The organism is Drouetiella sp. (assembly GCF_059504425.1).
On sequence record NZ_JCACIN010000081.1, the window covers coordinates 1 to 57,671 of the forward strand.

The following is a 57,671-nucleotide window of genomic DNA, read 5'->3' on the forward strand; positions in this document are numbered from 1 at the left end:
ACGCTTCTCTACCTCTACAATAATGTCCTAACTCGTTCTCGTAGCGCTATACCAAGCAGAGTAAACTATGGAGTATACTCCACAGTCAAGGGGCTTCTGGAAGATTTGGGTTACTGTTATGTTGATTGGTGAACTGTCCAAGAAAACAGGATTGTCGAAGGACACGATTCGTTTTTACGAAAAGATAGGACTTATTGTTGCCAGCGATCGACGAGCAGGAACAAGACTATACCGGGAGTACAGCCAAGAAACGGTAGAACGCCTTCTGATGATCGCTCAAGGCAAAGGATTGGGGTTTAGGCTCAGCGAAATCAAACAGCTGCTTGATGAGTGGGGAGACGGTACCCTGTCTAAACGCAATCAAGTTGCGATCATGGAGCGCAAGATTGAAGAAATTGTTGAGAAAACACAGCAGCTTAATGCAATCAAAACCTACCTTGCCACCAAGCTCAGCAAACTGAACGAAGAAATTTTGGCGGAATCTTGACCGCAGCCCTACAGTTTCAGCTACAGGGTTGTGGGTTATTTAGCAACTGTCTTGGCTGTTAGGACAAAGGACAGCAGCTACATTGTCAACTGTTTAACATGCTCCAGCATCTGCACCCCATGCACCAGCGAGGCACCGCCCCGAATTGCAGTTGCCACATGAATAGCCTCCGTCATTTCCTCCAGGTCAGATCCCTGCTTCAAGCATTCTGTACTGTAGGCATCAATGCAGTAAGGACATTGCACCGTATGGGAAACCGCCAGGGCAATCAGGGCTTTTTCGCGCACAGAGAGTGCTCCTTCGGCAAACACAGCTCCATAGTAGGCAAAAAACTTTTCGGCTAGCTCAGGATTACCCTGGCTGACCTGAGCAAACTGAGCCAAATGTTCCGGCTTGTAATACTGATCCATGCGATCGCCTCCCAAAAGTACGCTGCCACTCCCTCTAGAATAAAAGAAGAAACTGTTAAGAAGTGTACGGGATTTTCATGGCAGATCAATTGGTTCGGGCGACAGCCGCCGAGGGGGGCATTCGCATCGTTGGAGTCATTACCACTCGCCTCACCGAAGAGGCCAGACAGCGACACCAGCTTTCCTACGTGGCAACGGCGGCTTTAGGCAGAACGATGTCAGCAGGGCTGTTGCTGGTTTCTAGCATGAAGCGAGCTGAATCGCGGGTCAACCTCCGTGTGCGGGGCAATGGGCCTCTAGAAGGGATTCTCGTGGATGCCGGATTAGACGGCACGGTGCGCGGCTATGTCGGCAATCCCAAAGTAGAGCTGCCTCCTAACGAGAAGGGCAAACTTGACGTGGGTGGTGCCGTGGGCAGTCAGGGATTCTTGTACGTGGTGCGGGACGTTGGCTATGGCTACCCCTATTCCAGCACCGTAGAGCTGGTTTCTGGGGAAATTGGTGACGATATCACCCATTACCTGGTGAGTTCTGAGCAAACGCCTTCAGCGCTGATTGTGGGCGTGTTTGTGGGGGCAACAGGCGTGTCGGCGGCAGGAGGATTACTGGTGCAGGTACTGCCCAAAGCCGCCAGAGATGAGGCGCTTGTGGAAAAGCTGGAATCTCGCATCGCAGCGCTGTCGGGCTTCACGCCGCTGCTGCAAGCCGGAAAGTCTTTGCCGCAAATCTTTGAGGATTTGGTGGGAGATATGGGTCTGGAGATCTTTCCAGAAACTCAGATGGTACGGTTTCACTGCGGCTGCTCGTTCGATCGCGTCCTCGGCGCCCTCAAAATTTTGGGCAAAGACGAACTAATCGATATCATTGATAAAGAGGGGGAGGCTGAAGCCATCTGCGAGTTTTGCGGTCAGATCTACAAAGCCAACCAATCTGAACTAGAGACTTTAATTCAAGAGCTGCAATTAGAACATGCAGAACGTTAGCGCGATCGGAGTTTATGGCTCTGAAAACGCTAGGCTAATATGAGAGTGCTACAGGATTGCCAACCCTCAGATTAATTGTCTATGACTGCTTCTTCCGACCTGGAAATTTCTGCTGAGGCTGCTTTAGCCACTGATATGGCCGTCGAGGCGATCGGCGATCGCTATGGTGATCCCGACGACGATCTGCCCGATGAGGCAGAAATGTCGCTATTCGACCATCTTGAAGAGCTGCGGCTGCGAATTTTCTATGGGCTGGCGGCAGTCGTGGTGGGCGTGGTGATCTGCTTTATCTTTGTCAATCCGATCGTTGAGCTTTTGGAAGTCCCTGCAAAAGGTGCGAAGTTCCTTCAGCTGGCGCCGGGTGAGTATTTCTTTGTGTCGATTAAGGTGGCGGCATACAGCGGCATCTTGGTGGCGAGTCCGTTCATCCTGTATCAAATTGTGCAGTTTGTAGTGCCCGGTCTGACTCGCCGCGAACGTCGTCTGCTGGCTCCGATCGTCTTTGGCTCGACGATTTTGTTTGTTGCAGGGCTGGCGTTTGCCTACGTTGCCCTGATTCCGGCGGCGCTCAACTTCTTTGTCAACTATGGCGAAGGCGTGGTCGAGCAGCTTTGGTCGATCGAGCGATATTTTGAGTTTGTGCTGCTGCTGTTGTTTAGCACGGGGCTAGCCTTTCAGATTCCGGTGATTCAGCTCTTATTGGGAATGCTAAATATTGTTAACTCAAAGCAGATGCTAGCGGGCTGGCGCTATGTCATCTTGGGTGCTGCCGTCTTGGGTGCAGTTCTCACGCCTTCGACCGATCCGGTCACACAGAGCCTTCTGGCAGGGGCGGTTTTGGGACTCTATTTCGGCGGTATTGGGATGGTGGTTTTGACAGGAAAATAGAGTTCATCTCCTCGGTATGTTCTTAAAAATGCAGGGCTACAAACCCTGCATTTTTAGTTTTCTAGGAGCCATTCTGAGGCGCGATCGCCCAAATCTAGTGGGATGCTGACGGCTTTTCCCAAGCGAGGGCGCTCTTTCGTTGCCGCAATAAAACTTTCAACCTGTGCCAAGCTGTCCCAGGCGTTGAGGTAATTGGCGATCGTCTCCAGATGCTCCGCATACTCGGCTTCGCTCATGGGAAATGAGGCTTGCTCCAAATATTTCCACATCACTTGCAGAAACACTTTGTCATGACCTTTACGAATTTGCAGGTCATAGGAACGACCCCATTTAGTGAGTAAGAGCTGGTGTAAATCTTCGCCCGTCATAGATTTCTTGCGATGTCTTCTAGAATCTATCGCGTTTTTTACTTACTTTGTTTTAAGCTTGATGGCATCAATTAAGTTTGAAACATTAGATTGCCTGCAAACTATTCAAGATTTCTGCATAAGAAATTTGCGAATGTAGGTAGGATGGGAAAGGATTAAAAACAAAGAGATGACTTTGCAACTGGAAGTTTTGGGCTAAGGGTTTAATGGAAATCTGGGAAAAATTAAGCCGACAGCGCGTTAAGCATATTGTCAGCAGCTACTGTCTCGGCGGTGATGAGGTCAATCGATTTGATCTCTACTTGGATGAATTACTGCAACTTTATCCTCGCCCTTTGATCGAGCTGGCATTAATCGAAACTTTAATTGATTACTGGCTGACGGTGCCGCTGGTGAGAGGGGTAGAGTTTTTGGTGCAAGCCCATGATCGGCTCAAGGCTTGGGAAAGTCAGCCGATCGTCAGCACCATTACGCCCGAACAGTTTAAGCAAATTGCTGGGCTTGATCCCGCGCCTGTCTTTGGCTCGGCAGAGCTTCCTGCCTGTTCGATCGTCCGTCCGCTCTAGTACTCCAATATTGCATCGCTGATTAATATTGCATCGCTGACTTGCGGTGCTGAACTGCCGTCACGCCCACCGCTTCCAACACTTTGCCGTTGTCTACAGTGGCGTAGATCAGCCAATGATCGCCGCATTCCATCCGAGACTGCACCGTGCATTCCAGATAGCTCAGCGCCTCATCTAAAATTAAGCAGCCGTTATTTGCTGGGTGGGTGTCGATCGCCCCTAACCGATCATCTTCATTCGCCACAGATTTGAGGAAAAAGCGTCGCAGATTTCTGCCCTCTTTCAGAACATTTAGGACAAACTGACTGCCAATCGTCGGTAGCGTTGCTTCGCCTTGACTCATAGGCACGGCGATCGTCAGTCCCGGCGGATTAAAGGTGGCTTGCGACACCCAGGAGGTCAACATTTCCTGATGCTTGCTGAAACGGTGGGTGGTGATGACGCAAAGAGAGCCTGTAATTCGACCGACGGCTTGCTCTGTGCGATCGGCTTGCACCTCTACACCCGTCTGACGGGGTGCCCGAATTTTTTTAGTTTTCTTCAGGGTTTGAACAAACTCCGCGCCTGCCAGTTCGCACTCCCGCAGGGTTTCGTCTGTCGGCTTAAATTTGACGCGAATCGGCTCAAATCCCATGCGATAGCCCGCATCTTGCAGCTTTGTATGTACTAGATCGATCGCCTCTCCACTCCAGCCATAGGAGCCAAATACTCCTGCTAGCTTGGTTCTGGCGGCGCTAGAGAGAGCGATGCCTAATGCCGTCTGGATTTGCGTCGGCGCATGACCTGCTAAGGTGGGCGTGCCGAAAATAAAGCCGTCACATTCCTGTAAAATCTGAGTGATTTCTGCCGGACTTGCCAATTCACAGTTAATCGTCTGCACGGCTGCGCCCGACTGAATTAAGCCTTGAGCGATCGCGTTCCCCAAAATTGCCGTGTTGCCATAGGCCGAGGCGTACAGCACCGCTATGTTGAGATCCTGCACCTGCTGGCGTTCGCACCAATAGCGGTAGTCAAACGTGAAGCGGCTGACGCTGTAGCGCACCATCGGGCCGTGGTTAGGGGCATAGATTTTGGCGATCGCCGAGAAGGGAGCCAGCTTGTCCAAAGCCGTCTCGACCTGACGAAACTGGCTGGCGTGAAGGCAGTCGAAGTAGTAGCGCCGATCTTCGTCCAGCAGCTTCCACTTTTCATCGAATACTGGCTCATCGCAGAGATGAGAGCCGAACAGCTTATCGGTGTAGAGAATACGAGTTGCCGGATCGTAGGTGCAAAGCCCGTCGGGGTAGCGCGGTGTGGGTGTGGGAATGAACTGCAAAACGTGACCCTGCCCCAGATCGATTGTGTCTTCGGCATTGGCAACAATGACGCGCAGATTCCAGTGAGGGAATGCCGATCGCAGAGCCACCTCAGCAGCACGGGTGCAAACAAAGGTAATTTGCGGCGCGGCTTCTTGACCTAGCAATGCCTTCAGGGTGTTAATCCGATTGGAGTTGATGTGCCCCAAAATCACGTAATTAATCCGCTGGAGATAGGTGTGATGGTAAAGCTCTTCCAGAAAAATTTCCGTAAAAGATTCTCCGGGCGGATCGATCAGGACAGTCTTATCGGCTTGGATTAAATAGGAATTTGCCGTTGTGCCTTTCTGACGAGCATATTCAATCTCAAATCGCAGCCGATCCCAAGTGCGCGATCGCAACACGGTGGTGTTTGCACCAATCTCAGCCACTTGCACATCACGCGGTTTAGTCTCTGTCATGCCAGTGAGGGGTATATCAGGATAAAAGTACAGGTATGTCGGTTTAACAGTGTTTATGTCGTAACGGTATTCTCGACCTCATCCCGAATTTTGTAGCTCTTCTTGCAGCATTTCATCATAAATTTGGGGCAAGGCGCTACTCATATCATTGGTTTCAATCCCGTAGCCCAAGCTTGTCCAGGTGGGCGAAAGCAGATATAGCACCTCAGCTATCTGTCCGTCTTGCAACATCTGGGACAGATCAACTCCTCCCCAGGCGCTGGGGTCAGCTAGCCAGCGATAGACCACCTGATCTTGATCCTCTGGCTCAAAGCTGTAAGATGATCCCCAAAACAAGAGTGAACCATTTTGAGTGTGGTACTCTCTCGCTTTGTCCAACCAGGTTGAGGTCAACATTTGGTAGCGTCCTGCGGCTGTCGTGCAGTTGCCTGTGTTAGGACCTACTACGATCGTTACACACAGATCTGGATGTTGGCTCAAGTCGCTAACATGCTCACCGCCATAGAGCAACGAGTACGGACGAGCGCCATTCGACTCACTTGCAGAAATAGTGCGCATCAGTGCCCGCAAATAGGGATCGCCGCCCCTCATTACCAGAGGCGCAGGAGTAAAGTTCCATTCGGGTTCAAAGGGCGATCGCCACAATCCATGAAAGCCCTTGAGCTGAACAACGAGCGTCAAGATAGCTACACCACAGATCAGTGACCACCAAGCGCTAGATGAATCACTAGCGGGCTTTTGATCCGCAGAAGGGGAGGAGTGATTATTTTCAGACGACACAGCGTACCTGGCACGATTTTTTAGCTGGCTATAGCTTTCTTAATCTACTCGATTCATCCCGTTTCGGAACATCTTCAGCAGGTTTGTAGTAAACCTCTTGCAGATTATGATGTTTAGATTGGATTGGGTGGGGGCGTAGCTCCCGCCCAATCCAATCTGCAGCAGGTTTAGCGTTTCTCTGGTTCAGCCGATCGCCATCACTTTCACGCAACGTTAGCAAACAGAGCCTCCAAGGATTGCACGGGCGCATCGGGCTTAGCAATAATTTCAACGATTTTGTTTTTGGCTTCGGACTGAAACAGAGCCTCTACGCAAACCTGAGCCACTTTACTGCGGGGAATGCTGCCGTCAAATAGCGTGTCAGCACCCGATAGAACGATCGCATCGGCATTGTCTTCATTTTTTAAGCCACCCGGACGGACAATCGTATAGTCTATGCCGCTGCGCTGAAGGTACTCTTCTGCCTGCTTTTTCCAAACGAGAATGAGCCAGAACAGATTAAGGGGATGAAAGAGCTGAGAGGTGCAGAGCGAAGAAACCATGACAATCTGCTGAATGCCTTTCTCGCGGGCGGCATTGACCAGGTTTTTAGTGCCCTCAAAGTCAACTTTGTAAGGCCCCGTTGGATCAAAGCTGGGGGCAGCCCCCGTTGCTGAAATGAGAACGGTGGAATCGGCGATCGCTTCCTCCAACCCAGAGGGCTTTAAGACATCGCCAATTACTAGCTCTACGCCGTTGGGTAGAATTTGCCGCGCTTTTTCTAAGTCTCTGACCATAGCACGCACTGGAATCTCGCGCCGAACTAACTCTTGCACAATCCGCCGTCCAGTTTGCCCTGTGGCTCCCGCAACAAATACCTTCATAACTTCACCCTCTGCGAAACCCAATAAAATTTCAGCCAGTCATCAGGTTGGATTAGGTTGAATCAGAGTCGGATAGGGAGAGTTATTGCCAGGAACTTGAGCAAAAACTCTGCGTCTCCGTAAACTCGATATCTCCGTAAATCCAGTGTGCTCATAGTCTCACATCAGGGAATATTCATGCGTCTTTCCGTAGATCAGTCATGGTTATAAAAATAAATTCAGGGATATGCTGTGTTGGTGAAGAGACAGGTAGGGGGCTGACCCCTCACCTAATAGACTGCTAAGCTAGATCGCGTAACAGATTATTAAGCTCTAGCCCATCTTACCCCAGCGCTTGTGGGGCAGGGCAGACAACAGTACAGCAACGATTGCAGGAAAGCGTTTTATGCAGGCAAATTCGGCTGAATATTACTCCAGTGATGCTCAAACAACGCACAGCTTGATTCTGGGTGCTACCTCAGAGCATGTTGAGGGTAGTCTGGAGAAGGCGCAAAGCGGTGAAGTATCTTGCTTCCACGGTGCTTTTGAGAGCTGCATGGAAATGTATGCGGATGCTGCAGCCGTCGCTCGATATTTAGACGCTCATCGGGAGTGGTTTCCTCGCTGCGCCCATCCTATGAAGGCTGAGTTGATTGGAGACAATGGCTATGCTTTAACGATCGGCAAATTTGGCTCTTTTGGTTACGAGGTGGAACCGAAAGTGGGTTTGAACCTGCTGCCTCAAGATCAAGGCATTTACCGAATTCAAACCATTGCAGTGCCGGGGTATGAGCCACCAGGCTACGATGTCGATTTCCGGGCAGCATTGCAGCTTGTAGAAATTGCGTCAGATGCTTCCCAAAATGCAGGCACTCCTGAGCGCATCACGCGGATTGAGTGGGAGCTGGATTTGAACGTAATGATTCAATTTCCCCGCTTTATCCATGCCCTGCCTCAGCCGCTGATCCAAACTACGGGCGATCGCCTCCTCAACCAAATTGTGCGACAGGTTTCACGCTGTCTAACCCATAAAGTTCAGGAAGACTTTCACAGCTCCCTGGAAGTCACATTCCCCAAAAAGCGACGAAATCTCTGGAATCGCAATCAGGCTGGCTAAGAGTGGCGCTATCTCAATAAAAAGCTGAGCGTTTTCTGACGAGAACGCTCAGCTTTTTTAGGTCTTTCAAGGTACAGCCTGACCGCTGTGAATGCGGCTACAAAAGCCTGTTAGGGTAACGCTACACTACGAAGCTGCTGGCAGTTAAGCTGGTGGAACTGACACCAAGCACCGTTACCAGGTTGAGAAAGCCTCCTGCTCTGTCTCCGTTGCCATCAATGCTGACGATCGCGTTAGAACCCGATTGCACGAGCTTGATATACGTTCTAAAAGGGCTATTGCTGCCATAGCCGGACTTCGAGAAGAGGCTCTTGACGACAATTTTGTCTTGCCCGACCTGGAAGTCTGCGATCGTATCGATCGCATCTGTGGTGGCATTGTAGACAAATTGATCGCGACCTTTTCCACCCTTTAAAGTGTCATTGCCCCGTGCCCCTGAGAGGATGTCGTCGCCGTTACCGCCGTTCAGTTGGTCACTACCCAAGCCACCTTGAAGCGTGTCGTTGCCATTGCCACCTAGCAGAACATCATTGCTGCTATTGCCGTTAAGCAGGTCTTGGTCTCTGCCGCCGTAGAGTGTGTCGTTGCTTAGCCCGCCCTTAATGGTGTTGTTGCCTGTGCTGCCATAGATACTATCGTTGCCCCGTCCGCCGCCAATGGTATCGCTGCCTCTGCCGCCATACAGACTGTCGCTACCTAAACCGCCGGAGAGATTATCGTTTCCTTTATCGCCTAGAAGCCGATCATTGCTCTGTTGCCCTTTAATCGTATCGTTGGCATCTCCGCCCGAAACCCAGTCGCTGCCTAGCCCTGCATCAATACGATCGCCACAGCCTCGACCCTTAATGCGATCGTCTCCTGCAAAACCAATGATCCGGTTTGCCCGGTTGCCACCGATCAAGTTCTCGCTGGGGGCATGACCTGGCATCGTGCGTCCTGTGACACAACCGTCAACGGGAGCAGGATCGTTGCGAATGCCTCTCAGCGTCACAGTTGCCGGGGTAAGGTCACTGGCTCCTGCGTTATCAGTTGCGGTGTAGGTAAAGGTATCAAGGCTAAAGGCATCTGTTGCCCGGAAAAAGAGCTGGTTGACTTGAGCAGGAGTTAACTGCTGCCCTGCCCGGACGAGAGTTCCCCCTGCTGTTGGATTACCCAGGAAGAGCGTGCCGCTGGCAGCCTTGGGTAGAGTGAGGAGGGTGTAAGAGGCGATCGTCCCATCTGGATCGGTTGCAATTACCCCAGTCACTTGTTTGGGCGTGTTGGCTTCTATCTGCTCAACGCTGGCGTCTTGAGCTACAGGAAGTTGATTAACTGCCCCCGGACGCGCTAGAGAAACGATCGCTGGGATAAGGTCAGTGCCACCACGATTGTCAGTAGCGGTGTAGGTAAAGCTGCCGCTGGTAAAGGTGGAAGTTGCCTGGAAGAAAAGCTGAGTAATTTGTCCGGGCTGGAGGATCTGTCCAGCGGTGACTGCCGTGCCGCCTGTGGCTGGATTACCCAGAAAGAGCGTACCGCTGGCAGCAGTAGGCAACGTTGAAAGGGTGTAGGAGACGATCGTGCCATCTGTATCCACTGCCGACAAGCCCGTCAGATTTACCGTCGCGCCTCGCTCAACTTGCACCGAGGCATCGATGGCATTGGGCAGAAGATTGGAATCAATGACCAAATTACGAATTTCGTGAATATTGGTTTGATTTCCTGTACCGCTGGCAAAGCCGAACTTAAAGGAGGTTGGCAATGCGCCATTGACCGCAGCGACGTTGAAATTGGTGATGGCCTGTTCGCCCGCATCCACAAAGTCACCATCTCCGTTACCGTCAACCTGCACGGTTAATACTCCAGCAGCAGTCAAGTCAATTTGTGCCGTGCGTTTAGAATTCTCGCGTGTGGCTCCTGCGCCCGGATTGTCAATGCTAAAAGGCAGTGTGCCTGTTCCGGTCAAATATTGATAGCCGTTGGCTTGGCTGCCCCTAACGGAAACGGAGTCTGGGGTTTGTCCAGGGCCACCAATGCGTCCTTCAGAGGGATTGGAGAAGTTGCCAAATTCATCAAGAGCAATACCCAGGTAGCCCCCAGCGATCCCTGGAACTGCGATCGGCGTTGATCTATTGGCATAGCCAATGGAACCTCCGAATGCGCCACCTGCTGTGGGATTAGCGGCACCGTCAATTAGGAAAAAGGTGATGCCATCTGCACCTGTGCCGCCATAGGAGAAGAAATCGAACGTGATTTGCAGACCGCCCGTTGCGGAGATAGGCGAGTTGTAGACGACAAAAGCTGCTTGGTCAGTTCTGGTGGTGGTCAGCCTTAAGGTACCGTTGCCTACCGGGTCTGGCGTACTGCCAGGAGGATTGCCCTGAAGCCCGTTGGCTGAGGCGGCTTGGGTGGGTCTAGCGGTCAGGTAAGGCTGGTCTTGCCCTGTAGCGGAGGCATCCACGCCAAACAGCCAGGGTGTTTCTGTGACATCTGCTAGGGAAAAAGTTTCGTTGATCGTGATGGCCAGCACGCCGCTATAGGCAGCGATCGCCTCTGCCTCAAAAACCAAAGGACTGCTGATCTGACCTGTCGTAAACTCTAGCTGCCAATCGCCACCCAGAGCAGAATGTCCCGTTAGGTTTGCCGATGCGGCAATGTTGGCTTGGGTGAGCTGACTGAGCTGCCGGACGAAGCTTTGACCGATCGCTCCTGCCCCAACTTGGCACCCATACAGCAAAATATCGGCACCCTCCACCAATGCAGCTGCCCAATTCTGAATCTCTATGGCGTAACGTTCAAAAGTTTGCCAGTTCAGTAGGCTAGAACCGAGACGCAGTTGTCCAGCCGCTCCATGGGAGAGAATGTGTAGACTTTTAATGCCGCTGTACTGAGATAGGATGGCGCTAATTTGGGCAACGCCTTCTTGGCCAGGGTTGAGGACAGCGACTTGAGTCTGAGGGCTAGCACCGTCAACGAGAATCTGATAGTCACTGACTGTCGGATCAACGACCAGGAGGGTAGTGCAAGAAAAGGTGGATGTCATAGCAGAATGGCTTTGGGTGATTTATAAGGAACTGCGAGAAAATAATGAGCGGCTCAAAAGGTTCTTGTAGAGTCTCAGTAGAAATAATGGATATAGAATCCAATGTTCTTATGGATACATTTTTTGCTTACGTAAATATACCCTACTCAGTTAAATTAAACACAAGTAGATGCCCGAAGAGCGTAAAACTCAGGCGGTTTGTCCAAAATTTACCTAAATAGGACTTCAGCTTCGCTGAGAGTTTACGTTTTCTCCAGATTTTCACGGAGATAGGTAGTGAGTCAGTATGCCAAACTCAGGAGCTAAGCCTAGCCAAAGATCATGCTTTTTGAGCATGCAGGGCTTTGTATAGCAACCGCTAAAGTGGTTGGGATGGGGACATTTAGGGTGGGGCGCTTCGTGCCCTACCCTAAATGTCCTAAGCAAACTGGCGACAGCTATAAAATCTGAAAAAAAGCTTAGTTCAGTGGTTTACGTGGCGAAAGAGCTTTGTTTAACGGATTTTAGAGATTTAGCTCTGGATCGCTGCGAATATTGAGCGATCGCTCCTAACTGCTTATCCTAAAACAGCTTAGAAAATTCCTGCCCTTTAACGTCAAAACGGTATATCTTTTAGCTATGAAATTGGCGCTAAAAAGTATATGTTTTATAGACCTAATGCTAGAACTCAGTAAATTTACGTATGCTTCTTGACCAGAGTGGCTCAGCAAGAAGGCAATTTAGATAAAGTAATTGGCTGTGTTCAGCGTCCCGGCGCTGGCATCGCCCGACCTCAAGCCGATGCCGTTGACGTTGATTACAGAATCACGAGAAGTTGAGAAACCTCGGCTGCTGTCATTGATGGATAGGTAGGTTTGCCCGCGCCAGTTGAAGAAGACAGCTTCGTTGCCCTGAAGCGATTGGGAACTCGAAGAGGTTTGGTTCTTATCGGCATATGCTGATCTGACTGCTGCGGTGAGGTTGCCGCCGCCGACTCTCCCTGCGTTAAATAACCTACTGGGGCGATCGCCTCGGCGATTATTGCCGCCGCTGAAACTAAGCTGGAACCTGTCGCCTTGAGAAAACCTGAAGCCCTTCACGAGATCGGGTGCATCCACCAGAGAATTGGACAAAGCTGCCGCCTGATTCGTTCCAGCATAGACAAAGCGATCGGCTCCAAAACCGCCATTCAGAGTATCCGCGTCTATGCCGCCCTCCAGCGTATCGTTGCCAGATCCCCCCAGTAAGTTATCGATGCCTTCGCCACCTATGAGGCGATCGTTGCCGCCATCGCCGATTAGCCTGTCTTGACAATCTAAGCCTGTCAGAACATCGTTGCCATCCAATCCTCGCAGCGTATCGCTGTCATCTGTACCTTGCAGGTTGTCGGCTCTGCGCGTACCGCTCAAATTAATTCCGGGGAGGCAGGCATTGACCGTTACCAGGTTTGTCCAGCGATCGCTGGCGTTGCCCGTCAAAGCATTCCCGGCAGCATCTCGGATGCCGCTTTCACCTGCCACGAGAGTCAGAGAATAGTCGCCCCTTTGGTTGGTCAACTTGCGGAGATTACCCAACGTCCAGTTAATGCCATCTGTGGAGGTCAGGCTTGCCTTTGCCAGAGAAATGTTGACATCGCCGCGAATCAGGCGCAGATCTGAGAGATTGAAGCCGCTGACTGCCTCGCTAAACCTTAGCGTCGCGCTATCTATCTTGTCTCGACGCGGGTCAGGAGCTACATCCACAATGTCTACGGAGGGCGCAGTGCGATCGAGACTGTAAACCTCGCCCGAAAAGTTTCCGTTGCCCGCACCTGTGCCGCCCAGCGCTACGCCCAGAGTGTTGAGAATCGAGTCATTGTCTGCCAGGCTGAGTCCAATGGAGCCATTGCCGCTGCCTGCACTCACCGCCACAGTGTAAAAACTGCCGTTGACGCGGGTAATGGACGCAATCCGCGCACCCGAAACGCCTTGAGCCGTTAGGGCAAAGTCGTTGGTGTCTACCTGAATCACATTTTCATTGAAGATGACAGCAAAGTTGACGGTGGCGGCATTGCTGGGGTTCGTGTCCAATCGGCTGATGGAGCTGACGCGTGGCGGCACTTTGTTGACGGTGTAGGTTTGCCCTACAAAATTGCCGTTGCCCGATCCTGCGCCGCCCAAGACTGTACTGACTCCATTGGCGATCGAGTCATTGTCCACCAGACTCAGCCCCAAGGAACCGCTGCCGCTGCCTGTAGCGACCGCAACGGTGTAGGTTTTGCCGCTGCCCGTCACGCCTGTAATGCCAGCTCCCGTAATGCCTGATGCCGTGAGGGCAAAGTCGGCGGCATCTACCCCGGTCACATCCTGGTTGAAGGTGACAGCGTAATTCACGGTGCCAGATGCCGTTGGGCTAGGATTTACCAAAGCGATCGCCGACACCACTGGGCTGCTCTTGATCAACGTGTAGGCTTGCCCAGTGAAGTTGCCATTTCCCGAACCTGCGCCCCCTAATGTCACCCCCAAACTATTGGCGATCGTGTCATTGTCTGCCAGATTTAGCCCTAAGCTGCCGTCGCCTGTGCCTGTATTGACAGTGACCGTGTAAACGCTGGTGTTTGAAGCATCTACTGCCTGTACAGAAGCAATATTGGCTCCTGTCACGCCTACCGTTGCTAAAGTAAAGTCAGTTGCATCGACTCCGGTAACGCTCTGGCTAAAGGTAACAGTGTATTGTGCCGTACTCGCCTTCGTGGGATTGGGATTTGCCAGAACGATTGAGGAGACAGAAGGCGGCGTTTTATTGATGGTGTAAGCCTGTCCGGCAAAGTCGCCGTTAGCTGCGCCAGCACCACCCAGCACCACGCCTAGGGTATTGGCGATCGAGTCGTTATCCACCAAGTTCAGCGCCAGATCGCCGTTGCCTGTGCCGGAATTGACGACAACATCAAACGTCTTAGAATTGACGGGCGTAACGGAGGTAACACTGGCTCCGGTAATGGTTCCTCCCGGTGGGGTGGCAGAAACCGCCAAGGCAAAATCAGCAACATCAACTCCTGTGATGTCCTGATCAAAGATCACGGTGTAGGTGAGCGTTGCTGCTGCCGTAGGATTACTGCCTTTACGGGCAATGGAAAAGACTTTGGGCGGCGTTTTGTCGATCGTATAAGACTGTCCTCCTAGAGCGCCATTGCCGACCCCTGTAGAGCCTAAAGGCGCCCCTGCCCCATTTTTGATCGTGTCGTCATCTACTAGATTCAGCCTCAGGGTGCCTTGACCCGTGCCCGTATTGACTGTGACGGTGTAAGTACTGGCGCTGACGGGCACGACTGAGACAATTCCCGCTCCTGCAATGCTTCCGGTGGACTGAAGCGTGAAGTCGGCGGCATCTACCCCCGTTACATCTTGATCAAAGATCGCCGTGTAGCTAACGTTGGTGGCAGCTGTGAGTTCGGGCTGAGCGCGATTCAGTGCGGTAACAGTGGGCGGAATCACCACCGTTACTGCGCCAAATAAGTTGGCATTGTCTGTGTCGATCGCCAAAGCGCTAGTTGCAGTGTTGCCGTTAAAGGCGGGCGTACGTTCGGAAATAACCGTTGCGCCTGTGTTGACGAAAATTGCGCCGCCTTTGCCCTGCCCCAGCAAGCCATTTGTCGCTCCAGTGCCACCTAATCCAGCAACAGCAGAGTTGCTATTAAAGCTGGTGGTGCTGATGCGTAAAGTTCCAGCACTAACGTAGACCGCGCCACCCTGCCCACTGCCACCGCTGCCGCCGCTCCCACTGAGGCTATTGCCGCCCTGACCGCCGATCGCCTGATTGCTCTGAAAACTGGTGTTGACGAGCGAGACACTACCACCATTGATTAGCAGACCCCCGCCTCTACCAAAGCCGCCATCGCCCCCCGCCTGATCGGTGCCAGGAACTCCGGGCGTGCCAAATGCCCTGCCGTTGGCGATCGTGAGATTGGAGAAGACCACCGTGCCGCTGCTGACGGTAAACGGACGATAGGTATTGCTGCCGCTGACTGTGTAGCTATTGCCAACAAAGGTAATGTTGGTGGTGATATCAGGCAGATCCGCCGTCAAGTTAATGTTGCCCGTGAGATTAATCACGTCGTCTTCGGGCGTAGTCTGGGAGGCGCTAATGGCATCCTTGAGCTGAGTGTAGGTGCTGACGTTAAAGGTATTTAATACGCCAGCGTAGGCTTCTAGCGTTTCGAGCTGGAAGGCGATCGCCGACTTCACCCTGCCCGTCGCGAACTCCAGATCCCAGTTGCCGCCCTGTCTGGCGCTGCCTGTCAAGCTTTCAGATGCTGCAACTTCTGCTCCGGTGAGGTGGCTAATCTGCCGCACAAAGGCTTTACCGTCCGCTGTAGAGGCTACATTGCAGCCATAGAGCAGAATGTCAGCATCTTCAGTCAGAGAGTCTCGCCACTGCTGAATTTGCGCTGCATACTGCCCCAGATTGCTCGAATTGAGCTGCGTTGATCCCAGACGCAAGCTGCCTTCACTGCCGTGACAGACGATATGCAGACTGGTAGATTGGCGATGGGTGATGCTGCGATTGCTCTCTAGCCCATCGCTAATTTGCTGAATGCCGTCGTAACTGGGGTCAAGAACAACAACTTTAGCGGTCGGATTAGCACCCTGAATGAGGCTCTGATAGTCATCGACCGTAGCGTCAACAAAAATCAGGATAGAGGCAGTCGCAGCAGTCATGGTCAACGCTCTTACAAGTAGGGGAATTTGGGAATATTTAGGCTTGCTGTGGGCTGATTGAATAATGGTTGCCCAGGCACTATTTAAGTCACCATTTAAGTGAAGACCGGGCTAAGTTAAGGTCAGATTGCCAAGATCAGGCTTTGCAGAATTTGACTTAGCTCTAGGAGAATATGGTTTTCTCACAGCGAATGATAACGCTACTAATAGCGGTATGAACGCATTTTTTTGACGAAAGCTCCACCTTTAGCGTAGCTCTGAGTCATTGATCCAAAGCGTAATTCATCAGATGCTTATGAAGGGAATATACCCAGTTGGCAGTAGAAATCCTTCACACAAATTTCAAGAACTGTTGAGAAGAGTGGATCATTGGGCACTCTTAGGGCATAACGAAGCCGAATATCTTGTTTGGCCAAATGTTGTTTGGCTGAGTGTTGCTGTTTGGTTGAGTGTTGCTGTTTGGCTGAGTGTTGCTGTTTGGCTAAGCCGATCCTGCTGAACTCTTTCCGCTGTTCTGAATCACGATGGGTCGATTCATGACTATCTCCTACTCGAATACTCAAGCTGATGCCCAGAATTGCGACTCGGTGCTGCCTGCTTGCAAGATATCTTCTGAGGGTAAGTCCCAGCGACGATTTCAAAGTGAGACTCACTCCCCAGAGCTTTCGCTAGAGTCAACTCTGGCAGAATTGCCACTGCATCACTGCCAAGTTTCAGACGAGACTCTTGGTAAAGCGTTAGCCCAAGTGTTTGAGCGCTATCCTGCACTGCCCGGAGCTATTTTGCTGGAAGGCGATCGCTTTTTGGGCATGATTTCTCGGCAGCGATTGCTGGAGTTTTTGATTCGTCCTCAGGGAATGGCGTTTTTGCAGCAGCCGCTGTCGGTTCTGTATAGCTATGCGCGTAGCTGTAGCTTGATATTGCCCGCTACAACATCGATTATGGTTGCCGCACAGATGGCATTGCGGCGATCGCCCCAAGAGCGCAATGAGCCGATTATCGTTCAGAGCCACGAGCTTCAGAACCATGAGCTTCAGAACCATGAGCCTCAGACCTATCAGTTGCTGGATGTCCATGAACTCAACATTGCCTACTGGCAAATTCGGGGTCTAGAAACACAGGTTCGCTATGAGCGCGCCCAAGTGCAGATGATCCAGACTGAAAAAATGGCGAGTTTGGGACGCTTGGTGGATGGCGTTGCTCACGAGATTCTTGATCCGGTCGGCTTCATCTGGGGCAACTTAGTGCATGTCTCTCACTACACAAGCCAGATCTTGACGCTTTTAGAAGCCTATGAGCAGCACTTGCCAGAGGTTCCGGCGGCGATCGCTCAGATCCAGGAAGACATTGAGCTAAGCTATCTGCGGCAGGATTTGCCCCAAACTCTGATCAGTATGAGAACCGGAGCCGATCGCCTTAAAAAACTCTCGGCTAGCCTCCAAAACTTTTGTCACATTGATGAGGTTTACCCCAAACCTACTAATCTACATGAATGCCTTGACAGCATCTTGCTGCTGCTTAAAAGTCGTCTGAGTAGCGAGATTGAAATTGTTCGTCACTATGGTCATCTTCCCCCGATCGCCTGCTACGCCGGACAGCTGAATCAGGTGTTCATTAACATTCTCACGAATGCTGTAGATGCTTTGCTCAATCGATCGGTCAGACAGGGCATTGCCGCAGAGTTGGGTCAGCAGCCTGCATCAAGGCTTTCTAAAGCCCGAATTGTCATTACGACTCAAGTTCTTGCCCATTCTGACGGCAAAAATACAGCCCGTGAGCGCTGGGTGTCGATTCGAATCGCTGACAATGGCTCAGGAGTCTCGCCTGACAAAAGAGAGCAGATTTTAGCGTCTTTTTCCACAGAGCAGCGAGCGGCTAAGGAAACCAGTTTAGGGGTAAGCTATCAAATCGTCACTGCAAAGCATGGCGGCAAACTCAACTTTCGCTCTTTAAGTCCAGAATTAAGTCCAGAAACTTTAGGCGCAGAAACTTTGGGCGCAGAAACTTCAAGTCCAGGAACCCTATCTCAAGGCTCAGCTGGCGATTCAGATGTTGACTTTACAGAGATGCAGAGCGGGACTGAGTTTGAAATTTTATTGCCTCTGGTGTAGTCGGCTAGCTTCGAGTGGCGTTTACTGAAGGCGATCGCCTGCTGCCTGCGATGCGGCTTCCTGACCTGAATACATGGCTTGCAGCACATAGGCAGGGTCTACCCAATTGCCGTCATACTTTAAGCCCCAGTGCAGGTGTGGCCCTGTCGTCCGCCCGGTCATGCCCACGCGCCCAATTCTTGCCCCCGCAACCACTTGTTGACCTTCGTAGATCTGGAGACCGCCTTCGCGATCGAGCATGAAGCGTCCCCGGCTATCTGTTTCGACATGTCCTTCCATATGGCAATAGATATGCGTCCAATTGCCCGATTCCACCACAACCGAAGTCCCACAATTGCTCTCATCCGAGACTTCCACCACTTTGCCGCCCCACCAGTTGCGCACATAGCTGCCCTCTGGAGCCGCCATGTCTAGCCCGTAGTGAAACTCTTGGCTGTAGCCGCCGCTAGGGGATTGTCGGTACCCAAAGGGTGAGGTGTATGCCTGAAAGCTCTCGACGGGAAAAGAAGCACCGTTCCAAGCATTGACTGAAGCAGCAACTTGGTTGGGCGAAATTTGGGAAAGAGGCTGCTGCGGATCGTCCACTTTACCCGCACTCAATGCCGAGGTTTTAGCGTCAGGAGCATCAACGCTAAAACTAATGGCTGGGTCGATCGCCTCTCCCTTAGATGGAACAGAGGATGGAATCTGGGGCGATCGAGTCGAGTGCGCTGAGGACAGGTCAACGGCTCTGACTCCTTGCTGAGTTGCTTCTAGGACGACCAATCCACATAACGCCATGCCAACTAGCAGCGCTAAGCTTTTCCCTAAATCTTTGATCTGTCGATTCATCATGGGTAACGGGGACTTGGATTCAATTTCTTTGTGGGATTGTAGATTTGGCTGTTCAATCGCTCCCTCGATCGTTTGATGCAAAGCTTATAGTGATGCAAAGCTTATAGTGAAGCCATGCCCTGTAAAACGTCAGCGGTGATATTTGGACACTTGCTGTTCAGGTCACAAATTGCTGTTCAGGTCACTAAATGCTGTTCAGGTCACCGAGTGCGGGTTCTAAGGAGCTTGAATTAACCGTTCAAGTGGGTCACTTTAAGTCAACTATTTAGAGTAATGCAGTCATTGGGCAACTGTACTACAGAGTTTGTTAAGTTTGTTTAACTCAGCTTCAATCATTCTGCATCAGAAATGGCGTTATGGATATATTGCAACTCGTAGCATGAGCCTACCGGAATCTAGCAAACTAAAATTCACTCCTGATCTGACAATTTGCCGCATTTTAAACGGGATGTGGCAGGTGTCGGGAGGTCATGGAGCGATCGATCCGCCTAAGGCGATTACCAGCATGTTTGCTTACTTTGACGCAGGGTACACCACCTGGGATTTAGCCGATCACTATGGCCCAGCAGAAAACTTTATCGGTGAGTTTCGACGGCAGCTAGAGGCAGCCCAGGGTGAGGCGGCACTCTCGCAAATTCAGGCGTTTACCAAATGGGTGCCTCGATCGGGACGAATGACGCGTCAAATTGTAGAACACAATGTTGGCATTTCTCTCCGGCGGATGAATGTGAAATGTCTGGACTTAATGCAGTTTCACTGGTGGGATTATCAAGACACGAACTATCTGGATGCGCTGAAACATTTGGCAGATCTCCAGAATCTAGGCAAGATTAAACATCTGGCTTTGACCAATTTTGATACAAAACATTTGGAGATCATTCTAGATAATAATATCCAGATTGTTTCTAATCAGGTGCAGTATTCGTTAGTCGATCGCCGTCCCCAGGTCCAAATGGTGCAGCTGTGTCAGGAACATGGCATTCAGCTCCTCACCTATGGCAGCTTGTGTGGAGGACTATTCTCAGAGCACTATCTGGGACAGTTAGAGCCTGGACGCTGGGATTTGGCTACGGTTTCGCTCAGAAAGTACAAGCAAATGGTGGATGCTTGGGGAGGCTGGAAGCTGTTTCAGCAGCTCCTAGAGGTGCTGGATACGATCGCCCGAAAGCATGGTGTTTCGATCGCTAACGTCGCGGTTCGGTCTGTGCTGGATCAGCCGATGGTAGCGGGGGCGATCGTGGGTGCAAGGCTAGGTCTTTCAGAGCATCTTCAGGATAATGCCAGGGTGTTTGATCTGAAGCTGGATCAGGACGACTACCTGCAAATTGAATCGGTAGTGAGCCGATCGCGCGATCTATATCAGCTCATAGGAGACTGTGGAGAGGAATACCGACGATAGATGAAACGGAGAGTATTCTCAAGAACAGCATCCGTAAAACTTCTTAATTCACACTTACCTAACAACCGATCGCAGCTTCTTCAACAAATCTAATAGGTAGATGCCTTGCGAATGCCATATAACGAAGATGTGCAAGAAGTTGACTTTCAAACTATCAGTGGTGTGCAAAATAGGTGCATGAGTTAGGTGCGTGAGTGTAGAACTTACCTAATTTCTAAGCGTTTGATTCCTGTCGTATGCCCCCGTGAATCCTCATGACAATTGCTCCCTCCAATGGCATGTTGGCAACTCTGACTCAGGCAAACCGTAGGGGAGATCTGACGAACCGAGTTCGCGACTTGCCCGTGCCGCAGTTTGTCGATTTGTTAGATCAGATTACCCGCGAGTTTGAGCAATTCCTCCGGGCGATCGACATGATCAACAATGAAGCGCTGGAGACCATGCTGGAGCAGATTTTGGAGGCGTTCACGCTCAAAATTGGGCAAATTCTCCAAGCCGATCGCACCACCATTTATTTGGTAGATGAAGAAAAGGGGCAGCTTTGGGCAAAGGTCGCTCAAGACGAAAAGGGGCGATCGCTAGAAATTCATTTGCCCTTGACGGTCGGTATTGCTGGACAGGTTGCGGCTACGGGGCAATGTCTCAACATTACCGATGCCTATAGCCATCCTCTGTTTAATCGAGATGTCGATCAGCGCACAGGCTACCGGACACGAAACATTCTCTGTATGCCGATCTTCAGCACCAAAAATCATGTGGTTGCGGTCGTGCAGTTGCTTAACAAACAGGGCAGCGCACCTTTTGACGAAGGCGATGAGCAGCGATTTCGTGAATTTGCTGCCTCTATGGGCATCATTCTAGAAAGCTGCAACTCTTTCTATATGGCGGCTCGTAATCAGCGAGGGGTCACGGCTTTACTCAAGGCGACTGCTTCTCTGGGGCAAAGTCTGGATCTCGAAAAAACGTTGCATTCCGTTATGCACGAAGCCCAGCAGCTCATGGGAGCCGACCGCAGCACATTATTTCTCGTGGACGAAGATCGCCGTGAGCTGTGGTCAAAAGTGACGACGGCAGATGATCAATCCATTATGGAAATTCGGTTGCCGATCGATCGGGGTATCGTGGGCTATGTGGCTTCTACCAGGCAAAGCCTCAACATTACCGATGCCTACCAAGACCCCCGCTGGGACCCTAGTGTCGATCGGCTGACGGGTTACAGGACGCGCACGATTCTCTGTATCCCGGTTTACAACTCTGAAGGGACGCTAATTGGCGTGACTCAGCTCATCAACAAAAAGCAAGGCAGCTTTACCACCTCTGATGAGGAATTCATGCGCGCCTTTAACATTCAGGCGGGTATTGCCCTAGAAAACGCTCAGCTCTTTGAACATGTCTTGCTAGAGAAGCAGTACCAAAAAGATATTCTGCAAAGCCTTTCGGATGCGGTCATCTCGACCGATATGCAGGGCAGGATTGTCACCATCAACGATGCCGCTCTCAATCTGCTGGGCTGTGATTTGCCCGATCGCGCCAATTGCCATCAGATCAACACCTGTGCCGAAGATCTGAAGGGCTGTCTGGTGTGGAAAATCTTGCCGATCGACCAGCTGCAAACCTATCTAGAAGCCAGCCTCAGTACGGGCAAAAAGAACTACATTCCTGAACAAACGCTCACCATGGGCTTATGTGATTCAAAAGCCTGTACTCCGATGCGCAACATTGAGCGCAGCATTAATCTCACCGTCAACCCGTTGACCAATCCTGAAGGCAGCGTCCGGGGCGGCTTAATCGTGCTAGAAGACATTAGCCAGGAAAAGCGCATGAAGACAACCCTATATCGCTACATGAATCCCGGCGTTGCCGAGCGGGTCATGGCGTTAGGTGATGAGGCGCTGATGGAGGGCGAGCGGAAGGAAGTCACCATTCTGTTCTCGGATATTCGCGGTTACACCTCGCTAACTGAAGAAATGGAAGCTTCAGAGGTCGTGTCGTTGCTGAATCACTATTTCGGCACCATGGTAGAGGCGGTGTTTAACCATGAAGGCACTTTGGATAAATTCATGGGCGATGCCCTGATGGCGGTATTTGGTACACCCCTGCCATTAGAAAATCATGCCTGGATGGCAGTTCAGTCGGCGTTAGATATGCGACAACGCCTTGCCCACTTTAATCAAGAGCGTCAGCTTGCCGCTCTGCCTTCCATCCGGATTGGCGTTGGCTTAAGCTCTGGAGCCGTGGTGTCCGGCAACATTGGCTCTCAAAAGCGAATGGACTACACCGTCATCGGCAATGGCGTAGACATTAGCTCTCGACTAGAAGGAGCAACCAAAGAGTATGGCTGTGACATTATTCTCAGTGAGTTTACCTATGAGCTGTGCCAAGACAAAATTTGGGTACGTGAACTCGATCGCATCCGAGTCAAAGGCAAAAATAAGCCTGTGCGCATTTATGAGCTGATTGGCGATCGCGCCATCCCCCTACCGTCTGCCACTCAAGATTTTCTCGATCTCTACCAAGCTGGACGCGATGCCTACACTGCCAGAGACTTCCAGCGCGCTATCCGTCACTTCGAGCAGGCGCAAAGAATTCGAGCAGGCGACAAGGCGGTCGCTATGCAGATCGATCGAGCTAAGCAATACGCTCAACAGTCGCCATCGGAATCCTGGGATGGGGTATACACCATGCTGACTAAATGAGATTTTGACGAGGTGTATTCTAAAAATCGTCCAGATGTCATACTGACTCCCAAGGTTAGTAAAAGAGAGGTAATTACCTATGGGAAAAGGGAGGCTAGAGGCATTCAGCGATGGTGTGATTGCCATTATTATCACTATTATGGTGTTAGAGATGAAGGTGCCCCATGGCGCTGATTGGGCTGCATTACGTCCTTTAACTCCAGTATTTCTAAGCTACGTCCTTAGCTTTGTCTATCTAGGCATCTACTGGAATAACCACCACCATTTGTTACAGGCAGTCCAGCACGTCAATGGGCCTATCCTTTGGGCAAACCTACACCTATTGTTTTGGCTGTCTCTGTTCCCTTTTGCCACAGGTTGGATGGGCGAAAACCATTTTGCCGCCCTGCCCGTGGCTCTATATGGCGTGATTCTATTTCTAGCTGCGCTCGCCTATTTCATCCTTACCCGTGTCTTAGTGGCTCACCATGGGCAAGATTCGGCTTTAGCAACAGCGATCGGTCGAGACTCAAAAGGCAAAATATCGATGGTTGTCTATGCCGTCGCTATTCCCTTGGCTTTTGTAAACTCAGGACTTGCCTGTGCGCTGTATATTCTCGTGGCCGCTATCTGGCTCATTCCTGACCGCCGAATCGAAAAAACACTGATTTCATGAAGGGCTTGAGGGAACGCGCGATCGTCCTTAGCTTTGCCCTGCTTCATTCTTCGATAGGCAATCGGCTGCAAAAAAAGCCCAATGTTTCTAAGAGGCATCGGGCTTTTCTAACTAGCTACAGCTATGGTTTTCTAAGCGCTAGCGAACGACCAAAGTGTATTGTCCATTCCCCGTGTTATCGAAGGTGTTGGCGATCACTCGGTAGGTTCCCGTCGCGGGAAGCGTCAGGGTTAGAGATGAATTGGTATTGCTGGTAGAAACATCGTCATTTTGTCCCAACAGCTGCTCGTTGCTATCTAGCACCATCAGATAAGTATCGAAGTCTGAGCTTTCGAGCGAAACGGTGATGGTTTGCCCTGCGTTACCCTGAAAGGTGTGTTCGCGGTAAAAGCTGCCATCTGATTCCAATACAGGTGCGCCAGGCCCTAGGTTTCCCTGCTGTTGCAGCAAAGCCCTGCCCTCTTGCGCGCTGCCCTGTCGAGGACTGTTGGGCTGAGGGCTGTTGGGCTGAGGACTGTTGGGCTGTGGCTGAGTGTTGGGTCGGGTGCTAGGCGATTGAGAACCTGAGTTAGCAGCTATGCGTAAACTGTAGCTTCCCGTTTGTCCTGAGCCGTAGGAGTTTGCCAGAATGGTATAGGTTCCGTCAGCAGGTAGAGCCACCTCTAGCTTAGAGTTTGAACCACCGCCGCTATCATCATCTTGAGCAATATCCGTGCCGTCAGATGAGAGCAATATTAGATAAGAGTCAAGGTCACTACTAGACATCTCCACCACGATGCTCTGTCCAGCTCTACCTTCAAAGGTATAGGCGTTGTAGTAGCTATTGTCTGACGAGAGCGTTCCACTGGCGCGATCGAGTTTCCCCTGTATCGAACTATTCAAGGTGATTTTTTCCGCTCTTTGCCCACCGCCCAACATTGGCGACTGCTGAGCCACTCTGGAGGCGCGTCCTTCACGAACCGCCACTAGAAAAGGCTGAACGCGATCGATAGAGATAGCAAAGCCAATACCAATATTGCCGGATCGCTCTCCGGGTGAGAAGATGGCGCTATTCACGCCCACGATGTCTCCTTGGCTATTTAAGAGCGGCCCCCCAGAGTTGCCAGGATTGATGGCAGCATCGGTTTGAAGCAATCCACGATCGCGGTCAATCCGGCTGACGATTCCAGTGGTGAAAGTGCCCTGAAACTGTCCAAATGGGTTGCCAATAGCAAAAGCACGTTGCCCGACTTGAGCAGCATTTGGAGAGGCTAGCCGCAATGTCGGCAAGTTATTTTGTCCGCGAATTTTGATAGCTGCCAAATCTAGCCCTGCGTCACCAAACGCAACCACATCCGCATCAAAAGAGCGCCCGTCTGCCAGCGTCACTTTCACTGTTTCAGATCCAGCGACTACGTGCGCATTGGTCAGTACCAAGCCATCTGGGGAGATAATACTACCGCTGCCTGTCCCTTTCCCCGCATCGATTGAGACAACGGCAGGGCTTGCAGCTTTGTAGACACGAACATTCACATCATCTTCAGCTTCTTCTTGTGCTGAAACTCGGTGCGTGTTCTGCCCAAACTGGTTCAAGCTCAATAGTTCAACAGATGAAACTGCGTTCAGGAAATTAAGACCCACTGCGGTTCCGACAACAGCGAATCCTGACGTTGCGAGACGGAAAAACTTGCTCTTCATGCTTGGCTTTTAAGTGAGTGGGCGAGTTAGAGGAGTGGGCAAACGAGTAACTATTGAGATAAAGCAGATGTTGGGGCTTAAAGAAGAATTCAAAAGATGATTAGATCATTTGAAGATGTCAATAAAGACCGTGGATAAAAGTTGGCAAAAAATAGAAAACAGTCCGTGGCTTTTTGCTAAGGCTTTACATTTTTCACCCTGCTTCTTTATCTATCCGGGATAAACATAGACTGATGTATTTTGGGATACTAAAGCTTCTGAGTACTCAAGGCTGGGAAGGAACCTGACGTGAGGATAGACTCCTATGAAGTTAGATTCCTACCTATTGGCTGCGGATTGAAGATACAGGTCAATGCCCTGCTTTATTGCTATCTTTTTTCCAAGTAACGATCAGCGCTATAACCCTGTTCAGAGGGTCTTAACCTAATTAGGTATCTTCAACATTCATGTAGAGTACCCATCTAATGACTTCAAATCTCAGCTTAACGCTGAAAAACTTAAATAATAGAAGATTAGACGCACGGAATAATGGCTCTGTGAGATTTACGATCGCCCAGCAATTTCGGTTTCAGACACTTTACAGACTTGCTAAAGAAATTATAAAAAATGAAGACTGTCCGCACAGTCTTCATAAGTATTAACTTGCGGTTGGCTGTTTAACTATGCCGACCGATTAAATCAGCAGGCACTTGAGCCAAGGATAATTTTTTGTGTGAGAGGGGCGCGCTCTGCCCCCTTGTACAAAATATTCATCCTGGAGACAGCAACGCCAATCAGCGAAAGAGTAGACAGATCAAATCAGAACAACAGAAACGCGATCGCAGTAAAAAATACAATTAGACGTTCATACCGGATCTTCACCAGGATAATCAATCGGCTGATAGTCTACGTAATTAGGATCGTCGTTTCTATTGCGGGAAGAGCCTTGAGGTGGACGCTGACGAGGTGAGCGGGAGACTCGATCCTCTCTTACTCCGGGACGAGAAGCGCTGCGGCTATCTCCCCAACCTGAAGAGCGATCGTCTTGATAATCGTCGTCCCAAACGCTGCGATTCTCAGAGCGATCGGGTGCTGCCGGACGTGAAGCACGGGGGCGGCGCGGGCGATCGGCACCGTTTAATCCAGGGCGATCGGTGTTGCGGCTACTAGAAGGACGACGACGAAATTCGCCATCAGAGGTGCTGTACCCATCCACATCGTCGGAGCGACCGTCTCTGGAGCCACGGATTCGTCTGGTCACCGTGCGGTTGTTGTCTATCGGCGTGAGGTCATCTAACTCGGCTCTGTAGACGCGGCTAACGGGGCGATCGTCGTCAACAATGGGGGTGCTGCGTTTGGCTTGTTCGGTAGCAATGCCTCTCAGTCGAATGGCTTCAACTGCAAACCAGGCAGCGGCTCCTGCCAGCATAAACTGCCCAAATTGCAAAACAATATCCTGCCGCCAGCTATTGAAAAATAGAATTCCGCCACAGCCTACGGCAATGACCGCCAGGGCAATGTCTTGATCTCTCGCGAGTGCAGGTCGAAACGTTCGCAAAAAATAGAGCGCGACACCTCCCAAAGCAAGCGCAATGCCAACTAGGCTGCCTACGCCGAATCCAATATTTACCATTTCATCCTCTCTATTGGTCTATCCCGTGATCTGTCCCGCTAATTCTGTCTCTATGTTAGCGATTCTAAGCCCGCAATCTACCGAATGCCCTACAAAGGCTGAAGATTCTACTCTAAGTTAGGCTCTGGATTAGAAAGCCTTTGGTTAAAAGCTCACTAGATTAAAGGCTCACACTGCAACTTCATAAAAAACTTCGGCAATTCAGACATCCGCCGTTTTTTAAAACCGACATCTATCTCCTTGCCGAAGGCTCGGATTCAAAATTTCTGAAGAGCATTTAATCTCTGAAGAGCATTTGTTCAGGTGCGGAAGGTGAGCAACTGCGTAAACGAGCCATAGATGAGACGGTCTCATCCTAGCTTTGCTTAGTCAAATCGCCATCCGAAAAATCTAGGAGCGTTGAATTTTATCTTTTTGGCTGATGAAAACTAGCGCTACTGTGATGGGAATCACAATTACGACTACGCCTGCCAAGATGCTGTAAAGGAAATTCGCTAAAGAGGGTGTCATGGGGTTTTATCCTTAAAAAGGAGCTGGAGACAACTTTTTGTTACTGATAATCTTATCAAAAAACGAGCTAATGCCCCTGATTCTCAGACCTGGGAATGCAGACGTTTCTCTGGATTGAGCGGCACCTGAAAACGCTAAGATATGAATGAATTGTTTACAAAATTGTTGTAAAAATTAATTTGCTGAAGCCACAATCCCATGACTTCAGCACAAAATCTAAAATCTTGAAGCATTTCCTTAACTCTTTATGACTGCCGCCGCGATCGCCAACCTAATCCTCTCCCTCCTGCTGGGATTAATGGTTTTGCTCTTTATCTTCCGCATCATCTTGACTTGGTATCCCCAAATTGACCTAACTCGGATGCCTTACAAATTGGTGGCTGCACCGACTGAACCCTTGCTTAGCCCTATTAGAAAGCTAGTGCCTCCAGTAGGCGGCGTAGATGTAACGCCAATTATTTGGGTCGGGATTTTTAGCTTGATTAGAGAAATTCTTCTGGGTCAACAAGGTCTGCTGACGATGATGAACTTTTAGGCAAGCCCGTAGACTCAAGTAGATCGCAAATCAGGGTTTTGTGGCGCGCTCAGCGCGCCACAAAACCCTAAAGGCTAGGAGGACTTTGCGATTTACTGAGGCTACAAAGCTGAGAACCGAGCGATCGCTCGATCAACCACGCCCCGAAATCTGCCCTTTTTAATAACGGGCTGCGTTACGGACTGAGCTGAAGGCTTGGCTTCATTCAAATATCGATAATGCTCCCAGATATCCCAATAGGGGCATCCGGGCTGAATTTTGATGCCCGCCCAGTGAAGATAGTGCAAAGGTTGAGCGACTTTGGTATCGAGGAGGCGATCGCCCTCTCGCACAAAGTGGGAGCTACCCGCCCAGTTGCCGGGAGCTTTCTGAGTCTGACGGGCGATATTGTGGCGCTTGGCAAGACGCTTCAGCACCATGTAATTAATGATGGGCTGGTCAGAGGTTTTTTGAGAGAAGTCAAAATATTCTGGGTGAGCGGCACATTCGGCAAATGTGGCATACAGATCGGCTTCAGTGATTGACCCTTTTTTAGAACCCCAAAAGCCGCCATTAAAAATTTCCTGACACTCAGCTTTTGTAAACACCTGGTCTTCTAAAACTTTGGGTGTGAAGACGTTGGCAATGCCGCCTGCGTACTGGTAGTCATTGCAGATAAAGTCAGCTTCGGCTAACGGGTTAAGGCGATCGCTAATTTTCTCAAACACGACAATATCAGTGTCGATGTAGAGAAATTCATCAAACTCGCCAAACCAGCAGGCTTGCTTACGAAATTGATTGGGACGGGCAAAAAAACGATCGCCAAAGATTTCATGAAGCCGTTGGGAAAGACGATCGATAAACGCTAAATCCTTATGAACCTGCACACTAAATCTTTTAGCTAGGACATCGGCTACAAGCTGATAGTTTTCATCATAAGGAATGAGTACGATGGGTGTCTCAGGGTCATAGTGTCGAATACTGTTGAGGAGAGCGATCGCATGATCAAGAACGCGATCGTTTGCCGTAATGTAAATGCCTCGTTTCATAGCTTGCAATCTTTATAGAAGTGAGTAAGTAGAAGTGAGTAAATAGAAGGAAGTAAGCGAACATTATCGAGTTAGCTTTAGCTTTTTCAGAATACGTTCTGGCATTCTGGCAGGGGCATCATAAGACATAGATTGACCTGTGAACATAGGTCGGTTTTCAGGTTCAGATAAATAGCGATAGTGGAGGAAGAGATCGCGATAGGGGAAGTCAATATTTTCGCCTTGACAAACACGATTGAAGAGGCTGGATGATAACCCGATGTAATGTAGATAGGTGAGTTGATTACCGCGATCGTACAGGAGGTTATCCTGAACTTTGAATCCTGGAGATGTGACACAGCATCCGGTTCTTTGCTCTGGCGGCAGTTCTAAGCCAAAGTTATAGGTAGATAAATTAGACTTCATCACCATATAATTTAATATTGTTTGGTCAGGAGCCATGGGATAGAGAATTTCTGCATCTCCTGTCTCAAGTTGTAATATCAACTCATTCTGCTGCTCTGCACTGAAAATCCCCTGCCGCGAGGCGTAAAGTCCGGAGCAGAAAATATTAGTAAGCTGTGCATCTGAAAAAACTTGAGCTAAGTGAGATGTTCGGGTATAGACATGACTCAAATCTTTGAATTGAAAGTCGTAAACCACCCAATCTTGTTGATCTAACTGATTAAAGATGAAATCTACAGAATTGAGTAGAATTGTGTCGGCATCCAGATAAAGGAAGCGATCGAACGGAGCATCAAATGCACAAAATCGCCGATGAGTTCCGACTCGATAATAGAAATTTAGATCGTTATTCTTCCAATACCGTCGAGCGGTAGGATGTGTATCCCAAACCTTTCTAGAAAAGCGATCCCAATGTTGAATTGAAGCTAAATTGGAGTAGAGTTGAACGTTAGGGCGCTTGGCAATTTCTGCGGCAATTTTGCTCGTATTGTCGTCATAGGGATAGACGCAGACAGGTATATCTTTCATGAAGACCTCAATACTATTGAGCAGGGCAACAAGCTGGTGATAAACCTGATCGTTTGCTAGAGTACAGATGCCATTCATAGTCTGGTTTTAGTTAGGAAAAGGGCGCCGATATTCCTGTAATGATTTTTATTGGGCGGGCTATTAGGAAAAAGACTCAACGAATTCGGCAAGCCAGTTTAAAAGATTGAGCTTATGCAAAATAATTTGACGAGCTTCAGCGATCGCCTCCTTTCTCTCATGCCAAGCTTCTGGCGTAGCGATAACTTCTTGAATATAGGCAATGCCCTTCTCGTCTAGGCTAGGCAATCGAAGGAAACTCTCAGGCGGCAAAAGTTGGTCTGCTGCGGAGCCACCGTAATAGATGGGTAAACACCAGGCTAATAGAGAATCCCACAATTTTTCGCTGACGTACCAGGCATTATCGGCATAGTTTTCGATCGCCAAATTGTAGTAGTAAGGAGCCATACTATGCCATTTATTTTTTATTTCTCCCTGGCTTTGAATATTTTGAGGGAGGTTACGACCATAAATATCGAGGCTGAGATGAGTTTGCTGAAGCTGTTGCAAAAACGTGAGACGCTGACGATGATTTGCCGTGCGGCTAATGCCTGAAGTAATCCAGCTACAGGAGCTAACTTTTTCTGGAATAGGCATCTGGTTGAGTTCACGAAATGAGTTGGCGTGGTACCAGATAGCAGGCATATAAGCAGGTGTGGGTGCTGAATCATCAGGACCTGCAATATAGCCGCAGTAGTCCTTTGCTATTGCGTAATTTAGATCATTTTGGTGTTGAACTTCTGTCAGCGGCGGCTCTCGCATCAAATAAATAATGTTCTCTTTGGGAACGCCCCGAAGTTCAGCTTGTGTCAGGGAATATTTAGTTGATTGCGATCTTTGAAAACGCGATCGCCAGGAGCTTTTCGGCGCTATCTGTTGATGAAAATCATACTGATACAGCAGTAAATAATCTGGCTGTGGAGCATTTTTAAGCATTTGAATATTTTCCCAAATGCCAAAGGCATGGGGAGTCTGCTGCCATAGCCAATCGCTTTGCGTCAGACCCTGATACGAGGTGATCATGCCGATTGTTGCTTTGCCCATGAAACCTCTGAGCGCTGTGTGCGCATTACTTGCGACCGTCTGTTGGCGGTGAGCTTGAGTCTAGAGTGCCCGAAAATTGGGAGAAGCACACGGTGTCGAGTTATTTCAACCGAAATGGTGAAAATCAGGCTGTTGAATCAGAATCAGGCTAATAACTTAGGCTTTCCATAGCATTGCTGAGTGGGCATTTCGTGGAGCGAAAAGTTAGACTGTCCAGAAGGACTCCACCAGGATTCGTTACAAAAAGCACCAATTCGCCCAGGTTTCTCAATTAGTATGAAGCTCTAATTCTCACCATTTACTGATACCTATGGCGTCCGCCGATCTGTGTAGTTTACCTAGGGTTGACAGAACACATGTTGAAAAATCAACTAGTCAAAGGGTTAATCGTTGCTTCGGGAACGCTTTTGATTACTGTCATTCTCAACTGGTTCAATTACACGGTTTTTCTAGGGTTATTTGCAGGGTTTCTAGGTTGGTGTGCCTGGGAGCAAACCGAAACAGCCCATCAATTGATTCAGAAGACGCAGCTTGAAAGCCAGCTTCAGGGGCAAATGCGAACTGAAGCCGCTCTGCTTCAGAATGAGCTAAAGGAGGTCAAGGTTCGATCGCAGGTCTTCTCGGAGCAGTTGAAGGTTGAGATTGACAGTAAGACCGAAGCTGAGGCAAGACTTTATGAGCTAGTGGGGCAGCTTCAAACCCATCAGGTTGCCCATAAAGACTATCAAGCAAAAATTAGCAAACTAGAGCGAGAACTGGCTAAAAAGCAGGGATTGCAGCAAGAGCTTGCCAATCGAGATGAATACATTGGTCTAATGCAGGATGCGATCGATGAAGAGCAAAACAAGCGCCAAGTATCTGAAAGTTTGGTAGAAAAATACTCCAATCAGGTTCAGGCTTTGGGCGCTGAAAACATTGCCTTAAAGGAGAGTCTAAGTCAAGCCAACCGTAAGCTAGGGGCTATCAAAGTAGACCACGCGCAGCCTGACAGTGAGCTTGAGAAAACAAGCGGTAGCTATGGATTAAAGATTGAATATCTGGGAGATCTGGAAGATTTGCCCGATCGCGAATACAAAAAGGTAATGGGCAAGATTTTTGCATTGCAGACGGAGCCAAGACCGCGCGATTGTGATTATCTAAGAAAGTTTATTTCTCGGCACGGCAAAATTTACCGCATCCGCACGGGTGACTATCGCATCTGTTACGTGATTGAAGAATCGCCTGTCAAACAAATTCGGGTGCTGATGGTGGACAACCGCAATGAGCGGATATACGACGATCGTCTGGGTAGTCGGCTGAGCTAAAGGCTTAAGCGCTGAGCCGAAAGCTTAAAGACGCTAACGATTCAAGCGTCGCTGTTCTCCTTTGTAGCGAATGTACTCAGAAGTCAAAGCCAGAAGTGCAGAAGCCAGAATAAGCACAACGCTGAGGGCATTAATGTCGGGCGAGATGCCAGTTTTGACGCGGCTATAAATCAGCATGGGTAGGGTGTTGACTCCGTTACCCGCCGTAAACCCAGAAATTAGCAGATCGTCCATGCTCAGGATGAAAGCCAGCAGGCACCCTGAGAGAATTGCCGGGATCAGCTCTGGTAGAAGAACTTTGATGAAAGCCTGCAAAGGCGTTGCTCCCAAATCCAACGCCGCCTCCTCTAAATGCGGATCGAGACTGGTGAGGCGGGTAGAAACAATGACCGCAATATAGGCTAAACAGAAAACAACGTGAGCCAGGATGACTGTGCCAAGGCTGAGGGAGGGCAGCGGCAAGCTCAACAGACCCATTTTTGCCAAGAATGCGTTGAGGGATTGAACGATGGGAGTTAAAACCCCAAAGAGCGAACTGAAGAAAACCAGAGTAGCAACAGCGATCGCAATATCTGGAATAATGAGCGGCAAATAGCTGACGCCCTTATAGAGTCCTTTGCCTGGGAACCGAAATTTTGCCAGCCCTACCGCCATCATGGTTCCTAAAACGGCGGATATCCCTACGGCAGAGAAGGCTACTGTCAGGCTGTCTTTCAGGGCTTCAAAAATGCGAACATCGCTGAACAACCTCTGATACCACCGGAAGCTAAAGCCCTCCCACGCAGTGCTGAAACGAGAAGAATTGAGGCTGTAAATCGCCATAATCAAAATAGGCAGATACATAAACCCAAACATCAGCAGGGTAAACATTGACTGCCAGGAAATCTTCAAGCGGGGCTTAGGAATCGTGGAATTCATGGTCAATTTAGCTCGTTAGTCATAGGCTTGTTAATCAAGTTAGGGCGCTATCGCGATCGCCATATTTCAGCAGCAGCGCAATGGCAATACTGACGCCAGTAATCATTAAGATACTGAAGCTAGAACCCAGACCCCAGTTCCGGGTGGCACCGAGAAATTGGTTATAAATCAGCCGAGAAACCGTCATGCTAGAGGCTCCGCCCAGCAGTTCAGGCACCACAAACTCCCCCAGACTGGTAATGAACACCAGCAAGCCCCCTGCCGCAATTCCAGGCAGAGTTTGGGGCACCGTGACTTTCCAAAAGGTTTGCTGCGGGGTCGCCCCTAAATCCGATGCGGCTTCTAGCAGACGCTTATCCAGCTTTTCTAGCGAAGCGTAAAGAATCAGAACCATGTAGGGTAAAAAGCTATAGGCCATGCCGATGTAGACTGCTGGAGTTTGATTGAGCCACTCCTGATTGGGCAAATGCAGGGCACTCAGCAGGCTATTTAAGCTGCCGCTGGGTCTGAGAATTGTGATCCAGGCGTAGGCGCGCAGTAGAGAAGAAGTCCATAGGGGCAATACAAAAGCCACTAGAAGCAGATTGCGCCAGCGTGGGGGTGCCATAACTGCAATCCAGTAGGCCACAGGAAACCCCAGCAGCATACAGGTGACGGTACAGCCTACCGCAAACAGCACAGAGCGCCAGATCACCTGGAAATAGATAGGTCGAAAGATCTCTAGGTAGTTGCCAATGCCATAGCCACCAGTGGGCTGCCCTAACCGAAAGCCTGGAATGAAGCTGAGTTCTAGAATCAGCAGCGTTGGCGCTACAAGCAGCAGCAGCAACCACACGCCAGAGGGAACCAGCAGGACGATCGGTTCAATCAGCCGGGTCAGCTTATGCCATCCTCGCGGTGCGGTGGGCAACGGTTCGGCAAGGGTTGGGGAAGATGGCGTTGAGGTGGACATGGGCAAATCTTTGATGCAGAGAATTTCTGGGTGGCTGAGATATGGAGGTGATTGAGAGGTAAAGGTAGTTGAGATACGGAGGCGATTAACTGCTAGTTAAGCGCGTCCAATACTGGTCGTAGACCTCTGTAATTCTTGCCGGAACCGGAGCCACGCCTTCACACTTCGAGAGCATGGCTTCTGTGGGAAAAAGGCGATCGTCTTTCTGAGTTTCTGGGGATAGCAAGTCAAAAGCCGCTTGGTTGGCAGTGGCGGTTCCCAAACGCTCAACCAATCCGGCAGCAACATCCGGTTGCAGCAGATAGTTCATCCAGGCATAGGCGGCATCCGGGTTAGGAGCCGATTTGGGGATAACCATCGTGTCTGTCCAGACTGAGCTACCCGTTTTAGGGACAATGTATTTCAGGTTGGGCTTTTCTTTGATCAGAGCGATCGCATCCTGCGAATACACCATAGATATGGTAATGTCGCCGCTTGCCAGCTGATCTTCCCATCCAGTAGTCAAAAAAGAGGCGATCGTCGGCTTAATCTGCACCAGCTTGCTATAGGCTTTCTTAATTTGGTCTGGATTGGTGGTGTTGTAGGAGTAGCCGAGAGTGCGCAGCGTTGCGCCCATGACCTCCCGAACATCTTCAATCAGCGTGACTTGCCGCGTCAACGATTTGCGGTTGTCCCAAATATAGCTCCAGCCATCGATTTCTTTGCCGACCTTTTGCGGGTCATAGATCAGCCCAGTTGTACCCCAAACGGCCGGAATGCTGTGGGCGTTGCCGCGATCGTAGACAGGATTTTGCCATTTGGGTTTCAGTGTATCCAAACCCTGAAGACGGGAATGATCGAGCGGAGTTAGCATCCCAGATTCTCTCATCTCAATCACCGTGTAGTCTGATGGATAAATGATGCTGTAGGCGCTACCCCCGCCCGCCTGCATCTTTGCCATCATAATTTCGTTAGAGGCAAACGGGTCAGCGACTACCTGAATCCCCGTTTTTTCCTGAAAACCCTTAATTAATTCATCGTCGGTGTAGTTTGCCCAAGTGTAGATGTAGAGTTTCCCAGACGCGCTGGTCGCACTATCCGTTGGGCTACCAGTAGGGCTAGAGCCAGTATTGGCGTTAGACAGGTTTCGCGCACAGTTGGAAAGAGCTAACCCTGAAGCGATCGCCGCCGAAGTTTTCAAAAATCGCCGTCTTGTGGGAGAAAATCGGGGTAGTGGTAGATGAGCAGATTTCCGGTCAAATCTGTTTTGCTGATTGCTCGACATATGTTACTCCTGTGGGGCGAGAGCCAGACAATCTTCGGCAGCCCAGTAGACATAGACTGAGGTGCCCAAATCCATCAAACTAGAGCGGTTGGGTTGCAGCACCGTGATGCGATCGCCCGTCTCTAAATCAACCTGATAGCTGATATGAGTACCCAGATACATTACATGCTTGAGCTTGCCCTCATAGCAGTTTATCGAGTCAGCCGGAGCGCTAAGCCCACAGTGAACCTTTTCGGGGCGAATGCTAATAAATGCTTCTGAAGCATCAGAATTTGGGGACTCAGCCTCTGAAGCATTCGAGCCATTCCAGTGGGTCTTTGGCTTTGCTAGAATACGCAAGCCGCTGTCTGTGACAATCTGTAGGGTTTCGGCGTGGATGGATTCGATCCGCCCTTTCAGTAAGTTGGTGTCGCCAATAAAATCGGCTACGAATGCGGTCTGAGGATGCTCATAGATTTCGCTAGGCGTACCAATTTGCTCAATCTTGCCATTGTTCATAACGGCGATGCGATCGGACAAGCTCAAAGCCTCCTCTTGATCATGCGTCACCATCACAAAAGTCAGCCCTAACTCGCGATGCAGGTGAGATAGCTCGGTCTGCATTTCTTTGCGGAGCTTCAAATCTAGCGCCCCCAGCGGCTCATCTAGGAGCAGCACTGTCGGGTGATTCACCAAAGCTCTCGCTAGCGCCACCCGCTGCTGCTGTCCGCCCGAAAGCTGTGCCGGAAACCGACGGGCAAAATCGCTCATCTTCACCAGCCGCAGCGCATCGCCAACCCGTTCTCGGAGTTCTGCATTGCCGCAGCTTTTCAGCCGCAGACTGAACGCTACATTGTCCCAGACCGTCAAATGCCCAAACAGCGCATAGCTCTGAAATACCGTGTTGACCGGGCGTTTGTAGGGCGGTACCCCCACCATTGACTTACCGCGAATCATGACTTCGCCACCCGATGGATCTTCAAATCCAGCAATCATCCGTAGCGTCGTAGTTTTGCCGCAGCCTGACGGCCCCAAGATACTGAAAAACTCCCCCTGGTGAATGTCCAGGTCAATCCCCCGAACGGCAGTTTCACCGTTATAGACTTTAAAAACCTTGCGGAGTTCTACATCCAGCCGGGTATCTGTTTTAGAGACGCTCTGATCTCGTGTGGCGGTCTGTGACATAGTTGGCAAATTTCCCTACGTTTCTACAAGCAAGCCTAAGAGATAACCATTACAGAGAGGGCAATGAAAACAGGTTAGTTGTGGTCAATCTTAAATTACTCCAACCTTAAATATCCCAAATATTCGGGTCTAAACGCACATTTAGCTGATTTAGTTTGAGGCGATCGCCCCTTTTTACGCTCTTTTTCATCCCCAAACTATGGGCAAGAAGGCTAAATAGGTTTGAGAAGAGTAAACTGATGAAGAATCTCGCGATCGTCAACTGGGCTTTGCTATGGCTCTCACCCAAAATTCTCCCCTCTCCCATTCTCCGCGCTCGCAACAGTCTAACCGTACCGTCGGGCGACAATATCAGTCTCTCATTGTCATGCTGGTGATTACGGTAGCGCTGTTGGGGGGGATCGGCAGCCGTTTAGCCTATCTTCAGCTTGTGCAGGGCGATCGCAATCGGCAGTTGGCAGAAAATAATCGCATTCGGCTCATCCCACGTCAGCCAGAGCGGGGCAAAATTCTCGATCGCAAGGGCAAAATTTTGGCGGGTAGCCGGATTTCCTACGCCGTGTTTCTCTGGCCGATCGCCAACTCCGAAAAAGAGTGGACAACAATTTTGCCTCGCCTTGCCGATGTGCTGAATATTCCCCTCAAAGACGTAGAAGATCGTCTGGATCAGGCAGGCTATAGTTCGCCTGAGCTGCTCCGCATCGCCAGAGGGCTGAGTCCGGCACAGGTAACCGCGCTAGCAGAATTTAGCCAGGAGCTAAAGGGCGTTCAGGTCGAAGCCGAGGCTGTGCGCAACTATCCCTATGGCGACTTGGCAGCGCATGTCTTGGGCTACACGGGCGAAATGAATGACGAAGAGCTGAAGGCTCGACAAAAGCAGGGCTATCGGCTGGGAGATGTAATTGGTCAGATGGGAGTGGAATCTGCCTTTGAAAGTCAGTTACGAGGCGAGTGGGGCGGACAGCAGGTCGAGATCGATCGCTCTCAGCGGGTAATTCGGGTGCTGGGTGAAAAGACAGCCCGTGCTGGGAATGACGTGCAGCTCACCTTAGATTTGGATGTGCAGCGGGCAGCAGAACGGGCGTTGGGTAACCGGAAAGGGGCGATCGTTGCCATCGATCCTCGCAATGGTGCGGTGTTAGCTATGGTGAGCCGTCCGGCATTTGATCCCAACCTATTCTCGACTTACATCACCGATGCCCAATGGCAGCGGCTGCAAAGCCAGGAGTTTCCCTTCGTCAATCGCGCTCTCCAGGGCTATCCTCCTGCTAGCACCTTCAAAATCGTCACGACTACGGCAGGGATAGAATCAGGCAGGTTTTCTCCAGACACGGTGCTCAGCACTTTTCCCTACCTGGAGGTTGGGGGCATTCAATTTTGGGACTGGAATCGAGAGGGATTTGGCCCCTTAGACTTTCCAGGCGCCATGGCCTGGAGTAGCGACACTTTCTTTTATCAAATTGCGCTAGGCATGGGTGAACAGCCTCTGATCCAGTGGACGCGCAAATATGGATTTGGTCAAAAGACGGGTATTGAATTGGCGGGTGAAGAAACCTCTGGACTGGTGCCCGACGAGAGTTGGAAACAGAAAGAGTTAAAGGAACCTTGGTACGCGGGAGATACAGTCAATATGTCTATTGGGCAGGGCTATCTCCAAACGTCGCCTTTGCAGGTTGCCGTGATGTTTTCAGTGCCAGCAAACGGTGGCTATCGCGTCAAGCCTCATCTGCTGCTGGATAACCAAGATGCGCGCAACTGGCGGGAATCGCTGAATCTACAGCCTGTAACAATGTCTATTTTGCAAGAAGGTCTGCGGGACGTCGTTGCGGGTGGCACAGGTCAGGCAGTCAATGTTTCCAACTTGCCTTCTATCTCTGGCAAGAGCGGCACGGCAGAAGATCCGCCGCGTGAGTCTCACGTCTGGTTTGGAGCTTATGGCCCTTCCGAGAAACCTGAAATTGTGGTTGTGGCGTTTGGCGAAAATTCGGGGGGAGGCGGTGGCGCAGTCGCAGCTCCTATGGTGCGACAGGTCTTAGAGGCATATTTTAATGGCACTCAGCCTAAAGGCGTAGCACAGCCGGAGAACGTGAACAGCGACTAAGCCTCTCCTAGCAGGGATGCCTTAACCTTGCGATTCCTAATCGGTATTGCTTAATCGGGCTATGAAATTTATTTTGGGAGATGCGCGGAGCGCATCTCCCAAAATAAATTTCATAGCCCGATTAAGCAACGTCTCCTAATCTTGTGTTTCCTGGGTTTGCGTTTGGATCACGGCACTCCAGTCATCATTTTGCACCGCAGCCTCTAGATTTTGCTGTCGCACGTCAATGGCTTCAGGATGCGCTTCTGGTCTACTTAAAGTGTCGTCTGCCATAGCTTTACGCAGTTTCAGCTTCTTTTCTTCGTAGGCGTTGCGCTCTGCCTCAGACATGGCTGCTTTTGCCACTTCGCCACCGTTAGCCCAGCGATCGCCTTCCGCTCCGTTGCCCGGAGGCAGGGTGTCTAGCTGGGCAATCCAGGCGTCTCTCAGGGCTTCCATTTCGGTGCGTTTAGGAAACTTAAACGCCTCGACTCGAACAAATGCACAAGTCTCGCCATTTTGCGCCAAATGCCCGTTGAGGGACAGCAGCACGTTACGGGAATAGCCAATGTACTGCGTTTGCTGCTGGCTGTCTAAAACCGCATAAACTCCCGCAACTTTTGCATTCGTAGCGCGATCGCACCACGAATGCAAAGACTCGATCGCGCTGCCGTTGCCAGTGTCGATCGCGCCTGCCTGCTCTGCTGCTCCATGCTCGTCTTCGGAGCTGTAGAGAAAATCGTGTAAACCGCGATGCTCAGCAGGCACATTCTGATGCTCGACCTGCGGGAGGTCAGCTTGCTGCTCAGGGCGCGGCGCGATCGCTCTATCTTTGTCGGTTGCCATGCGATACCCTTGCTATTCCAAACTCAAATCTGACCTTCTCAGTCTAGCGCTGACCGAGATACTCTCCTGCCATTGACATCGCATCGGCAATATCCACATCACCATCGCCGTCAGCATCCAAAAATGAGTTGAGAACAGGGTTGCCGCCGGGAGCCTGCCCTATCTGTCCTGCTTGCGGCTGACTGGCTCCTGCTTGCGGCTGACTGGCTCCTGACTTGAGCAAATTCAGCACGACTGGAATCAGCATTGGCAGCATTCCCAAAATGGCATCGGCGCTAATCCCGGTGCGCTGAGAGATTGCCTGAGCGACCTGCTGCTGCTGAGTGGGATTGAATATCGCACCTAGGGCAGCCGTGCTGGGGCTGGTGCCGCCAAATTGATTGACGATCGCCTCTGCCTGTCCGCGTCCGCCTGTAGCCGTCTGCTGCTGTAATGCCGATCGCACATAGCCGCCCAGCATCGACAGGACATCGTTTGATGCAGCGGGCTGAATTCCCTGAGCGCTGGCGGTCTGCTGCACCGTATTCAAAATGGCGCTGAGCTGGTCAGGATTTGCCTGCTGGTTGGGATTGTCGATCGCTCCCAGAATTTGGTCAAAAAGCCCCATAATTTTCTGCCCTACTGAAACTTCAACGCCTGAAAAAACTTTAAATCCGCAGATTAGGCTTGGCAGAGACTCCGCCAAGCCTAATCAAGTGTGTTCTGAACCCGGTTCTGAACCCGGTTCTATGAACCCAGTGTCATGAACCCAGTGCTAACCGATCGTCACGCCGCTGGTATCAACTCCAGCCGCACCTTCAACACTAGATGCCACAGACACCGCTTTGTCTAGAATTGCCTGACTAGGCACTTTACCCTTCAGAACGACTTGACCGCTCAGTTGAGCGACCCAAAGCGTCTCAATATCATCTAGTTGAGCATCGTCATCAAAAGCGACTACGACGCGCTTAGCCAAACCGCTTTCATCAAATTCGCCATTCAAACCCACTTTTGCAGGAGGAATGCTCTCTCCAGTCGGAGTAGTTGCATTAGCAACAACTGGAGGGGTCGCGGGCTTCTTGAGTCCGGGGAAAATTCTGCTTAACCAACCCATATGTATCTCTCCAAAAATTTCAAATTGAGGCTTGCACCCATTGCAGGGGTTGACAACAGATTATGAGGCGATCGGCTTAATTTCTCAAGAAGGACAGGTTAAATTAAGATTCTGACGATCGCGCCTTTCAGAGTCATCTTCGCATTAAGAGCTAAGTTTGACGCTGAGTCATCCCTCTCAGGGCAGTAAAGCCGATCGACTACCTTAGATATTACATTCTTTGAAGTTTTCTCACCGTTTGCAGAAGTGTGTAAAACCACTGCTGTACACTGAGTTTCGAGTGGAGAACGTTATGACTCGGTCAAATCTGGGGATTGAGCGATCGCGCGATGACCTCATGGAGACCGTTAACATCACGACTCTTAACATCACTAGTTTGGAGCCGCTATATCAATGTCTCATTCAGTCAAAATCTACGACACCTGTATCGGATGCACCCAGTGTGTTCGAGCTTGTCCTACTGACGTTTTGGAGATGGTTCCCTGGGATGGCTGCAAGGCAGGTACGATCGCATCTTCACCTCGCACAGAAGACTGTGTTGGGTGCAAGCGCTGCGAAACTGCTTGTCCCACAGACTTCCTGAGCATCCGGGTTTATCTGGGCGCAGAAACCACTCGCAGTATGGGTCTAGCTTACTAGATACTATAAAACGCCTTTGCCTTTACATATTCTGCGTGTCTCTGTACGTGCGTTTTTCAATGCGTGCGTTTTTGGATGCGCCTTGATTTATCATCTACAGAGGGGTTCATCACCCTCTTTTTTTTGGGACTTCTTTTTTATATTCTCCCTTTTGTCATTGCTCTGCGTTTTATCCCTCTTTTGTCAATCCAGGATTTTTGAACAGATCTACGCCATTTCAGCCCACGAGAAATCAAGCTTTGACCCCAGTTTGACAAAAGAGGGTTATAGAGTAGCCACCTTGCTAAGGACATTTTGGTGGCGCGCGGAGCGCGCCACTAAAATGTCCTTACCCTAACCGCGCTGTCTACAGCTATACAGCAATTTTCAATTGTATAAACTCTGAAAAAAGAATCTACACCTAGCCGAGCGCAAAGCGCTGTAAGTTGATCTATGGCACTCGATTTTTGGACACGCACGAGCGGCACCTGGATCAATATTGCAACTATTTTGATAGGCACTGGGCTGGGGTTGATGTTGCGCGGACGGCTGCCCCTACGAATGCAAAAGGTCATCACTCAAGGTGTAGGGCTAATTGTGCTCTATGTCGGCATTAGTATGGCGGCAGAGCTAAGCCAGGTGACTGCAGGACAGGTGGCAGGGGTGATCGTGGGGCTGGTGGCGATCGTCATTGGGGGTTTGTTGGGCGAATACTGTGAAATTGAGGAACGGCTGACTGTATTGGGCGATTGGCTCAAGCACCGTTTTAAGGGCAAGGGCAGCTTTACGGAAGGGTTTGTTGCTGCCAGCCTCCTGTTCTGCATAGGGCCTATGGCGCTGCTGGGTAGCCTTAATAACGGGCTAACCGGAGACAACACCATTCTCACTCTCAAAGCCTCAATGGATGGACTGGCGGCGATCGCTCTCACCAGCAGCTATGGCATTGGTTCTGGCTTCTCGGTGCTGCCGATTTTGGTTTACCAGGGCGGTATGTCTTTGGCGGCAGGTTTTCTGGCTCAAGCCTTGCCTGATCCAGCTCATGCGCCCCAGGTTGTGCTGCTCACGGGAGTGGGAGGTCTGATGATTATGGGACTGGGTTTTAATCTGCTTCAGATGGGACAAATTCGAGTAGCGTCTTTTTTACCTGCGCTGCTGCTAACGCCGATTTTTTATGGAATTGCGGATTGGATGAGCAGATAGGATAGTATATTTGTACTTATAAGCTTCGCGCCAGAGGTCACATTCTATGAAATTTGCTTACACCATCCTTTATGTGAGTGATGTTGTTCGATCGGTTGCTTTCTACGAAAAGGCATTTGGCGTGACGCAACGGTTTATTGATGAAACCAAACAGTACGCTGAGATAGAGACTGGCGCAACGGCGTTGGCTTTTGCCAGCAATGATTTGGCAAAGTCCAACTTTCCTGAAGGATTCCAGGAAAATAGTTTGGCGGCTTCCCCCGCCGGGATTGAAATCGGTTTTGTGACAGAAGATGTGCCAGCTGCTTTTTTGCGGGCGGTCGAAGCTGGGGCGATCGCCCTTGCCCAGCCCAAAGTTAAACCTTGGGGGCAGACCGTTGCCTATGTGCGAGATTTGGATGGCATTCTCGTTGAGCTTTGTAGCCCCATCTAGTTCCAGTCGCTTCGAGGTGCTCAATCAGAAGCAGACGATTTTGCTTTTAGCTCTTTGCGTTTCAGCGCAATACCGCGTTGCGCCAGCACAGACAGCAGATGTTCCATGCTGACCTTGGGAGACTCGATCGCCGCTGCGTAAAGAATGGTATCTTGCGCGATCGCGCCAATCTCGCCGCCCGTGAGGGAAAGCTGTTGGGCTAAAGTCTGCCAGTCAATGTCTGTGGCGATCGGTACCTGGGGCGGAAAGGCGCGTTTCCAGAGCTGGAGGCGATCGCGTTCAGAGGGCAAGGGAAATGACAAAGTTTGGTCAATGTGCGATCGCCAATCTGCTGGAATAACGCAAGAAAGTGGCACACTCAGCAAAGTTAATGCAGGCTGATGATGGCGTTGGTTAAAGAACTGATGCAGTGCGGCTGAGTCTAATTTGCTCGATCGCCCTAGCCAGAGCTGAGCCGCATCTAGCAGGAGTACGATCGGGGCTTGGGTAGAAATATCCTGTAGAAGCTGAGGATAGTTCTCTGAGGGGACTTGCGCCAGGTTGACCTGAAATAGCGGCGTTTGCAGGGAGTGGGCAATGGCTTGAGCCGCGATCGTTTTGCCTGTCCCGGCAGATCCTGACAGCAGCAGCACAATGCCTGTAGACTGGGGTTGAAAGTGCCATAGTTTCTCAACCTGGGTATAGCCCTGCAAACGTTGCACCGAATATTGCAAAGTGTTCAATAGAGGCGTAGGCAAAATTAGATCTTGCCATTCTACGACTGCTACCGTTTGCTTCAGATAGCTGGAGGGAGCCGTAGGGATAGAGCGCCGCTGATTTAATAGCCCTTCTAACGCTTCCAGAGTAGGCTGCTCTGAGACTAAGTAATTCAGCAGCGTTTCTTCTAGCTTTAGCGAAGAGTTCAGCAGCGTCTCCTCTGGAGTGGGCAAAAGTTGCAGAAGCTGATAGCGGTTGAGGGGTGAATCCTCCAGCAGCCGATTGCGAGCCGATCGCCATTCCACATCGTTGCGACAAAAGAGCCTCAGTACCAGATCAAGGCTAGGTAAATCGGTCTTGACTGCCGTTTCCTCTGTTCTCAAAAATCGATACAGCTTGGCATAGCGACGGTTTAACTCTGGAGCCAGACTCATCAAGACTAGGTTTTTCTCGAAAGACGTTAGCTGAAGCCGATCGCTCAACGCTGGTAACGCTAGTACCACTCCCTTTTGCCGACTTGCTCGAATGCGCTGCTCAAGCTGCTGTTGCTGGCTAGGTTTGGCAGCCGCCTGACTAGGCTGACGGTACTCATCGTATGCCGCATTGCCCTCTAACGACACTACGCCCTTCCACCAATGGCTAGTGGCGCGATCGGCTTTAGATTGGGCAATGCGATCGACATCTTTGGTTTCTTTTTTCTGTCGCGCTATGGCCAGCATGAGTATCCGGTCGATTCGCTGAAGTTCTGCCTTCAGGTAAGCCCAATTGTCAATGAAGCTATCCGCCGAATCTAATGGCATACGAATCTACATGCAAATTTAGTGGTATGGCAAATTTAGCGATATGGCTTTTGCTGGCGATCTTTGCCCTGTCGTTACTCTATTGTGGCTTGATTATTGACGTTTGAGGACAATTGCAGAATATCAAAAGCGATCGCCACAAGCTCTACTCAAATCCCTGCTCAAATCTCTGCTCTAGGATCGCAAATTAATTAACCTGCAATAGTTTTTTGGGTAGTCCTTAATTAAATATCCCAATAGTTTTTTGGAAGTGCTGAACGGAGCGCAGCACTTCCAAAAAACTATTGGGTTTTATTTCGTACGCGATCCTCAATAACTTTTATCCCTATTCTGATGACAATATGAAAAGCTAAATGCACCTAAAGTTGAGCATTTGTTCTACCGCAAGATGCAGGGTTTATTTGGCTCAGTTCCCTAATCTGAATACATGGGAGCCAAGACAATACTTCTTGGCTCAAATTGCGAATCTGCCAGGAGAACTCGACCATGTTTTTTCACAAAAAAGAACTCATTCACTCAGTCAAAGTCGATGCAGCAAATCCTAAATTTGCTCAGCTATTGCTAGAGCAGTTTGGGGGCGCAACGGGCGAGCTGACGGCTGCTTTGCAGTACTGGGTGCAGTCATTTCATGTCGAGAATGCGGGTATCCGTGACATGCTTCAAGACATTGCGATCGAAGAATTTGGTCACCTGGAAATGGTAGGCAAACTGATAGAATCCCACACCAAAAACGTCGATCAAACGGACGCTTTCAAGAGCAGTCTGTTTGCTGTGCGCGGTATGGGTCCTCACTTTCTAGACAGTCAAGGCTCTGCTTGGACGGCACAATACATCAATGAAGGCGGTGATGTGGTGCGCGACCTACGCGCTAATATTGCAGCAGAAGCAGGGGCACGTCAAACCTACGAGGCATTGATCAAACTAGCACCAGATGAGGGAACCAAGAGCACATTGGTGCACCTGCTGTCGAGAGAAATCTCACACACCAAGATGTTTATGAAAGCACTTGGCTCATTGGGTAAGCTAGACGAGCCGTTCTTTGGCAATGTCAAGCCTGATGAGACTGTAGATATTTACTACAACTTGTCCCAAGGTGAAGGCGATCAGCGCGGAGATTGGAATGCTGAGCCAGATTTCAAATACATTGAAAATCCAGCTGCAAAAGGCTAGATAGGGCTGAAGCCACAGGTTGTTTTCTTGAGAGATCAGCCTGTGGCTGTCTGAATGTTTAGCGACAGCGCGATCGCTGCTTCTGAATTTTTTGTTGAAGCGTGGATGGAACGCCCAGTATTGCGCTCTGGTATAGGCGATCGAACTCTTGTTGGAAATGGGCTGCCACGGTTCGATTATCGATTACCAATAGGTTTTCATCATTACTGCGATTAGCTGCTTCACTCCAGTTTTGAGAGCCTGTGATAACGATGTGCTCGTCAATGATACCGATTTTATGATGTAAAAGATCGCCTTCTGGAAGCGCTGGAATACCTGCCGTTGAGATCGGCTTGCGCCATGGACGATTGTCGGCTTCGTAGCGGCAGCGATCGCTTAAAAGGGCTACTCCCATCACATCTAGCCCCTCACTGTACTCTCGGTAAGCAAACTGTGGCTCGATCAGAACTTTGATCTCTACACCTCGCTTGGTTTCTAAAACATTGCTAATGGTTTGGTCAGAGAACACAAAGAGCGCCAAATCGATCGTGCGAACGGCATGATTTAGGATTCTAGCAATTAACCCGTTAACGCTTTTCTGCCAAGGTAAGCGCGAAGAGGTCGGAGAAAACTGCACGGTGATGGTGGAGCCTTGAGCGAGTGAAATTAGCTTGGGCGATCGATAGGGTTTATCCAGCCCAAATTTGCTGTCAGGCTTGCCGCCCACTCCGTCTCCCCACATCAGCTCAAACTCTGCCGCAAAGTGCTTTGCCAAAGCGAAGCTGCTAATTTTTAGCAAATGATTGGCGTTACCTTGGCTAGCAGGAGATAAAAAGTCGCCATGCACATCCGATAGCGTGAGATTAGCTGAGCCAATAATCACTATCTGTTGATCAATCACCAAAAACTTGTGGTGCATCAGGCTGCTTCCCTTCGAGCCATCTGCCGTGTCGTCAATTACAGGAATTCCGGCATTTTTGAAAATTACCAGGGTGTCGCCTGCAGCAATTTCGGCAGTCTCTAGGCTGCCATTCTGATTTTGGTCTGCAAGTTGAACAAACTCCTGATATTTTCGGCGATCGCGGGGTTCCATCGCGGCTACTTCTTGAGGCGTGATGCTGCTCATGGGTCGGCTGTAGATATTCTCCACAATCACACGAACCTGGACACCTGCCTTTTGCCGCTCGGCTAATGCTTGTGCCACATGGGGCAGATTGAGTTCATGCACTGCCACCTGAATGGAAGAGCGGGCGGTAGCGATCGCCTTAACGACTACTGCCTCTAGATCATCCCCTAGCCGCTGCTGGTGGCGATAGGGTTCAGTGTAGGAAGCAGACTGAGCGTGATTAAAGTAAGCCTGAATGAGGGCATCTTGGGGCAAAGGTGCCGATAGTGCTGGAGAGGCAGGTGCAGGGGCTAAAGACTGCTTCCAGAGAGTAAACCCAAAAAACAGCAGCAGCCCTAGCAGCAGCAAGATCGTAAATCGAACCCAATTGACGGAGAGTAGACGCACAAGACGGTTGGGAGATGCAAAGAACTGATTTCAGTTATGCCCAACACGGCAGAGCAATTAACGGTCATTGCTCTACGATTCTTGATTGTGTTTTCAGCTTACGCAAAGATACTGAGGTTTTTGGATAATCTTCCAGAAGTTTATCAAGCTTTTACATAACGATAAGCAAGACTTGATGATTTCAGTTGTTATACTGAGCAAAATGACATTGTCGATAGGCACTGAGTCTTCTTTACACCTGTTTATACCTGTAATTGCTCATGCCTCAGCGCAATTGCAGGATTGGTAGCTGCCCAGGGTTCTGAAGCTTAAGGTTTTGAAGCAGAGACTTTTGGACTCAAGCTTCTGCTAGGTTCAGCTCAATTTTTACCGACCTATCCCCTCAATGTCGCCTTCAATCTGAACTGTCGGAGTTATGCCGGGAGCATTGCATGCGAGATAAAAGCGATCGATATCAGGTTCAAACGGTTCCTACACGGGCGGCTGCCAAGCGGTTGGGATCTTATTTGGTAGATGCGGGTCTGCTGACAGCCGATCAAATTAATGTCATTCTTAACGATCAGCAGGCGACTGGGATGCGCTTTGGAGAGATCGTGTCGGCGCGGGGTTGGGTGAAGGAGCAGACAATCGAATGGATTGTGCAAAAAGTCGTGGAGCCAGAGCGGCATCAGCCTGTTGCATCGGCAGCAGCACAAACTTCGGCAGCAGCACAGACCTCGGTCAAATCTTCCTCGCAGGTAGCTGCGTCAACGGCTCAAGCTTTCCGTCCTAAAAGTCTTCAGGTGCTAAAGGCAGATGTGGAAAGTATCGTAGCAACCTCTGGGGAGGCTGAACACCCGCAAAGCGAGGCAGAAACCGTCTTCAATCCCGGACTGAATGCCAAAAAATCTACAGTTCGCCGCGATTCGCCCATCTCTAAGCCACTGCCGCCCGTAAAGTCGTCTGATGGAGATGTGAGTTGGGTGGGCTAACTGGGTCAGGGAACTGGCGCGAATAGCCACAGCCACAGGGGCAGCATCACCAGCAGCAGCACGGAGCCGATCGCCAAGGTCGTTACCGTTAGGTCGCGATCGAGATCGTAGGCTTCGGCAATCACCAGCGTGGCGAAGGCGGGCGGCATTGCCATTTGCAGCACAATGACCAGCAGGGGCATCCCCGTCACGCCAAACAGTGGCAAAAGTAAGCCCAGTACCAGCGGCACGATCAGCATTTTGATACAGAGGCTCACGGTGGCTTGCTGTACGTTACGCCAGGAGCGAATCTGGCTCAGCCGCATCCCAATCAGAATCAGGGAGAGGGCAATTACGCCCCAGGCACAGGTTTGTAATCCGTTTTCGATCGCCTCTGGAAAATGAATCAGCCGTAGCCCTAGCCCTAGGCAAAAGCTCCAGAGCGCCGGGTTTTGCACGAGCGCCTTGAAGAGCGCAGCTTGGCTGTTGGAACCTTTGCCGAAGTATGCCGCCATCATCACGCCCAAACCATAGGCTCCTAGGGTACTGCCTAAGGTGTCATATAGGACAGCCCAGCCAAAATATTGAGTTCCTGCCAGCGCCAGGGTGACGGGAAAACCTAGATAGCCTGTGTTGCCTACCATTGCCGCCAGCAAGAAACTGCCCTGCGTTGGCTTGAGCTGCAAATTCGATCGCCTTATCCAGATCCAGGCGAGTCCTGCCCCCAGTGCCAGAGCCACCCAGCAAATCAGCGGTGCAACCAGCACGGATGCCGATAAATCTGCCTGTCGCATGAACACGGCAATGCTGAGGGGCGCACCCACCCAGAACAAAAACTTTCCTAGGTAAGATGGTATTTTTGGCGGCAGTTTGTAGCCCAAGAGTAAGCCTAGCCCTACCCCGCTCACCAGAGTTGCGTAGAGTTTCAGCAGGTTTTCTAATCCAGCCATGAGAACCTAAAGAAAGGACGCTGAGAAACCCATCCTTCTCGGATAAGACCGACCCCCCAATCGCCCTTAGAAAGGGAGTCTTTGAGTAGTTTTGTTCTCTTGAAAGGGGAACTTTGAGCGGTTTTGTTCTCCCTTTTTAAGCTATGGTGCGCCCGCAATCCTGATTTACCTTCGAGGTCTAGCCCCCCAAATCCCCCAATTCTGGGGGACTTTGAATTCACTGAAGCCCCCCAGAATTGAGGGGTTGGGGGCGAATGCAGGATGTTCAGCTAGTCATACAAGAGTCATAGGAGATATGTATACACCGTAGCTTTTAAGGAGGGTAGGGGGATCATCAAAGTTGAATCCCTTAGCCGAGAAGTATGGGGTGAGAAACAACCATATTATGGGCAATTCGCAAGTTCTGTGTAGTAACCCTCAAATTTCGGACAAGGAGCTAAGAGTAGTATTTCTGTCCTATAGAGGGAAAATCATGGCAACTCACCGGCGTCAATACAGCGCCGAGTTTAAGGCGAAACTTGTTTTGGAGGTCATAAACGGCGAAAAGACGCCGATCGAAATGTTTCGCAGCCATAAGCTCATGGGCGAAGCGCAAGCGCGACGGAAGCTTGTTCGAGTTTTATACTACCCAGCCAGCCGCCAGACGAGAGCGTTATGGCAACAGCCATAAACGCTGCTTGACTTCCTCAAAGGTTTTCACGTTATGGCGCTACGCGCTTAGGACTCGTTCGCAAATAAGTTGCCGGTTTTAGGTTGCCATCATCACGAGATACAACCGCATACAGAATCACAATCCGGTAAGTTAATTCCGAACGGATCCTTAGATCCAATGAGTTATTTTTTGAGAGCCGCGCGGAGCGCGGCTCTCAAAAAATAACTCGTCCTAACTCAATTACGTAGGGCTATAATTCTCCTAATGCGATCGCCGTCGCAAGACTTCCACCAGCTTAATAAACTCTGGCGGTAAAGGGGCAACCGCCTCTAGCCATTCACCGCTCACCGGATGCTGAAGCCGCAGCTTTTGGGCGTGTAACGCCTGACCCGTGAGCTTCACCCCTACCGATCGTCCTGCGCCATACACCGGATCGCCCACTACCGGATAGCCAATATGAGCGCTGTGAACCCGAATCTGGTGCGTTCGTCCTGTCTCCAGCATGAAGCGCATCACCGTGTAGTTGCCCAGACGCTCCTCAATTTGCCAATGGGTCACAGCCCGTCTGCCACCCTTCTCTTCAGACACGATCGCCATCTTTTTGCGATCGATCGGGTGCCGTCCAATCGGCGCATCTACCGTGCCACTGAGCTGAGGTGGCGCACCAAACACCACTGCTAAATAGTCTCGACGGGCGGTTTTGGCCTTGAACTGAGCCTGTAGATGCTGATGCGCCAAGTCGGTTTTGGCAACGGCGATCGCTCCACTCGTGTCTTTGTCCAAACGATGCACAATGCCAGGGCGCTGCACGCCACCAATGCCTGCTAAGTCGCCGCAGTGGGCTAGCAGCGCATTCACCAACGTGCCGCCCTCATGGCCGGGAGCGGGATGCACCACCAGACCTATGGGCTTGTTGAGGATAATCAAATGCTCGTCTTCATAGAGAATTTCTAGAGACATTGCTTCAGGCCGCAAATCTAGCGGCTCAGCATCGGGCACCGTCACAGAAATGCGATCGCCTTCCTGTACCGTCACTTTCTTGGAAAGGCAAACCTGCCCGTTAACCTGAATTTGCCCCTGCTCAATGAGCTTCTGGATGCGTGATCGAGACAAGTCGGGCACCTGTTCTGCTAAGTAGCGATCGAGCCGTGTCCTTAGATCGATCAGTAAAGGTTCAGCCTCTAACTGTCCAGTTTTCAAGCCAGCTTTTAGGTTAACTTCCAAGTCAATGCTGTTGCTCACCGATCGCCAACCCTCTGAAGTCTTATCGTGTCTGTTTCCTGATCGAGTTTAATTTTTCTACGATCGTTTCCTATATTTCATGATATCTTTACATCTTGAGCATTCATCGCTGTATTGGCATACAAGAGTTGAGTGGTAGAATGCAGGGATCAGTCCTTTCAAGACGAGAATGCATGAAATCAGCAGAGTCTGTCCCACCGGAGGTTGTGCAGCAGGTCGCTGAGTATTTCAGTGTACTGGGTGAACCTATGAGGCTTCGCATTCTTAACCTGTTGCGAGACGGCGAGAAATGCGTTCAGGATCTGGTTGAGGCAACAGCAACCAGTCAGGCGAACGTCTCCAAACATCTCAAGGTGATGCTGCAAGCGGGCATCCTTTGCCGACGGAGCGAAGGGACTTCAGCTTATTACAGCGTCGATGATGGGCTGAGCTTTGAGCTTTGCAACCTGGTGTGCGATCGGATTGCCACCCGCATTGAAGAGCAGGCCAAGCACTTTCGAGCCTTCAGCATTGCTGGAAAGGATTAGTCAGAACAGACTAAAGCTGAAAATTCTGCTCAAAGCTTTCGCGGGTCATGGGTTGGTCAATCATTAAACCCTCACCACCTAGAATCTCTAGCGGCTTGCCCTCTACAGAAATCCAAACTTTTGCTGTGGGGTCAAGGGTCGTTGCCGTGTAAATCACTTGCCCTAACCTGCCTGTCATTGAAGTGCTGCCGCCACCCGATGTGAATTCGGGAGAGAGGTCGACATGCACCCCATCCGTTTTGACTTCTAGCTTGCGGAGGCTAGTCTGCTCAGGGATAGCAGAGGCTAGAGCGGGATCGTTAGGCTTTTTCAACACCTGCTCAAAGGCAGCTTTTAACAAATCATTGGGCGGCTGAGCGTTGAGATCAATGGATGTCGCGGCTACCTTGATCTGATCACTGCTGGTCTTGAGCCAGTAGACTTGAACCGTTTTCTTCGCGATCGCCTCAGGACTAGCAGCGGGTGAGCCAGAGTTTTGCGATACGGGATTTTGCGATACAGAAGCCTGAGGATTTGCAGTCTGAGGGTTCGCAAAGGTCGAGGACTTCGTTGTAGAGGAGCTAAGGGGCACTGAAGAATTCTGCCATGTCCACCAAGCAACGGCTCCCCCTGCGGTGAGGGCGACAGTTGAAAGTCCTATCAGTAGCCCTAAAGGAATGAAGCGAGAGGGCTTAGGTGATGGCTTGGGCGTAGGTGAAGACGAATGGTCTTGCATAAGAGACCTCATTAAGAAACCGCTGAAAGAAGAGAGAAAACTTCCTGACTCCTCTTTGAGAGAAGCCAGGATAGTGATGGACACATGAATGGAACTAACTACACAATCTGTTTGCTCCATTCCAGAAACAAATTTTCGGAAACCAAGAAACTTTGGTTAATCTGAATAAATCCCGCCAGGATCAAGGCATTGTCCTGCGTTTGCAGGCTTAAAACCCGTGCAGTGATGCCAGAAGCCTGTAGGCGTTGCAGATCAAAGTATTGACTGATACCTCCGGTTAGCAGAGCAATGAGCTGAGGGGGTAATGCCTGGTCATTGAGCTGAACGGTGGGATTAACCAACTGCATCTGTCGCCCTGACAGAATTTGAATACCCGTTTCAATTATGATTCTATCTTGATGTCGGGTTTGTTGTCCTTGCAGAGTTACCTGAATTCGGAAACGGCTATCTGGCAAAAACTCAATTTGGGGGTTGACTAGGTCAAATTTTTCTGAAGAATTGCCTGAACTGCTGAGAAAGTTGAGATTCAAGTCGCGAAACCGTTTGGCGATCGCCTCCGATTGCAGCGCCTTATTCACATCTTCCTCGTTCAGCACCAGCTTTACACCTGCCTGAAGGGGGGCATCTAGCCGCGGCTTTTGGGTTTGCAGACTGGCAAGATTTACGGCGATCGGGTCGGTTTCCACTTCTAGAGCGGCAATTCGCACCCCGGTAATCGGATAAACTCCCCGTCCAGCAATGCGAATGCGATCGGCTCTGCCCTGCGCCAGTCGGTAGCTAGGAGCGTTGTCAATTCGCACATCAAGCTGCTCAACAGAATCTACCTGATCGCGGATAGCATCTTCGGCAAGGCGATCGGCAACCCCGCCCACAGGGGACAGAATGCCGATGAGGCTGGACAGAAAAATCGCTAGGAATTCCATCACGGCTAGGACTCCTGAAATTTTGTCATCATCCAGGCGACAAGCTGGCTGTCATCCCTCTGGCGGCTGAGGGCGATCGCTTCCTGCATCACCTCCAAAAGCCCTACGAGCACTTGGGACTCGTGAATTCGACGACTGCCGTTATCGGCAATGGCAAACGCGATAATCTGAGCATTTTCGACGTCAACGACCCAATACTCTGCCACATTTAGCTCTTCGTAAAGCAGGCGCTTTTTACCCAAGTCGTCGTTGAGTGAAGAATCTGCAACCTCAATCACTAAGTCAGGCGGCGCAGCTTGATCGAGATCTACGATCGCACTGCCTTGGGGAGCCAGGGAGACGCGATCGCCCACAAAGTATGATCCATCGGGCTGGGCCTCTCGAATGCCTGATTTGCGATAGCTGCAATTGATCAGGGCTTTGAGCGGAATTCCCTTAAGAGCGCAGAATAGGGTAATCGCCACATGGATAACGCTATTGTTGACTGCATGATCGGCTCCCACACCCATTGCTTCCATCCACATTTGACCATTGAAATAATAGCCTTTGGCTTTGCAATGGGTAGGATCTTCGGTAAATCGCAGGTACTCCTCCCAGGTGGCATTGACCCAGGTATCGGTTAGCGGCTTAGGCTGAAGTTGAATCATAGGGCTTGAGGTTAAGAGGCTAGAACTTCAGCAATCCATTGCTTCAGTGTGGGCACCACAGACTCGATCGCCATTTCCTGCGACTCCCGATCGGCGCGTTTCACGACCTCGACTTTGCCCTGCTGGAGCGATCGCCCTGTGACAATCCGAAAGGGAATGCCCACTAGCTCCGCATCTTTGAACTTAACTCCGGCTCGTTCGCTGCGATCGTCCAAGAGGGTTTCGATCCCGGCTTGGTTCAGCTCAGCATAGAGTTTTTCGGCGGCTTCCACCTGGTCAGCTTTGCTGATGTCGGGGATGACGACGATCGCCTGATAGGGGGCGATTGCCACCGGAAAGATGATGCCGTCTTTGTCGTAGGATTGCTCGACTGCCGCCTGCGCCAGCCGCGATACGCCGATGCCGTAGCAGCCCATGACCAAAGGCAACTCTTCGCCCTGTTCGTTGGTGAAGGTGGCATTCATGGCTTCGGAATACTTGGTGCCGAGCTGGAAAATATGCCCAATTTCTATGCCGCGCGCGGTTTTTAGGGTTTGGCTGGGGTCGTGAAGGGCGCGATCGCCTGCCGTTGCTTTCCGCAGGTCAACGACGGGGGGCAGCTCGAACTCTTTGCCCCAGTTGGCTCCCACGACGTGATAGCCTGACCCATCGGAGCCTGTGACAAAGTTCTGCAAGTTCGTAACCGTCGGATCGGCAAGCCGCAAGAACTTAGGCGCAAGGCTCTTGCTCGACTGGATGTAGGTATCTGCTAGACCGGGAGAAATGTAGCCCAGGGGCAAAGGCTGGGTCGCCCATTTTTGCTGGGCTTCCGCATCGGGAACCGTCAGTGATAAAAGCGCTTTGCCGCCGTACTGTCCGGCTTGCCGCATCAGCTCATTTTGCAGCTTTACCTCGTTGACATCCTGATCGCCTCGGATGTTGACTAGCACCAGCACCGTTGTGCCATTGTCGTAGACCGCTTGATACAGCACGTTCTTAACAATTTGCGTGGCAGAACACTTGAGAAAATCGCAGAGGGTGGCGATCGTCGCGGTGCCCGGTGTCTCTAGCTTTTCATACTGCGTAAAGGTCGAAGGCTCGGCATCTAGCGGCAGCGAAGTTGCCTTCTCGACGTTAGCCGCGTACTTGCCGTCTTCGGTGTACAGCACCTCATCTTCACCCGCTGCCGCCAGCACCATAAACTCCTGGGAGCCAGAACCCCCGATCGCTCCAGAGTCAGCATCCACGGCTCTAAACGCTAAGCCACAGCGTTTCAGAATGCGCGTATAGGCATCATGCATTTCCTGATAGGTCTGCTTCAGGCTGGTTTCATCGGTATGGAAGGAGTAGGCATCCTTCATGATGAACTCACGCCCACGCATCAGCCCAAACCGGGGACGAATTTCGTCTCGGAACTTGGTCTGAATCTGGTAGAGATTTTGCGGTAGCTGTCTGTAGGAGCGGATCATGTCGCGGGCGATCGCCGTAATCACCTCTTCATGGGTCGGCCCCAGCCCCACCTCACGGTTTTGGCGATCGGTCAGGGCAAACATAATGCCCTCTGCCTTGGTGTAGGTGTCCCAGCGACCAGACTCTTTCCAGAGTTCTGAGGGCTGGAGCTGGGTGAGCAGACATTCCTGTGCGCCTGTAGCATTCATCTCTTCCCGCACAATCTGAGAAATCTTTTGCAGCACCCGCCACATCAACGGCAGATAGGCATAGAGTCCGCTGCCCACCCGACGGATGTATCCGGCTCGCAGCAGCAGCTTGTGGCTAGGAATTTCTGCCTCTGCTGGATCTTCGCGCAAGGTGACAAACAGCATTTGAGACAGCCGCATAGTTCCGGTTCCCTTTGTAGAATCAGGCTGAGCAAAGTTCAAACTCAGACAGGAGGTTCAATATCTCAGTTTAATCAGTTTTGGGCACTACAGACCTGCCTGTTTCAAGCTTTGCCGCTGCTCATCAAGTACAGCAACGCCATCCGCACGGCAACGCCGCTCGTCACCTGCTGCGAGATCAGGCTGAACTTTGGGTCGTCCATTAACTCAGAGCTGATCTCCACGCCGCGATTGACTGGTCCCGGATGCAGCACTTTGACATCGGGCTGGCAGTGCTGAAGGCGATCGCCCGTAATGCCATAGCGCCAGTGATATTCCCGCAAGCTCGGCAGCAAATGGCTGGTCATCCGCTCTTTCTGAATTCTCAGCGCCATGACGAAATCGGCGTTTTCCAGGGCAGGCTCTAAGCTCCAGTGCACAAACAGCTTGCGGGGCAGCTCGTCACTTCCTTTGACAAAATCCGCAAACGCCTTGGGCAAGAGGGTAGGCGGCCCCACCAGATGCACCTCGGCTCCGCTGGCGGTGAGGCTCCAGATATTAGAACGCGCCACGCGAGAATGGAGAATATCCCCGACGATCGCAATTTTTTTGCCTTGCAGCAATGACAGCCTCGGCTTCTCTGGGTCGAATAGAGTACAGATTGTAAACAGATCCAGCAAGGCTTGCGAAGGATGCTCATGCTGTCCGTCTCCGGCATTGAACACGCCGACGCGGGTTTGCAGCCGATCCATTTCGTTGGCGATCGCTAGTGGCACTCCGGCTTCTCGATGGCGGATTACCATGATGTCGGTGCCCATTGCCAGGTAGGTTTTTGCCGTATCTAGAATCGTCTCACCCTTGGTTATGGAGGAGGTGCCGGGGGCGAAGTTGAGCGTATCGGCAGAGAGCCGTTTGGCTGCCAGCTCAAAGCTGCTGCGAGTGCGGGTGGAGGATTCAAAAAATAGATTGGCAATGACTTGCCCTTGTAGCGCAGGCACTTTTTTAGTGCGGCGAGACAGCACCTCTTGAAAGCTTGCCGCCGTTTGCAGAACCGCATCGTATTCAAAAGGCTGAAAGTCTGCAAGGGAAATAATATGATGGCGATTCCAGGATGTAGCAGCCATGGGGAAAGCTCGTATTCAGGTGATGCCTGATTTTAAACTAATCTCAAACCGCCTAAGGCTTCCGGCTAAATAAACCAAACAGCCCATTTCCCGTGGATTTAACGGGCGTAGAGCTATTGGTGACGCGATCGGGTTTATCTAGCACCAGTTTAAGCCGAGTCACATAATCCAGCGCCAGTGGATCTTTAGGGTTAAATTTTAGCGCCTGCCGGAAATGAACTTTCGCCATGCCCATGAGGTTTTGCATCAAGTAGGCTTTGGCGATTAGAGAATGATATTCTGCCTTGTCTGGCTCTAGCCGAATGGCATCCCGTAGCTCAGCGATCGCCTGGGGCCAGTTCGCGTTTTTGGCATAGATAATGGCTCGCTGGTAGTGCCGACGACCGTAAGTGCTGACTATCTGCGCTGTTTCGACAGGTGGAATCGGCTTCACCTGACTTGCCGCAACAATGCCCGATCGCTTCTCCCGAATCATCGGTTCACCCATTTTTAGGTAAAGGTAAACCAAATTCAGCTCGCTGAGCTGTTGGGTAATTGACTCAAACTGACCTAGAGGCTGAAACTGAGATGTGGCTAAAGCATCTACTGCCTGCTCATAAAACACCTCAAGCTCTTGGGGAGGTTTCTGGAGCAGTTGACGAGCTGGCACAGACTGAGCCAACAGCGGCTCATCGCGATTAAACCGCCGCACCCGAAAGCGCAGAGTTGCTAAAGTATCAGCGCGTTCCTTCTCCTGCTTCAGCCGCTGGTAGGCTGGGTTCACGACTCGCGTCAACAGCTGGGTTGCCAGTTCTGTGGTTGCGGCATCTGCGCCTACAAAACCATCAGGGTGCAGCAGCTTGGCGACAGCACGATATCGCTTTAAGACACGGCGATCGTCAGCAGCAACGGCTAAGCCCAAAATGGCGTAGGGATCAGAAAACTGGTTTGGCCAATCCGCAGAAAAGGAAGTCTGTGACATTAAATGTCGCTCTCACGTTCAACAGCAGTATGCAGACGATGTATGTTAACAACGTATCAAAACAATGTATTGGCTGAATATCGACTCCGTATATTTAGCCGTATATTTAGCCAGTGCTTGGTCAGAACTTAG

50 protein-coding genes are annotated in these 57,671 nt (G+C 50.7%); 19 read left to right on the forward strand and 31 right to left on the reverse strand.

All coding sequences use genetic code 11. The annotated features are described in order from the left end of the window. Positions 1-67 precede the first annotated feature (67 nt). Positions 68-487: a MerR family transcriptional regulator gene (locus tag AC5JMP_RS18540; protein WP_495852967.1), complete on the forward strand. Its 420-nt coding sequence runs from the start codon at positions 68-70 to the stop codon at positions 485-487. A gap of 77 nt (positions 488-564) precedes the next feature. Here the strand turns inward: AC5JMP_RS18540 and AC5JMP_RS18545 are convergent, their stop codons facing one another. Continuing rightward, positions 565-897, reverse strand: a complete 333-nt coding sequence (locus AC5JMP_RS18545; protein WP_495852968.1) for an arsenosugar biosynthesis-associated peroxidase-like protein — start codon at positions 895-897, stop codon at positions 565-567. A gap of 77 nt (positions 898-974) precedes the next feature. On the opposite strand from AC5JMP_RS18545, the gene hslO reads away from it, so the two are divergent. After that, on the forward strand, positions 975-1,880 hold the full coding sequence (gene hslO, locus AC5JMP_RS18550; protein WP_495852969.1) for an Hsp33 family molecular chaperone HslO: 906 nt from the start codon (positions 975-977) through the stop codon (positions 1,878-1,880). A gap of 135 nt (positions 1,881-2,015) precedes the next feature. Beyond that, positions 2,016-2,768 (forward strand): twin-arginine translocase subunit TatC, encoded by a 753-nt coding sequence (tatC, locus tag AC5JMP_RS18555; RefSeq protein ID WP_495853106.1) that lies wholly within the window; start codon positions 2,016-2,018, stop codon positions 2,766-2,768. 53 nt (positions 2,769-2,821) lie between these two features. Here the strand turns inward: tatC and AC5JMP_RS18560 are convergent, their stop codons facing one another. Continuing rightward, positions 2,822-3,136, reverse strand: coding sequence for a DUF3067 family protein (locus tag AC5JMP_RS18560; RefSeq protein WP_495852970.1), 315 nt, complete (start codon positions 3,134-3,136; stop codon positions 2,822-2,824). 206 nt (positions 3,137-3,342) lie between these two features. On the opposite strand from AC5JMP_RS18560, the gene AC5JMP_RS18565 reads away from it, so the two are divergent. After that, the gene (locus AC5JMP_RS18565) at positions 3,343-3,702 is read left to right on the forward strand and encodes a hypothetical protein (RefSeq protein ID WP_495852971.1); all 360 of its coding nucleotides are present in this window, start codon (positions 3,343-3,345) and stop codon (positions 3,700-3,702) included. Positions 3,703-3,724: 22 nt separating this feature from the next. On the opposite strand, the gene AC5JMP_RS18570 is transcribed toward AC5JMP_RS18565, so the two are convergent. The 3 genes from AC5JMP_RS18570 to AC5JMP_RS18580 all read right to left on the reverse strand — a co-directional run bounded on the left by AC5JMP_RS18570 (position 3,725) and on the right by AC5JMP_RS18580 (position 7,101). Then, complete coding sequence (locus AC5JMP_RS18570) at positions 3,725-5,458, reverse strand: diflavin flavoprotein (RefSeq protein ID WP_495852972.1); 1,734 nt, start codon at positions 5,456-5,458, stop codon at positions 3,725-3,727. A 78-nt stretch (positions 5,459-5,536) separates the two neighbouring features. Then, on the reverse strand, positions 5,537-6,157 hold the full coding sequence (locus AC5JMP_RS18575) for a glycoside hydrolase family 24 protein (protein ID WP_495853107.1): 621 nt from the start codon (positions 6,155-6,157) through the stop codon (positions 5,537-5,539). Between the two features lie 284 nt (positions 6,158-6,441). Then, the gene (locus AC5JMP_RS18580) at positions 6,442-7,101 is read right to left on the reverse strand and encodes an SDR family oxidoreductase (protein ID WP_495852973.1); all 660 of its coding nucleotides are present in this window, start codon (positions 7,099-7,101) and stop codon (positions 6,442-6,444) included. Between the two features lie 385 nt (positions 7,102-7,486). Here AC5JMP_RS18580 and AC5JMP_RS18585 point away from each other — a divergent pair, with 385 nt between their 5' ends. Continuing rightward, entirely contained in the window at positions 7,487-8,197 is a 711-nt protein-coding gene (locus AC5JMP_RS18585) for a DUF1997 domain-containing protein (RefSeq protein ID WP_495852974.1), read from the forward strand. Between the two features lie 121 nt (positions 8,198-8,318). Here AC5JMP_RS18585 and AC5JMP_RS18590 read toward each other — a convergent pair whose 3' ends face one another. Continuing rightward, positions 8,319-11,216, reverse strand: coding sequence for a DUF4347 domain-containing protein (locus AC5JMP_RS18590; RefSeq protein WP_495852975.1), 2,898 nt, complete (start codon positions 11,214-11,216; stop codon positions 8,319-8,321). A 719-nt stretch (positions 11,217-11,935) separates the two neighbouring features. Then, the gene (locus AC5JMP_RS18595) at positions 11,936-15,892 is read right to left on the reverse strand and encodes a DUF4347 domain-containing protein (protein ID WP_495852976.1); all 3,957 of its coding nucleotides are present in this window, start codon (positions 15,890-15,892) and stop codon (positions 11,936-11,938) included. Positions 15,893-16,428: 536 nt separating this feature from the next. Between AC5JMP_RS18595 and AC5JMP_RS18600 the strand changes: the two genes are divergently transcribed. Then, positions 16,429-18,003 carry a sensor histidine kinase gene (locus AC5JMP_RS18600; RefSeq protein ID WP_495852977.1) on the forward strand — a complete coding sequence of 525 codons (1,575 nt, stop codon included), beginning with the start codon at positions 16,429-16,431 and terminating at the stop codon, positions 18,001-18,003. 21 nt (positions 18,004-18,024) lie between these two features. Here the strand turns inward: AC5JMP_RS18600 and AC5JMP_RS18605 are convergent, their stop codons facing one another. Further along, a complete protein-coding gene (locus AC5JMP_RS18605; protein ID WP_495852978.1) occupies positions 18,025-18,837 on the reverse strand; it encodes a M23 family metallopeptidase in 813 nt (270 codons plus the stop codon). A 379-nt stretch (positions 18,838-19,216) separates the two neighbouring features. Here AC5JMP_RS18605 and AC5JMP_RS18610 point away from each other — a divergent pair, with 379 nt between their 5' ends. The 3 genes from AC5JMP_RS18610 to AC5JMP_RS18620 all read left to right on the forward strand — a co-directional run bounded on the left by AC5JMP_RS18610 (position 19,217) and on the right by AC5JMP_RS18620 (position 23,587). Then, complete coding sequence (locus AC5JMP_RS18610) at positions 19,217-20,236, forward strand: aldo/keto reductase (RefSeq protein ID WP_495852979.1); 1,020 nt, start codon at positions 19,217-19,219, stop codon at positions 20,234-20,236. A gap of 254 nt (positions 20,237-20,490) precedes the next feature. Further along, complete coding sequence (locus tag AC5JMP_RS18615; RefSeq protein ID WP_495852980.1) at positions 20,491-22,932, forward strand: GAF domain-containing protein; 2,442 nt, start codon at positions 20,491-20,493, stop codon at positions 22,930-22,932. Between the two features lie 79 nt (positions 22,933-23,011). Continuing rightward, positions 23,012-23,587 (forward strand): TMEM175 family protein, encoded by a 576-nt coding sequence (locus AC5JMP_RS18620; protein WP_495852981.1) that lies wholly within the window; start codon positions 23,012-23,014, stop codon positions 23,585-23,587. A gap of 138 nt (positions 23,588-23,725) precedes the next feature. On the opposite strand, the gene AC5JMP_RS18625 is transcribed toward AC5JMP_RS18620, so the two are convergent. From AC5JMP_RS18625 to psbX, 3 genes are all read right to left on the reverse strand, one after another. Next, positions 23,726-25,264 carry a trypsin-like peptidase domain-containing protein gene (locus tag AC5JMP_RS18625; RefSeq protein ID WP_495852982.1) on the reverse strand — a complete coding sequence of 513 codons (1,539 nt, stop codon included), beginning with the start codon at positions 25,262-25,264 and terminating at the stop codon, positions 23,726-23,728. An 844-nt stretch (positions 25,265-26,108) separates the two neighbouring features. Next, a complete protein-coding gene (locus AC5JMP_RS18630; RefSeq protein ID WP_495852983.1) occupies positions 26,109-26,876 on the reverse strand; it encodes a Ycf66 family protein in 768 nt (255 codons plus the stop codon). A gap of 390 nt (positions 26,877-27,266) precedes the next feature. Next, complete coding sequence (gene psbX / locus AC5JMP_RS18635; RefSeq protein ID WP_495852984.1) at positions 27,267-27,386, reverse strand: photosystem II reaction center protein PsbX; 120 nt, start codon at positions 27,384-27,386, stop codon at positions 27,267-27,269. A gap of 247 nt (positions 27,387-27,633) precedes the next feature. On the opposite strand from psbX, the gene AC5JMP_RS18640 reads away from it, so the two are divergent. Continuing rightward, the gene (locus tag AC5JMP_RS18640) at positions 27,634-27,921 is read left to right on the forward strand and encodes a YggT family protein (RefSeq protein ID WP_495852985.1); all 288 of its coding nucleotides are present in this window, start codon (positions 27,634-27,636) and stop codon (positions 27,919-27,921) included. 101 nt (positions 27,922-28,022) lie between these two features. On the opposite strand, the gene AC5JMP_RS18645 is transcribed toward AC5JMP_RS18640, so the two are convergent. The 3 genes from AC5JMP_RS18645 to AC5JMP_RS18655 form a co-directional block, all read right to left on the reverse strand. Further along, positions 28,023-28,949 carry an Npun_R2821/Npun_R2822 family protein gene (locus tag AC5JMP_RS18645; RefSeq protein ID WP_495852986.1) on the reverse strand — a complete coding sequence of 309 codons (927 nt, stop codon included), beginning with the start codon at positions 28,947-28,949 and terminating at the stop codon, positions 28,023-28,025. Between the two features lie 63 nt (positions 28,950-29,012). Continuing rightward, positions 29,013-29,999, reverse strand: a complete 987-nt coding sequence (locus tag AC5JMP_RS18650) for an Npun_R2821/Npun_R2822 family protein (protein WP_495852987.1) — start codon at positions 29,997-29,999, stop codon at positions 29,013-29,015. A 63-nt stretch (positions 30,000-30,062) separates the two neighbouring features. Then, positions 30,063-31,022 (reverse strand): glycosyltransferase family 10 domain-containing protein, encoded by a 960-nt coding sequence (locus tag AC5JMP_RS18655; RefSeq protein WP_495852988.1) that lies wholly within the window; start codon positions 31,020-31,022, stop codon positions 30,063-30,065. Positions 31,023-31,378: 356 nt separating this feature from the next. Between AC5JMP_RS18655 and AC5JMP_RS18660 the strand changes: the two genes are divergently transcribed. Beyond that, on the forward strand, positions 31,379-32,326 hold the full coding sequence (locus tag AC5JMP_RS18660) for a type II toxin-antitoxin system RelE family toxin (protein ID WP_495852989.1): 948 nt from the start codon (positions 31,379-31,381) through the stop codon (positions 32,324-32,326). A gap of 33 nt (positions 32,327-32,359) precedes the next feature. Here the strand turns inward: AC5JMP_RS18660 and AC5JMP_RS18665 are convergent, their stop codons facing one another. The 4 genes from AC5JMP_RS18665 to AC5JMP_RS18680 form a co-directional block, all read right to left on the reverse strand. After that, entirely contained in the window at positions 32,360-33,244 is an 885-nt protein-coding gene (locus tag AC5JMP_RS18665; RefSeq protein ID WP_495852990.1) for an ABC transporter permease, read from the reverse strand. 34 nt (positions 33,245-33,278) lie between these two features. Further along, on the reverse strand, positions 33,279-34,196 hold the full coding sequence (locus tag AC5JMP_RS18670) for an ABC transporter permease (RefSeq protein ID WP_495852991.1): 918 nt from the start codon (positions 34,194-34,196) through the stop codon (positions 33,279-33,281). Positions 34,197-34,281: 85 nt separating this feature from the next. After that, complete coding sequence (locus AC5JMP_RS18675; RefSeq protein ID WP_495852992.1) at positions 34,282-35,460, reverse strand: ABC transporter substrate-binding protein; 1,179 nt, start codon at positions 35,458-35,460, stop codon at positions 34,282-34,284. Between the two features lie 3 nt (positions 35,461-35,463). Continuing rightward, on the reverse strand, positions 35,464-36,624 hold the full coding sequence (locus tag AC5JMP_RS18680; protein WP_495852993.1) for an ABC transporter ATP-binding protein: 1,161 nt from the start codon (positions 36,622-36,624) through the stop codon (positions 35,464-35,466). Between the two features lie 274 nt (positions 36,625-36,898). Here AC5JMP_RS18680 and mrdA point away from each other — a divergent pair, with 274 nt between their 5' ends. After that, the gene (gene mrdA, locus AC5JMP_RS18685) at positions 36,899-38,725 is read left to right on the forward strand and encodes a penicillin-binding protein 2 (RefSeq protein WP_495852994.1); all 1,827 of its coding nucleotides are present in this window, start codon (positions 36,899-36,901) and stop codon (positions 38,723-38,725) included. A gap of 135 nt (positions 38,726-38,860) precedes the next feature. On the opposite strand, the gene AC5JMP_RS18690 is transcribed toward mrdA, so the two are convergent. The 3 genes from AC5JMP_RS18690 to AC5JMP_RS18700 all read right to left on the reverse strand — a co-directional run bounded on the left by AC5JMP_RS18690 (position 38,861) and on the right by AC5JMP_RS18700 (position 40,643). Beyond that, positions 38,861-39,550, reverse strand: a complete 690-nt coding sequence (locus AC5JMP_RS18690; protein ID WP_495852995.1) for a GIY-YIG nuclease family protein — start codon at positions 39,548-39,550, stop codon at positions 38,861-38,863. 43 nt (positions 39,551-39,593) lie between these two features. After that, positions 39,594-40,157, reverse strand: coding sequence for a DUF937 domain-containing protein (locus AC5JMP_RS18695; protein ID WP_495852996.1), 564 nt, complete (start codon positions 40,155-40,157; stop codon positions 39,594-39,596). Positions 40,158-40,304: 147 nt separating this feature from the next. After that, entirely contained in the window at positions 40,305-40,643 is a 339-nt protein-coding gene (locus tag AC5JMP_RS18700) for a BON domain-containing protein (protein WP_495852997.1), read from the reverse strand. A 393-nt stretch (positions 40,644-41,036) separates the two neighbouring features. Between AC5JMP_RS18700 and psaC the strand changes: the two genes are divergently transcribed. From psaC to AC5JMP_RS18715, 3 genes are all read left to right on the forward strand, one after another. Beyond that, a complete protein-coding gene (gene psaC, locus AC5JMP_RS18705) occupies positions 41,037-41,282 on the forward strand; it encodes a photosystem I iron-sulfur center protein PsaC (protein WP_495852998.1) in 246 nt (81 codons plus the stop codon). 432 nt (positions 41,283-41,714) lie between these two features. Further along, on the forward strand, positions 41,715-42,461 hold the full coding sequence (locus AC5JMP_RS18710) for a DUF554 domain-containing protein (protein WP_495852999.1): 747 nt from the start codon (positions 41,715-41,717) through the stop codon (positions 42,459-42,461). Positions 42,462-42,507: 46 nt separating this feature from the next. Continuing rightward, positions 42,508-42,894 carry a VOC family protein gene (locus tag AC5JMP_RS18715; RefSeq protein ID WP_495853000.1) on the forward strand — a complete coding sequence of 129 codons (387 nt, stop codon included), beginning with the start codon at positions 42,508-42,510 and terminating at the stop codon, positions 42,892-42,894. Positions 42,895-42,914: 20 nt separating this feature from the next. Here the strand turns inward: AC5JMP_RS18715 and AC5JMP_RS18720 are convergent, their stop codons facing one another. Further along, entirely contained in the window at positions 42,915-44,390 is a 1,476-nt protein-coding gene (locus tag AC5JMP_RS18720) for an AAA family ATPase (protein WP_495853001.1), read from the reverse strand. 486 nt (positions 44,391-44,876) lie between these two features. Here AC5JMP_RS18720 and AC5JMP_RS18725 point away from each other — a divergent pair, with 486 nt between their 5' ends. Continuing rightward, entirely contained in the window at positions 44,877-45,560 is a 684-nt protein-coding gene (locus tag AC5JMP_RS18725; protein ID WP_495853002.1) for a manganese catalase family protein, read from the forward strand. A 58-nt stretch (positions 45,561-45,618) separates the two neighbouring features. On the opposite strand, the gene AC5JMP_RS18730 is transcribed toward AC5JMP_RS18725, so the two are convergent. Further along, entirely contained in the window at positions 45,619-47,052 is a 1,434-nt protein-coding gene (locus AC5JMP_RS18730) for a phospholipase D-like domain-containing protein (RefSeq protein WP_495853003.1), read from the reverse strand. Positions 47,053-47,483: 431 nt separating this feature from the next. Between AC5JMP_RS18730 and AC5JMP_RS18735 the strand changes: the two genes are divergently transcribed. After that, positions 47,484-48,023: a cyclic di-GMP-binding domain-containing protein, MshE-related gene (locus tag AC5JMP_RS18735; protein WP_495853004.1), complete on the forward strand. Its 540-nt coding sequence runs from the start codon at positions 47,484-47,486 to the stop codon at positions 48,021-48,023. A 5-nt stretch (positions 48,024-48,028) separates the two neighbouring features. On the opposite strand, the gene AC5JMP_RS18740 is transcribed toward AC5JMP_RS18735, so the two are convergent. Then, positions 48,029-48,952, reverse strand: a complete 924-nt coding sequence (locus tag AC5JMP_RS18740) for an AEC family transporter (protein ID WP_495853005.1) — start codon at positions 48,950-48,952, stop codon at positions 48,029-48,031. A gap of 472 nt (positions 48,953-49,424) precedes the next feature. On the opposite strand from AC5JMP_RS18740, the gene AC5JMP_RS18745 reads away from it, so the two are divergent. Next, positions 49,425-49,622: a hypothetical protein gene (locus AC5JMP_RS18745; protein WP_495853006.1), complete on the forward strand. Its 198-nt coding sequence runs from the start codon at positions 49,425-49,427 to the stop codon at positions 49,620-49,622. Between the two features lie 243 nt (positions 49,623-49,865). Here the strand turns inward: AC5JMP_RS18745 and AC5JMP_RS18750 are convergent, their stop codons facing one another. Next, complete coding sequence (locus AC5JMP_RS18750; protein WP_495853108.1) at positions 49,866-50,771, reverse strand: RluA family pseudouridine synthase; 906 nt, start codon at positions 50,769-50,771, stop codon at positions 49,866-49,868. 248 nt (positions 50,772-51,019) lie between these two features. Between AC5JMP_RS18750 and AC5JMP_RS18755 the strand changes: the two genes are divergently transcribed. Further along, positions 51,020-51,373 carry an ArsR/SmtB family transcription factor gene (locus tag AC5JMP_RS18755; RefSeq protein ID WP_495853007.1) on the forward strand — a complete coding sequence of 118 codons (354 nt, stop codon included), beginning with the start codon at positions 51,020-51,022 and terminating at the stop codon, positions 51,371-51,373. A 10-nt stretch (positions 51,374-51,383) separates the two neighbouring features. On the opposite strand, the gene AC5JMP_RS18760 is transcribed toward AC5JMP_RS18755, so the two are convergent. The 6 genes from AC5JMP_RS18760 to AC5JMP_RS18785 all read right to left on the reverse strand — a co-directional run bounded on the left by AC5JMP_RS18760 (position 51,384) and on the right by AC5JMP_RS18785 (position 57,539). After that, entirely contained in the window at positions 51,384-52,088 is a 705-nt protein-coding gene (locus tag AC5JMP_RS18760; RefSeq protein ID WP_495853008.1) for a GerMN domain-containing protein, read from the reverse strand. A gap of 98 nt (positions 52,089-52,186) precedes the next feature. Continuing rightward, a complete protein-coding gene (locus AC5JMP_RS18765; protein ID WP_495853109.1) occupies positions 52,187-53,011 on the reverse strand; it encodes an LmeA family phospholipid-binding protein in 825 nt (274 codons plus the stop codon). A gap of 5 nt (positions 53,012-53,016) precedes the next feature. Beyond that, positions 53,017-53,658, reverse strand: coding sequence for a Uma2 family endonuclease (locus AC5JMP_RS18770; RefSeq protein ID WP_495853009.1), 642 nt, complete (start codon positions 53,656-53,658; stop codon positions 53,017-53,019). Between the two features lie 11 nt (positions 53,659-53,669). Next, positions 53,670-55,475: a proline--tRNA ligase gene (locus AC5JMP_RS18775; protein WP_495853010.1), complete on the reverse strand. Its 1,806-nt coding sequence runs from the start codon at positions 55,473-55,475 to the stop codon at positions 53,670-53,672. Between the two features lie 104 nt (positions 55,476-55,579). Beyond that, positions 55,580-56,578 (reverse strand): aspartate carbamoyltransferase catalytic subunit, encoded by a 999-nt coding sequence (locus AC5JMP_RS18780; protein ID WP_495853011.1) that lies wholly within the window; start codon positions 56,576-56,578, stop codon positions 55,580-55,582. A gap of 52 nt (positions 56,579-56,630) precedes the next feature. Beyond that, positions 56,631-57,539 (reverse strand): J domain-containing protein, encoded by a 909-nt coding sequence (locus AC5JMP_RS18785; RefSeq protein WP_495853012.1) that lies wholly within the window; start codon positions 57,537-57,539, stop codon positions 56,631-56,633. Between the last annotated feature and the right edge of the window lie 132 nt (positions 57,540-57,671).

Bases quoted from the DNA above. Each gene is read 5' to 3' on its own strand.
- AC5JMP_RS18540 (WP_495852967.1), top strand. From the start codon at position 68: ATGGAGTATACTCCACAGTCAAGGGGCTTCTGGAAGATTTGGGTTACT.
- AC5JMP_RS18545 (WP_495852968.1), bottom strand. From the start codon at position 897: ATGGATCAGTATTACAAGCCGGAACATTTGGCTCAGTTTGCTCAGGTC.
- hslO (WP_495852969.1), top strand. From the start codon at position 975: ATGGCAGATCAATTGGTTCGGGCGACAGCCGCCGAGGGGGGCATTCGC.
- tatC (WP_495853106.1), top strand. From the start codon at position 2,016: ATGGCCGTCGAGGCGATCGGCGATCGCTATGGTGATCCCGACGACGAT.
- AC5JMP_RS18560 (WP_495852970.1), bottom strand. From the start codon at position 3,136: ATGACGGGCGAAGATTTACACCAGCTCTTACTCACTAAATGGGGTCGT.
- AC5JMP_RS18565 (WP_495852971.1), top strand. From the start codon at position 3,343: ATGGAAATCTGGGAAAAATTAAGCCGACAGCGCGTTAAGCATATTGTC.
- AC5JMP_RS18570 (WP_495852972.1), bottom strand. From the start codon at position 5,458: ATGACAGAGACTAAACCGCGTGATGTGCAAGTGGCTGAGATTGGTGCA.
- AC5JMP_RS18580 (WP_495852973.1), bottom strand. From the start codon at position 7,101: ATGAAGGTATTTGTTGCGGGAGCCACAGGGCAAACTGGACGGCGGATT.
- AC5JMP_RS18585 (WP_495852974.1), top strand. From the start codon at position 7,487: ATGCAGGCAAATTCGGCTGAATATTACTCCAGTGATGCTCAAACAACG.
- AC5JMP_RS18590 (WP_495852975.1), bottom strand. From the start codon at position 11,216: ATGACATCCACCTTTTCTTGCACTACCCTCCTGGTCGTTGATCCGACA.
- AC5JMP_RS18595 (WP_495852976.1), bottom strand. From the start codon at position 15,892: ATGACTGCTGCGACTGCCTCTATCCTGATTTTTGTTGACGCTACGGTC.
- AC5JMP_RS18600 (WP_495852977.1), top strand. From the start codon at position 16,429: ATGACTATCTCCTACTCGAATACTCAAGCTGATGCCCAGAATTGCGAC.
- AC5JMP_RS18605 (WP_495852978.1), bottom strand. From the start codon at position 18,837: ATGATGAATCGACAGATCAAAGATTTAGGGAAAAGCTTAGCGCTGCTA.
- AC5JMP_RS18610 (WP_495852979.1), top strand. From the start codon at position 19,217: ATGAGCCTACCGGAATCTAGCAAACTAAAATTCACTCCTGATCTGACA.
- AC5JMP_RS18615 (WP_495852980.1), top strand. From the start codon at position 20,491: ATGACAATTGCTCCCTCCAATGGCATGTTGGCAACTCTGACTCAGGCA.
- AC5JMP_RS18620 (WP_495852981.1), top strand. From the start codon at position 23,012: ATGGGAAAAGGGAGGCTAGAGGCATTCAGCGATGGTGTGATTGCCATT.
- AC5JMP_RS18625 (WP_495852982.1), bottom strand. From the start codon at position 25,264: ATGAAGAGCAAGTTTTTCCGTCTCGCAACGTCAGGATTCGCTGTTGTC.
- AC5JMP_RS18630 (WP_495852983.1), bottom strand. From the start codon at position 26,876: ATGGTAAATATTGGATTCGGCGTAGGCAGCCTAGTTGGCATTGCGCTT.
- psbX (WP_495852984.1), bottom strand. From the start codon at position 27,386: ATGACACCCTCTTTAGCGAATTTCCTTTACAGCATCTTGGCAGGCGTA.
- AC5JMP_RS18640 (WP_495852985.1), top strand. From the start codon at position 27,634: ATGACTGCCGCCGCGATCGCCAACCTAATCCTCTCCCTCCTGCTGGGA.
- AC5JMP_RS18645 (WP_495852986.1), bottom strand. From the start codon at position 28,949: ATGAAACGAGGCATTTACATTACGGCAAACGATCGCGTTCTTGATCAT.
- AC5JMP_RS18650 (WP_495852987.1), bottom strand. From the start codon at position 29,999: ATGAATGGCATCTGTACTCTAGCAAACGATCAGGTTTATCACCAGCTT.
- AC5JMP_RS18655 (WP_495852988.1), bottom strand. From the start codon at position 31,022: ATGGGCAAAGCAACAATCGGCATGATCACCTCGTATCAGGGTCTGACG.
- AC5JMP_RS18660 (WP_495852989.1), top strand. From the start codon at position 31,379: ATGTTGAAAAATCAACTAGTCAAAGGGTTAATCGTTGCTTCGGGAACG.
- AC5JMP_RS18665 (WP_495852990.1), bottom strand. From the start codon at position 33,244: ATGAATTCCACGATTCCTAAGCCCCGCTTGAAGATTTCCTGGCAGTCA.
- AC5JMP_RS18670 (WP_495852991.1), bottom strand. From the start codon at position 34,196: ATGTCCACCTCAACGCCATCTTCCCCAACCCTTGCCGAACCGTTGCCC.
- AC5JMP_RS18675 (WP_495852992.1), bottom strand. From the start codon at position 35,460: ATGTCGAGCAATCAGCAAAACAGATTTGACCGGAAATCTGCTCATCTA.
- AC5JMP_RS18680 (WP_495852993.1), bottom strand. From the start codon at position 36,624: ATGTCACAGACCGCCACACGAGATCAGAGCGTCTCTAAAACAGATACC.
- mrdA (WP_495852994.1), top strand. From the start codon at position 36,899: ATGGCTCTCACCCAAAATTCTCCCCTCTCCCATTCTCCGCGCTCGCAA.
- AC5JMP_RS18690 (WP_495852995.1), bottom strand. From the start codon at position 39,550: ATGGCAACCGACAAAGATAGAGCGATCGCGCCGCGCCCTGAGCAGCAA.
- AC5JMP_RS18695 (WP_495852996.1), bottom strand. From the start codon at position 40,157: ATGGGGCTTTTTGACCAAATTCTGGGAGCGATCGACAATCCCAACCAG.
- AC5JMP_RS18700 (WP_495852997.1), bottom strand. From the start codon at position 40,643: ATGGGTTGGTTAAGCAGAATTTTCCCCGGACTCAAGAAGCCCGCGACC.
- psaC (WP_495852998.1), top strand. From the start codon at position 41,037: ATGTCTCATTCAGTCAAAATCTACGACACCTGTATCGGATGCACCCAG.
- AC5JMP_RS18710 (WP_495852999.1), top strand. From the start codon at position 41,715: ATGGCACTCGATTTTTGGACACGCACGAGCGGCACCTGGATCAATATT.
- AC5JMP_RS18715 (WP_495853000.1), top strand. From the start codon at position 42,508: ATGAAATTTGCTTACACCATCCTTTATGTGAGTGATGTTGTTCGATCG.
- AC5JMP_RS18720 (WP_495853001.1), bottom strand. From the start codon at position 44,390: ATGCCATTAGATTCGGCGGATAGCTTCATTGACAATTGGGCTTACCTG.
- AC5JMP_RS18725 (WP_495853002.1), top strand. From the start codon at position 44,877: ATGTTTTTTCACAAAAAAGAACTCATTCACTCAGTCAAAGTCGATGCA.
- AC5JMP_RS18735 (WP_495853004.1), top strand. From the start codon at position 47,484: ATGCGAGATAAAAGCGATCGATATCAGGTTCAAACGGTTCCTACACGG.
- AC5JMP_RS18740 (WP_495853005.1), bottom strand. From the start codon at position 48,952: ATGGCTGGATTAGAAAACCTGCTGAAACTCTACGCAACTCTGGTGAGC.
- AC5JMP_RS18745 (WP_495853006.1), top strand. From the start codon at position 49,425: ATGGCAACTCACCGGCGTCAATACAGCGCCGAGTTTAAGGCGAAACTT.
- AC5JMP_RS18755 (WP_495853007.1), top strand. From the start codon at position 51,020: ATGAAATCAGCAGAGTCTGTCCCACCGGAGGTTGTGCAGCAGGTCGCT.
- AC5JMP_RS18760 (WP_495853008.1), bottom strand. From the start codon at position 52,088: ATGCAAGACCATTCGTCTTCACCTACGCCCAAGCCATCACCTAAGCCC.
- AC5JMP_RS18765 (WP_495853109.1), bottom strand. From the start codon at position 53,011: ATGGAATTCCTAGCGATTTTTCTGTCCAGCCTCATCGGCATTCTGTCC.
- AC5JMP_RS18770 (WP_495853009.1), bottom strand. From the start codon at position 53,658: ATGATTCAACTTCAGCCTAAGCCGCTAACCGATACCTGGGTCAATGCC.
- AC5JMP_RS18775 (WP_495853010.1), bottom strand. From the start codon at position 55,475: ATGCGGCTGTCTCAAATGCTGTTTGTCACCTTGCGCGAAGATCCAGCA.
- AC5JMP_RS18780 (WP_495853011.1), bottom strand. From the start codon at position 56,578: ATGGCTGCTACATCCTGGAATCGCCATCATATTATTTCCCTTGCAGAC.
- AC5JMP_RS18785 (WP_495853012.1), bottom strand. From the start codon at position 57,539: ATGTCACAGACTTCCTTTTCTGCGGATTGGCCAAACCAGTTTTCTGAT.